Origin of the sequence: Ruegeria spongiae (assembly GCF_023502395.1) — a bacterium.
Classification (GTDB): domain Bacteria; phylum Pseudomonadota; class Alphaproteobacteria; order Rhodobacterales; family Rhodobacteraceae; genus Ruegeria_C; species Ruegeria_C spongiae.
This window is the reverse complement of record NZ_JAMFMB010000001.1, coordinates 169,413-224,557: the sequence shown is the minus strand read 5'-3', so window position 1 is coordinate 224,557 and position 55,145 is coordinate 169,413. Positions and strand designations below refer to the sequence as shown.

The following is a 55,145-nucleotide window of genomic DNA, read 5'->3' as shown; positions in this document are numbered from 1 at the left end:
GCGGGTGCTGACACGCTGTGGCTTCGAATATCTGGGCGATGCTGAAAATTTCTCGGTGGCGCGCGATGCAAATGTGCCCACCTGGACCTATAGCCGAAAACTGTGACTTGAGGCCGATGGGGCCTTTGCATTAGGGGATGCACATGAAATTTCTCGATCTCGCAAAGGTCTATATCCGATCCGGTGGCGGCGGTGGCGGCTGTGTCAGCTTCCGCCGCGAAAAGTTCATCGAATATGGTGGGCCGGATGGTGGTGATGGCGGCAAGGGCGGCTCGGTCTGGGCCGAGGCGGTGCATGGGCTGAACACGCTCATCGATTTCCGTTATCAGCAGCATTTCTTTGCCAGGAACGGCCAGCCCGGCAAGGGCCAGCAGCGCACCGGCAAGGATGGCGACGATATCATCCTGCGGGTGCCGGTGGGCACCGAAATCCTGGATGAGGACGAAGAAACCGTGATCGCCGATCTGACCGAGGTCGGTCAGCGCGTGCAGCTTGCGCGCGGCGGCAATGGCGGTTTTGGCAACCTGCACTTCAAATCTTCGACCAATCAGGCCCCGCGCCGCGCCAATCCGGGGCAGGAAGGCGTCGAACGCACGCTGTGGCTGCGGCTGAAGCTGATTGCTGACGTGGGTCTGCTGGGACTGCCCAATGCGGGCAAGTCGACCTTTCTGGCGGCCACGTCGAACGCGCGGCCCAAGATCGCCGATTATCCCTTCACCACGCTGCATCCCAATCTGGGCGTTGTCGGCGTGGACAATGTGGAATTTGTCGTGGCTGACATTCCGGGCCTGATTGCGGGTGCCCATGAAGGGCGCGGCATTGGCGACCGCTTCCTGGGCCATGTGGAACGCTGCGCGGTGCTGTTGCATCTGGTCGACGGCACCTCGGAAACCGTGGCCGAAGATTACCAGACCATCATCACCGAACTTGAGGCCTATGGCGGCCATTTGGCTGACAAGCCCCGCGTGACGGTGCTCAACAAGGTTGACGCGTTGGACGAGGATCAGCGCGAAGAGGCCGCGCAGGCGCTGCGCGACGCGTCGGGTGGCTCGGTGATGTTGATGTCGGGCGTGGCCCGCGAAGGCGTGACCGAAGTACTGCGCGCCCTGCGCAGCCAGATCGACGCCGACCGCCTGCGCCACAAACCCGTGGAGGAGGCGCAGGTTTGGCAACCCTGAGCGCTGCAAGGCGGGTTGTCGTCAAGATCGGCTCGGCCTTGCTGGTGGACCGTGTGAGCGGCGCGTTGCGAGCTGGATGGCTGCATTCGCTGGCCGAAGATGTCGCATGGCTCAAAGGGCAGGGGGCGGATGTTATTCTGGTCTCGTCCGGTTCCATTGCGCTTGGCCGGGGTGTTCTGGGATTGGGCGGAACCGATCTGGCGCTGGAACAATCCCAGGCCGCCGCTGCCGTTGGCCAGATTCGGCTGGCGCGGGCCTATGAAGAAGCGCTGACGCCTTACGATATCAAGACCGCGCAGGTGCTGGTGACGCTGGAGGATAGCGCCAACCGACGCCGTTATCTGAACTCTCGCGCGACATTGGAAACGCTGCTGGGTCTGGGCGTGGTGCCGATCGTGAACGAAAATGACACGATCGCGACGGACGAAATCCGCTATGGCGACAATGACCGGCTGGCGGCGCAAGTGGCGGTTACCGTGGGCGCAGATCAGTTGATCCTGCTCTCGGATGTGGACGGGTTCTATTCCGCCAATCCCTCTGAGGACCCCACTGCCACGCGCTACGATGTGATCGACCGCATCACGCCCGAGATAGAGCGGATGGCGGGCGACGCCGGCTCGGGGCTCTCGAAAGGGGGCATGAAGACCAAGCTGATGGCGGCGCAGATGGCGACGGCGGCTGGATGCGCAATGGCGATCACCGAAGGATCGCCCGATAACCCGTTGCAAAAGCTTGAAAATGGCGCCAACCACACTTGGTTTACGGCAACGCTTGACCCGCAGGCGGCGCGCAAGCGCTGGATTGCGGCGATGAAACCGCGCGGCGAGGTTCTGGTGGATGCAGGGGCCGCCAAGGCTTTGTCCAATGGCAAGAGCCTGCTGCCTGCAGGCATCGTCGAAGTGTCCGGCAGTTTCGGTCGTGGTGATCCCGTGGCCATTGTCGGACCCGAGGCTCGAAAACTGGGGCAGGGTCTCAGCCGCTATACCGCGCAGGAATCTGATGCCATCAAGGGTCGCAAATCCTCTGAGATAGAAGAGACGCTGGGCTATCCCGGGCGTGCGGCGCTGATTCACCGGGATGATATGGCGCTGTGAAGCGTCTGGCTGTAAAGAACTCGCAACGATCTGATCAAAGGCGCATGTGATGAAAGACCTCGACAACATTCCCGCCCTGATGGCCGACATCGGTGCCCGTGCCAAAGCGGCCTCGGCAGAGCTCGCCTTTGCCAATGCCGAGCGCAAGCATGCCGCGCTGATCGGAGCCGCCGAGGCGGTCTGGGCCCGCCGGGATGAGATCATCGCCGCCAATGCCAAGGACCTGGACTATGGCCGCAACAAAGGGCTGAGCGCGGCGATGATGGACCGGTTGATGCTGGACGAAGACCGTATTCGCGGCATGGTCGACGGGTTGCGCACCGTGGCCGAACAACCCGATCCGGTTGGCGAGGTTCTGGCCGAATGGGACATGCCCAGTGGCCTGCATATCCGCCGGGTGCGCACGCCTTTGGGTGTGATCGGGGTGATCTATGAAAGCCGCCCCAACGTGACCGCCGATGCCGGTGCGCTGTGTCTGAAATCGGGCAATGCGGTGATCTTGCGCGGCGGTTCGGAAAGTTTTCATTCCTCCGGCGCGATCCACGCCTGTCTGGTTGACGGGCTGAAAGCGGCCAACCTGCCCGAGGATGCGATCCAGCTGGTGCCGACCCGCGACCGGGCGGCGGTGCAGGAATTGCTGACCATGACCGACACCGTCGATGTGATCGTGCCGCGCGGCGGCAAGGGGTTGGTCGGGCTGGTGCAGCGCGAAGCGCGGGTTCCGGTCTTTGCCCATCTCGAAGGCATCGTGCATATCTATATCGACAAACATGCGGACCCGATAAAGGCGCGTGAAGTGGTGATGAACGCCAAGACCCGCCGCACCGGTATTTGCGGTGCGGCCGAATGCTTGCTGGTGCATCAGGACATTCTTGACGGGATTGGCCACGACACCATCGCGGCGCTGGTTCAGGCGGGCGTGGATGTCCATGCCGAAGGTGCGCTGGCGCAGGAAGGGACATCGGTCGCCACGAGCGAGGACTGGGGCAAGGAATTCCTCGACATGATCATCGCCGCCAAACCGGTGGCCGATATCGACGCGGCCATCGCGCATATCCGGCGATATGGCTCGAACCACACCGATTGCATCATCACCGAAGACGATGCCGCCGCCGCGCGGTTCTTTGAACGCCTCGACAGTGCGATCCTGATGCGCAATGCCTCGACCCAGTTCGCCGATGGTGGCGAGTTCGGTATGGGCGCCGAGATCGGCATCGCCACCGGCAAGATGCACGCGCGCGGCCCGGTGGGCGCGGCGCAGCTGACCAGTTTCAAATACCTGGTCGAAGGCGACGGCACGGTCCGGAGCTGAGCGCTCAGAACCGGATGGTGATCTGCGCCTCGTCCGAGGTCACCTCGACGCGGTTGCCCAGTTCAGTGGCGGCTGCGGGCAGCAGCGCGAACTGAACCAGCGCAGGCGTGATCTCGGCCCCGGCTGCCGGGTTGCTCAGCGTTTCCCAGACCTTCGGGTCCAACGAAAGGACCGGACCGGTCGCGGTCACGGTCCAGCGCCCGCCAGTCTTGTCAAAGCGCACCTGCCCGCCCTGGGGCAGTGCGGTTTCACAGCACTGGAACGCCAGGAAGGCCAGCCGAACCACAGTGCGCGGGCAGGGGTCGTCATGGGTCCAATCCACGGTGACCCTTGCGCCGCGATTTACCTCTTTCAGGACCGAACGGATCTCGGGCCCGCCCAGCATCTGCGCCCCGGCAATCCCGTAAGCGATGCGAAAGAACTGTATCCGCGCCCCGGCGCTGTCGACGCTGTCCGAGATCAGATCCATCTCGGGGCCGCTGGGTGCGCCTGTCATTTCAAGAAGTTCCAGACCATTGTTGATCGCGCCGATCGGGCTGATCAGGTCATGACAGATGCGCGACCCGATCAGGGTTGCCAGGTTGACGGTGCTTTCGCCCATGCGCTACCTCCGGTATATCGCTTTCTCATATCCCAGACAGGGGCCGACATGTCTGATCTGAACGCTATCCTTGCACCGGGCATGTTCGTGCGCCACCCCGATTACCCCGATTGGGGCATTGGACAGGTACAGTCCAATATCGGCGGTAAGATTACCGTGAATTTCCCCGACCAAGGGAAGATGGTGATCGACGGCACGCGCATCGCCCTGATGCCCGTCTTTGATCCGTGAAATAGGTTTACGAAAGGTTAATCCGGCGTCGGTTGCAATCGGCGCACGCGATGCGGTATCAGCGCGCAAACCCTCGCTTTTTGAGACCTGAACCTGATGCCGGATAGCGGACCGAGCTTTACAGTCAGACTTGCCGAAACCGACGCCGACCTGCGCGCGGCGCAGCGGTTACGCTATGACGTATTCGTGCGCGAATTGGGCGGCGGTGGTGCGATGGTCGACCATGAGCAGGGGCTGGAGCAGGACCAATTTGATCCCTATTTTGACCATATGCTGATCTCGGATGACAGTTCGGATCAGGTGGTCGGTGTCTATCGCCTGCTGCGCGGTGATCAGGCCAAAAAGATGGGTCAGTTCTATTCCGAGGATGAGTATGATCTGAGCGTCCTGCGCCAAAGTGGCCGCAAACTGCTGGAGCTGGGCCGCTCGTGCCTGCATGCCGAGTACCGGGGAGGGGCTGCGATGTATCATCTGTGGAACGGGCTGTCGGATTATGTCGCCGATCACGACATCGAGGTTCTGTTCGGTGTGGCAAGCTTTCACGGCACCGACATGGGGGCACTGGCGCAGCCGCTGTCGATGCTGCATCACAACCATCTTGCGCCGCCGGAACTGCGGGTGCGGGCGCAGCCCGACCATTTCCAGTCGATGGATCTGGTCGCGCCGGATCAGTTGGACCGGCGCGCCGCCATGGTGCAGGTGCCCGCGCTGATCAAGGCCTATCTGCGTCTCGGCGGCTTTGTGGGCGAGGGGGCGTTCATCGACCATGCCTTCAACACCACCGATATCTGTCTGGTGCTGGATACCGCGCGCCTCAACGCCCGGCAGCAGCGCATCTATGGCGGGGGCCGCAGCGCATGAGCACCACCTGGCAAGGCAACGATGCACCCGACCCGCTCCGGATTGGATTACGTGGCTGGGCGCTTGTTGCGCTGCGCGGTCCGTTGTTGGCGTTGCTGGTGCTGGGGGGGCTGCTGATCCTGCTGGCGCTGCGCGTGATTGAGCGTCCGCTTTTCGGGATGCGCCGCCCGGTAACTCCGTTCATCACCCAATTCGTCTGCCGCAACGCGTTCCGCATTGTTGGGATGGGCTTCAGAACCAGCGGAACATTGATGAGTGAACCCGGCGCGGTGGTGGCAAATCACAGTTCCTGGCTCGACATCTTTGCGCTCAACGCCCGCAAACGCATCTATTTCGTGTCCAAGGCCGAAGTCGCGGCCTGGCCCGGTATCGGCTGGCTGGCGCGCGCTACCGGCACCGTGTTCATCGAGCGCGACCGCCGCAAGGCGCGCGAGCAGACCAAACTGTTCGAAGAGCGTCTGAAAGCCGGGCACAAACTGCTGTTTTTCCCCGAGGGCACCTCGACCGACGGGCAGCGTGTGCTGCCCTTCAAGACCACGCTGTTTGCCGCCTTCTTCACCGAAGAGCTGCGCGCGTTCATGTATGTGCAGCCGGTCTCGGTGGTGTTTCATGCCCCCAAGGGGCAGCCCGAGCGGTTTTATGGCTGGTGGGGCGAGATGGACTTCGGGCCGCATCTGCTCAAGACCCTGGCCGCCTGGCCGCAGGGAAGCGTGGAACTGATCTATCACATCCCGGTGAAAGTCAGCGATTTTGCCGACCGCAAGGCGCTGGCCGCCCATTGCGAAACAATCGTGCGGCAGGGCCACGGGCAGATGCGTGCACTCGAGGCGCAGCCTTGAAAAATAGGGCTTGCGGTTCAGTCAGTGCTGACTTATACGCGCGCCATTAACCCACAGGCGGGGTTTTGGCCTGTTCAGGAGAGACATCCCTGACAGACCCCCGGTTGGAGCATCCGCTCTACACCCCCGCCGAGGATCGAAACCGGAAAGGATACTTGAGCATGGCTCTTCCTGAGTTCTCCATGCGTCAGCTGCTTGAAGCGGGCGTTCACTTTGGCCACCAGACCCAGCGCTGGAACCCGCGCATGGGCCCGTTCATCTACGGCTCGCGCAACGGCATCCACATCATGGACCTGACGCAGACCGTTCCGATGCTGGATCAGGCGCTGCAGGCCATCCGTGACACCGTCGCCAAGGGTGGCCGCGTGCTGTTCGTCGGCACCAAGCGTCAGGCGGCACAGCCGATCGCCGAAGCCGCCGAGAAGTCGGCGCAATATTACATGAACCACCGCTGGCTGGGCGGCACGCTGACCAACTGGAAAACCGTGTCCCAGTCGATCAACCGCCTGCGTCAGATCGATGAGGCCATGGAATCCGGTGCCGAAGGCCTGACCAAGAAAGAGCGTCTGGGCATGGAGCGCGACCAGCAGAAGCTGGAAGCATCGCTGGGCGGTATCCGCGAGATGGGCGGCACGCCCGACCTGCTCTTCGTCATCGACGTCAAGAAAGAAGCGCTGGCCATCGCCGAAGCCAACAAGCTGGGCATCCCGGTTGTGGCTGTTGTCGACACCAACTGCTCGCCCGATGGTGTCGATTACATCATTCCGGGCAACGATGACGCGGCCCGCGCGATCTCGCTCTATTGCGATCTGGCAGCCCGCGCCGCGCTGGACGGCATGACCGCCCAGCTGGGCAGCGCCGGTGTTGATCTGGGCGCGATGGAAGAAGCGCCGGTCGAAGAGGCCGTTGCCGAAGAGGCCCCGGCAGCGGAAACGCCTGCCGAAGCCTGATCCGACCGTCATCGAAATGACATCAGGGGCAGGGTATGACCTGCCCCAAACCGTTTTGAATTGAGGAGAGCCAAGAGATGGCAATCACAGCAGCAATGGTGAAAGAACTGCGCGACACCACAGGCGCAGGCATGATGGACGCCAAGAAGGCGCTGACTGAAACCGAAGGCAACATGGACGAAGCCATCGACTGGCTGCGCACCAAGGGTCTGGCGAAGGCGGCCAAGAAATCGGGCCGTACCGCCGCCGAGGGTCTGGTTGCCGTTGTCGTCGAGGGTGGCACCGGTGTTGCCGTCGAAGTGAACTCGGAAACCGACTTCGTCGGCAAGAACGCCGAGTTCCAGGAAATGGTCGGCAAGATCGCCTTTGCCGCGCTGGGTGTCGATGATGTCGACGCGCTGAAAGCGGCTGATCTGGGTGGTAAGACCGTCGCTGACACGCTGACCGACAAGATCGCCACCATTGGCGAGAACATGTCGGTGCGCCGGATGGCCAAGCTGGAAGGCGAGACCGTTGTTTCTTATGTGCACAACGCCGCAACCAACGGCATGGGCAAGATCGGTGTTCTGGTCGCGCTGAACGGTGGCGACGCGGCCATCGGCAAGCAGGTTGCGATGCACATCGCCGCTGCCAACCCGGCGGCCCTGTCCGAGGCCGACATGGACCCGGCGGTTGTCGAAAAGGAAAAGCAGGTACAGATGGACATCGCCCGCGAATCCGGCAAGCCGGAGCAGGTGATCGAAAAGATGATCGTCGGCCGGATGAAGAAATTCGTCGCTGAATCGACCCTGCTGAACCAAGCTTTTGTTGTGAACCCCGACCTGACCGTCGAGGCCGCCGCCAAGGAAGCCGGCGCAACCGTCACCGGTTTCGTGCGTCTGGAAGTTGGCGAAGGCATCGAGGTTGAAAAGGAAGACTTCGCAGCCGAGGTGGCCAAGGCCGTACAGGGCTGAGGGTATTCCATCGCGGGTCGGGCCTCCCGACCTGCTGAAGACAAATTGAACCGGTCATCTTTGGGTGACCGGTTTTTTCATGCGCCGCGCGTGCCAATCCGATGCTGTACAGTCGCGATGCCCTCTGGCGTCAATGAAATATGAGGGGATTGAGGAAGAGGGGCCCCGATTCAATGGGGATGGATGGGACCCCTCAGAAGCTCCGAAGCGGATGCGGACTATGCACACCCGACTCCGGACAGGTTTGAGTGCCCTGAAATCACAGGGATCATTTCCCGATGTCCCTTGGCTAAAGCCACCACTCACGGAACGTAACTATATTGCGAGAATACGCGTTAAGGGGAAAGTAATGGATTCCTTACCCCGCGTAAACTTGGCGCGCTCCAGGACGTGATGGGCGCTGGTCAGGCCTCGACCACGAACATCTGGTTGTGCAGCGAGGCTTTCAGAACGGCCTGTGCCGTGGTTTCCACCGCCAGAGACTCGCGCGCAAGGCGCAGGTGCTTTTCGACCGTTGCGGATGTCAGGCCCATCAGAATGGCGATATCCTGAATGGTCTTGCCATCGCCAACCCATTCCAGCGCCTCGCGCTGCCGCTTGGTCAGCGCGCGGTTGGGGGCGGTGTAGGGCAGGGTGAGGATCTTGAGATGCGCGATGTTGTTCATCAGCAGCACTTCGCGCCCTTTCTCGGCCCAAAGCGCGTCGATCTCGTCCTGCGTCAGATCGGGTTGCGCGCAGAGCGAGATCGCCCCTTTCGAACGGATCGAGACTGAGTTGAAACTTACAGTGTACCCGACGGTCACACCCATTTTGGCGTTGAATTCATAGACTTCGCGAGACTTCTTTGACACGCTTCGGTCACTCATCAACGCGCTGATCATGCGCCAACTGCCTGCGCCTTCATTCTCGAGCGCCCAATGCAGCATCGGTGCATGAAAGTAGAGGCCCGCATGCAGGAAGCCGTCGATATAATCCTGATCGTGATTTGTGAGGATCACGAAATCCTCGGGATCGCCCAGCGATGTGGCGGTCCGGTATTGGGTGTAGCCATAAAGCAGCCGGTCAAAGCCGTAATTCGCCATCTGCGCGGTGTGACCCGCCCAGAGCTCTTCAAGCGTCTTGGTGTAGCTGATGAACTCCAGGTATTCGACCAGCTTCATTCCGGTCGTCCCCCGCGGATATGCGTGGCCAGGGCATCCAGCGCCAAGCGGTAGCTGTCGGCGCCAAACCCGCTGATCTGGCCAATCGCAACCTTGGCGATGTACGAGCTGTGGCGGAACGGCTCGCGGGCGTGGATGTTGGACAGATGCACCTCGACAACCGGCAACTCCACCGAGGCGATCGCATCCATCAGCGCAATCGAGGTGTGGGTATACGCTCCGGCATTGAACACGATCCCGTCCTGGGTGCCGCGTGCATCATGGATCAGGTCGATCAGTGCACCTTCGTGATTGCTTTGGGCGCAGGAGATTGTCAGCCCGATTTCCGCGCCGTGGCGTTTGCACGCATCCTCAACCATCGCGAGAGTGGTCGAGCCGTAAACTTCGGGTTGTCGCGTGCCCAGAAGATTGAGGTTCGGACCGTTCAGAACCAGAATATTCGCCATTTCTAATGTCCCCATTCATAAAACCAATAAGCGTGTTCTGCCCGGCTTGTCCAGTCATGGACCGGACTGCCGATAAGGGCGAATGAACTGCCGTCCTTGCGACGAGGCAAGGCGTGAACATCAACTTCAAGATGTTTTACCTGCTATATTAACGAGATAATCTGAAAGAACTCTTCTTTCCTGCAACCATTAGGTGTGGATGTGCGGGGGTAACGATCCGGCATTCCGGGCGCGAACCCGCCGAAATGTGATCGCAATGCTGGTGTCAGAATGTCGCAGCGCACAGGAAACTGCCTGATTTGCGGGCAGATTGCGTCCACAGGTTGCAGTTGGCGCGGAATTCCGGGCTGCGATTGAGGGGATCATTCGGGTGCGTCCATGAGGATCACAACCTTGCCCATCACTTTGCGGTCCTGCATCAGGTTCAACGCCTGCGCCGTCTCGGGCAGGGCAAAATGCGCGCTGACCGGCGGTGCGATCCGTCCCTCGGCGTAAAGATCGAACAGCGCTTTCATGTTGGCAGCATGGGCCTGCGGGTCGCGGCGCACCGCGTCCCCCCAGAACACCCCGACGATCTGGACGCCCTTGAGCAGCGGCAGGTTGAGCGGGAGGCTGGGAATGCCGGCCGGAAAGCCGACGACCAGATAGCGCCCCTGCCATGCCATGGCCCGCAGCGCCGGCTCGGCATAGTCCCCGCCCACCGCGTCATAGACCACATCCGCGCCCTTGTGCCCGGTCAGGGTTTTGATCTCATTCGACAGGGATTTCTGCGCGTCGCGATCCATTTCTTTGGCATAGACCAGCGTGTCATCCGCCCCCAGCGATGTGCAGAACGCTGCCTTTTCCTCGGACGAGACCGCTGCGATCACCCGTGCGCCCGCCGCTTTGCCCAGCTCGATCGCGGCGGAACCCACGCCGCCTGCGGCGCCAAGCACCAGCAATGTCTCGCCCGGTTTGATCGCCGCCCGATCGTGCAGCGCATGATACGAGGTGCCATAGGTGAATATGAACGCCGCCGCCACGTCATAGGGCATCGCATCCGGCAGCGGAACCAGCGCCTGGGCCGGGGCAACCGCATGGGTCGCGAAACCACCATACCCGGTCAGGGCCAGAACCCGGTCGCCGGGTTTCACGTTCGAGACTCCTTCACCGCAGCTCAGAACCTCACCGGCGATCTCGCCGCCGGGGGCAAAGGGGCGGCGCGGCTTCATCTGGTAAAGGTCGCGGATGATCAGCGTGTCGGGATAGTTGACGCCCGCCGCGTGCACGCGCACCAACACCTGCCCCTTGCCCGGTTCGGGATCGGGCAGGTCGGTCAGTTCCAGCGTCTCGGGACCGCCGGGGTCGGTGCTCAGCATTGCTTTCATCGGGATCTCGCTCTTGGGATCTGGTTGGATAGGCGGGGTGACGCAAAGTCGTTCAGGCAAATGTTGTTTATCGCGACCCCCGATGCAATGGTTCATTGACACCAGACCGAATTCCGCCGGAGGCCCCATGACCAAACTCAGCCCGCAAACCCTGTTCTCGCTGCAGGGCAAGACCGCCCTTGTGACCGGGGGCGCGACCGGTATCGGTCGCATGGCCGCCGAAGGGTTGGTGCAGGCCGGCGCACGTGTCCTGATCGCTTCGCGCAAAGCGGATGCCTGCCGCGCCGTTGCCGACGAACTGAACGCGATGGGGGCAGAGGGCAGGGCAGAGGGCTTTGGCGGCGATGTCGGGTCTGCCGAGGGGCTCACAGCGCTTGTGGATGAGGTCAAGACCAGGACGGACAGCCTTGATATTCTTATGAATAATGCAGGCTTGACCTGGGGCGCGCCGCTGGATGACTTCCCGTATGAGGCCTGGAAAGACGTCATGGCCGTCAATGTCGCTGGCCCGTTCGAGCTGACCCGCCAACTGCTGCCTCTCCTGCGCGCCTCGGCCCGGGCCGAGGACCCGGCGCGGATCGTCAATGTCGGCTCGGTCATGGGCGAGATTCCGATGGGCGACGGCGCCTACAGCTATGCGGCGTCGAAATCCGCCATCATCCACATGACCCGCATTCTGGCCAAGGAACTGGCGCGCGAACATATCACCGCAAACGCGCTGGCGCCGGGGCCGTTCGTGTCGCGCATGACCGCTTTTGCCACCGCAGACCCCGCGACCCGCGACAAGGTCGGCCAGTCTGTTCCGCTGGGCCGCGTCGGACGTGACGAAGACATCGCCGCAGCGATGCAGTTCCTGTGTGGTCCCGGCGGTGGTTATGTCACAGGGACCATCATCCCGGTTTCGGGCGGCATCAACGTGATGTCGGGGCAGAATATTTTTGCCGCCGCGTTCGAGTGATCTCGCCGCGTTATCAGGCTGAATCAAGATATGTCCCAAGGGTGACCTAATGACCAACGCTGCCCAATCCATCGACTTGCAGGCCGTCGACGCCTATTTGTCGGAACAGCTTCCCGGCTATGGTGGCCCGCTTACGGCACAGAAATTCGAGACCGGTCAATCCAACCCGACCTTTCTCTTGCAAACACCTGAAAAGAAATATGTTCTGCGCCGCAAGCCACCGGGCGTCCTGCTGAAATCGGCCCATGCGGTCGACCGCGAATTCCGGGTTCAAAAGGCGCTCGAAGGCAGCGACGTGCCGGTCGCGGCCATGCATGTTCTGTGTCAGGACGACGCGGTGATCGGTTCCGATTTTTATGTGATGGAGCATGTGGACGGGCGCATTTTCACCGACCCGACCATGCCGGATGAAACACCCCAGGCGCGCACGGCGATCATGGATGAGATGAACCGCGTGTTGGCCGCGCTGCACAGCGTCGATATCAACCGGGCAGGGCTGTCGGACTATGGCCCCGAGGGGAACTATTTCGAACGCCAGATCACGCGCTGGACCAAGCAATATCGCGCCTCGGAAACCCATGACATTCCCGGGATGAACGCGCTGATCGAGGCGCTGCCAAAAGCGATGCCGCCCGATGACGGTCAGCGCACGCTGGTGCATGGAGATTACCGGATCGACAACCTGATCTATGCCCATGAAGGCAGCGCCTGTCTGGCGGTTCTGGATTGGGAATTGTCCACAATAGGGCATCCATACGCCGATCTTGCCGCCGTTATCATGCAATGGCAGATGCCGCCGGGTCGCGAGGGGCGCGGGCTGGCGGGGATCGACCGCGCAGCGCTTGGTCTTCCGTCGGATGGTGCGTTTATTGCGGACTATTGCGAGCGGCGCGGCTTGCCCCGGATCGAGCGGTTCGGGTTCTACCTGTCATTCACGTTTTTCCGCATGGCGGGCATTCTGCAAGGGGTCGCAAAACGGGCGCAGGACGGCAATGCCTCAAACCCGGAACATGCCGAAAGATTAGGACGTTACGTGCCGCTCTTTGCGCAGCATGGGCTGGAGGCTCTCGACCGTTAACGTTCAAACTGACGTTTCAGTTTGCGCATGCCGCTGAGCCAACGTTCATAATCGGTGCCTTTGAGCGCGACATAATCCCGGACCTGTGGATGTGGAAGCACAAGGAATTCTTCTTTTTCAATCGCTTCCATGCAAAACCTCGCAGCGACTTCTGGCTCGATAATGCCATCCAGACTGGCGATGGAGGCCTCGTTGCCGCGGATCATGTCGGTCTGGACGGCCTGTGGGCACAGGACCGAGACACCGATACCCTCATCGCGATAGGTAATGTGCAACCATTCCGCCAGCCCGATCGCGGCATGTTTCGTGACCCCGTAAGGCGCAGCTCCAATCTGGTTCAACAAGCCAGCGGCCGAAGCGGTATTCAGCAGGTATCCGCCACCGCGCGCGATCATGCGCGGCACCACATGACGCGCGGCCCAAACATGTGACATCACGTTGATTTCCCAGGTCTTTTGCCAATCTTCGTTGCTGGTTTCGACGCCACCCAGAGTCAGGATGCCCGCATTGGAGCAGAAAATGTCGATGCCGCCGGTCTGATCCTCGACATCTTCGATAAGCCGCGCAACTTCGGCTTCGTTGCGCAGGTCGGCAGCTATCCCGATGCCATCAATACTGCGTGCGACATCTTCGACGTCCCGTGCATGTAAATCCGTGCAGACAACTTTCGCGGCGCCATGCTCGGCAAAGGCCTTGGCGAGCGCGTGTCCAATTCCACCGGCAGCACCGGTTACAACAACAACTCGATCTCTGATATCCATTTCAGCAGGTTGAGGGCCATCCACACGGATTGTCAACGCCAAGCCATTGTGCTGGCGTCATATTACTCGATATCAAATTAATCATAATACCAATTATACAATTAACGCGTACGCTGCGGTGCGCCCTTGCCTATTTCAATAAAATGCCTGCAAACCGGTTTGTGCGCGGCCCAGGATCAGCGCGTGGACGTCGTGGGTGCCTTCGTAGGTGTTCACCGTTTCAAGGTTCACCATGTGGCGGATCACCTGGAACTCCAGGCTGATGCCGTTACCGCCATGCATATCGCGGGACTGGCGCGCGATGTCGAGCGCCTTGCCGCAGTTGTTGCGCTTGATGATCGAGATCATTTCGGGTGCCGCGCTGGCGTCATCCATCAACCGCCCGACACGCAGGCTGGCCTGCAGGCCCAAAGCGATCTCGGTCTGCATATCGGCCAGTTTGCGCTGGAACAGCTGGGTCTGTGCCAGCGGTTTGTTGAACTGCTTGCGGTCCAACCCGTATTGCCGCGCGCCGTGCCAACAGGCCTCTGCCGCGCCCATCACACCCCACGAAATGCCATAGCGCGCCCGGTTCAGGCAGCCGAACGGTCCCTTGAGGCCCTGCACATTTGGCAACAGCGCCTCCTCGTCGACTTCGACGCCGTCCATCACGATTTCGCCGGTGATCGAGGCGCGCAGGGACATCTTGTTGCGGATTTTTGGCGTACTCAGGCCTTCCAACCCCTTGTCCAGCACGAAGCCGCGGATCTTGCCGTCATGGGCGTCGGATTTGGCCCAGACCACAAAAACATCCGCAATCGGCGCGTTGGAAATCCACATTTTGGTGCCGGTCAGACGGAAACCGCCCTCAATCTTCTCGGCGCGTGTCTTCATGCCTGCCGGGTCTGACCCCGCATCGGGTTCGGTCAGGCCGAAACAGCCGACCCATTCACCGCTTGAAAGCTTGGGCAGGTATTTCCGGCGCTGCTCCTCGCTGCCATAGGCATAGATCGGATACATCACCAGCGAGCTTTGAACCGACATCATCGAGCGATAGCCGCTATCCACCCGCTCGATTTCACGCGCAACGAGCCCATAAGAGACGTAACCAGAACCCAACCCGCCATACTCTTCGGGGATGGTGATGCCCAGCAGTCCCATCTCACCCATCTCGCGAAAGATGCCGGGATCGGTGGCCTCGGACTCGAAGGCCTCGGTCACGCGCGGCTGCAGCTTGCCTTGCGCATAGGCGCGCGCACTCTGGGCAATCATGCGTTCGTCTTCGGTCAACTGGTCGTCCAGGCGCAGCGGATCTTCCCAGTTGAACGATCCCAGATCCGGGGCGTCCTTGGGTTTCAGCGATGGTGTGGCGACGGGGGCGTTCATGGCGGGTCTCCAATGCGGGTATCGGGCAAAAATAACGTGCGTGTGGCGCAAAAAACAGCGATAAAACCGCATCGATACGTGAGAATTTCGCATAGATGACCCCTGCCCGCCGTCTGATCCCCTCGCTTTCCGCCCTGCGCGCGCTTGAAGCACTTGATCGTCTGGGGTCTGCCTCGGCTGTGGCCGAGGAAATGGCGCTGACCCAAAGCGCCATCTCGCGTCAGTTACAGGGGCTGGAAGAGCAATTGGGTGTCACACTGATTCGGCGGGATCGGAAACGTCTGTCGTTGACCTCGACTGCGGCGGATTATGTCGTCGAGGTTCGCGCCGCGTTGAACCAGATAGCCCAGGCGTCGATCCAATTGCGCGTGCAGCCTACAGGCGGCAGCCTGAACCTGGCGATCCTGCCGACATTCGGGATGCGCTGGCTGGTGCCCAGACTGCCCGAATTCACCCATCTGCATCCCGATATCACGGTCAACCTGTCCACCCAGCTCAGACCGTTCAGCTTCGATGTGGAACCCTTTGATGCGGCGATACATTTTGGTCAACCGGACTGGAGGGGCACCGAAGCGCTCCTGCTAAAGACGGAACGGGTGGTGCCGGTGGCCGCGCCCGGTTTGATCGCTGCGGTCCCGGATGATCCGGCGGATCTGCTGAAACTGCCTTTGCTACATATCCAGACCCGGCCAAATGCCTGGCAGGACTGGTTTGCGCGCGTGGGCGTTTCGGTGTCACCGCCCCTGCCCGGCATGATCTATGATCAGTTCTCGACCATCACCCAGGCGGCGCTGCACGGGCTTGGTGTCGCCCTGATGCCGGAATATCTGGTCGAACAGGAGTTGGCGACCGGGCGGTTGCTCCCGGTTCATGACCACTCGGTCGAGGCGAATGGCGCCTATTATCTGGTCTGGCCGAAAACCAGTTCCGAAGACCCGGTTCTGCGCCAATTCCGCGACTGGCTGGCGCAAAAGGCGCAGCCCGAGGATGATCTGCCGCGTTAAGCTTCAGCCCAACGCATAGCCCGCGCCGCGCACCGTGCGCACCGGATCATTGCCGCCATGCTGGGTCAGTGCCTTGCGCAACCGCCCGATATGCACATCCACGGTCCTTGTATCCACATAGATGTCACGGCCCCAGACCCGATCCAGCAATTGCTCGCGGCTCCAGACCCTACCGGGTTTTTCCATGAAGGTGCTCAGCAGGCGGAACTCGGTCGGGCCCAGCTTCAACGGTTGCTCGGACCGGCTGACCTTATGTGTTTCGGCATCCAGCACGATGTCCTCGAATTCCAGCCGTAGCCCCACCGTCGAGGGGCGCACGCGGCGCAGCTGGGTACGGACGCGGGCCATAAGTTCGGCCACCGAATAGGGTTTGACCACATAATCGTCCGCCCCGGTTTCCAGACCCCGTACCTTATCGACCTCCTCGGACCGGGCCGAAAGCATGATGACCGGAATCGAACGCGTGTCGGGGCGGATCTTGAGCCTACGGCAGACCTCGATGCCGCTGAGATTGGGCATCATCCAGTCCAGTACGATGATGTCGGGATTGTCCTCTTCCACCAACAGCAGCGCGTCTTCGCCATTCTCGGCCTTGACGACGCGAAACCCTTCGGCTTCCAGATTATAGCCCAGCACTTCGCGTTGGGCCGGCTCGTCCTCGACCACCAGAACGGTTGGTTGTGCAGCGGCAGCAGCCATGTCTCTGGTCCTTTATGCTGTCAGTGAGGTGGTATCGGCTTTCGGGCGCGATTCTTCGGGGCGTTCGCCAGTGACGAGATACACAACCTGCTCGGCGATAGAGGTCACGTGATCGCCCATGCGTTCGATGTTCTTGGCTATGAAATGCAAGTGCATACAAGAGGTTATGCTGCGCGGCTCTTCCGCCATGAAGGTCAGGAACTCGCGGAACAGCGCATTGTACATCTGATCGACCTCGCGGTCGCGTTCGATCACGTCAGCGGCCAGTTCGGCATCGCGCTGGATGTAGGAATCAAGCGCGTCCTTCAGCATCAGCTCCACCTCGCGCGCCATGCGGCGCAGGGCGGCGGCGCTGTCATTGACCGGCGGCACGGTGATCAGCACGGTATTGCGCTTGGCGATGTTCTTGGCGTAATCGCCGATGCGTTCCAGATTGCCAGCGACCTTCAGCACCGACAGCACCAACCGCAGGTCGATCGCGGTGGGCGCGCGCAGGGCGATCAGCCGCGCGGCTTCTTCGTCGATCACCTCTTCCAGCGCATCGATGGCTTTGTCATCAGCCCGCACTTTCAGGGCCAGTTCCTCGTCCCGTGTTTCGAGCGCCTTCGCCGAGGCGCCGATGGCCTCTTCGACCAGCCCGCCCATTTTCATGATATGCGCCTGTATCGACTCGAGCTCGCGGTCGAAGGCGGATGCGATATGTTGTTCACTCATGTCTCTCTGCCCTTGCTTAGCCGATACGCCCGGTGATGTAGCTTTCCGTCCGCGGGTCCTGCGGATTGGTAAAGATCTGGCCGGTCTCGCCGAACTCGACAAGGTTGCCCAGATGGAAAAACGCGGTCTTCTGGCTGACCCGCGCGGCCTGCTGCATCGAGTGGGTCACGATCACCACCGAATAGCGCTGGCGCAGCTCGTCGATCAACTCCTCGACCTGGGCGGTGGCGATGGGGTCCAGCGCCGAACAGGGCTCGTCCATAAGCAGAACCTCTGGTTCGGTTGCCACCGCGCGGGCGATGCACAGACGCTGCTGCTGACCACCCGAAAGGCCGGTGCCCGGCGCGTCCAGCCGGTCCTTGACCTCGTTCCAGATGGCGGCACGGCGCAAGGATTTCTCGACGATCTCGTCCAGTTCCGGCTTGTTTCTGGCAAGACCGTGGATGCGCGGCCCATAGGCCACATTGTCATAGATCGACTTGGGGAACGGGTTGGGTTTCTGAAACACCATGCCCACCTTGGCGCGCAGTTGCACCGGATCGACCCGCTTGTCATAGATATCCTCGCCATCCAGCAGGATGTCGCCCCGGACGCGGCAGGCATCAATCGTGTCGTTCATCCGGTTCAGACAGCGCAGAAAGGTCGACTTGCCGCAGCCCGACGGGCCAATGAAGGCGGTGACGGTCTTGTCGCCAATCTCAACGTTCACATCCTTGATGGCGTGGGTGTCGCCATAATGGACCTGCACGTCACGCGCGGTGATTTTGGCGTTTTTGGTGCCCACACGTCTCTCCACTCGTGCCATATCGTTCATTTCGTGCCCCTCCATTACCAGCGGCGCTCAAAGCGGCGACGCAGGATTACGGCCACAGTGTTCATTGTTACAAGAAAGATCAGCAGGATGATAATTCCACCCCAGGCGCGTTCATAAAACGCCGGATCGGCGCGTTTGGCCCACTCATATATCTGCGCGGGCATGGCCGAGTTCGGCGACAGCAGCCCGCCCGCCACACTGTCGGGCGCGTTCGAGGCGATGAAGCCCACCATGCCGATCAGCAGCAGCGGTGCGGTTTCCCCCAGCGCCTGCGCCAGACCAATGATGGTGCCGGTCAGGATGCCGGGTGCGGCCAGCGGCAGCACATGGTGGAACACCGATTGCATCTTCGAGGCCCCTACCCCCAGTGCGGCATCGCGGATGCTGGGCGGTACCGCCTTCAGCGAGGCACGTGTCGAGATGATGATGGTGGGCAGCGTCATCAGCGTCAGAACCAGCCCCCCCACCAGCGGTGCCGACATCGGCAGATGCATGTAGTTGATGAACACCGCCAGGCCCAGAATACCATACACGATGGAGGGAACAGCGGCGAGGTTCGAGATATTGACCTCAATCACATCGGTGATCCAGTTCTTCGGCGCGAATTCCTCCAGATAGATCGAGGCGGCCACGCCAATGGGCAGCGCCAGCACCAGAACCACCAGCATCATGAACAGTGAGCCGATCATCGACACCCCGATCCCCGCAGCCTCGGGCCGCTGGTCAGAGGCGTCAGCGCCAAAGATGAAATCCAGGTTGAAGGATTTGACGATCACGCCCTCTGCCACCAATTGATCCACGAAATCCAATTGCGCGGGCGAGATCGACTTGTCATTGGCGATGCTGTCGCGGCTGACGCGGTCCTTCATATAGCCATCGACGCGCGAATTGGTGAGAAAACGAAACTCGACCGTGTCCCCGATCTTGTCCGGATTGGCGATTACATAGTCCCGCAGCTGCGCGGCGGCGCTCTTGGACAGGATCGCGGCCTGTTTCTTGGCTGGCAGATCGGTCTGGATACCCAGCTTCTCAACCTCTTTGCCGATCGCATCCTTGATCAGCGGCGCATAACCGAAGGTCGAAACCTTCTTGATCTCGTCCAGATTGCGGTTGCCCTTCTTGTCCAGTTTGTCCTCGGAGAGCGTCACCTCAAGCGTGACAAAAGTCTGTGTGAACGCCCCCGTGCCCCGGCTGACGATGTTGTAGACCAGCGTCACCAGCATCAAGAGGCCCACCGCAATGGCGAGGATGCCGTAGAGCTTGAACCGGCTTTCCGCCCGGTTGCGCTTTGCGGTCCGCGCGTCTTTCGACAGCAGCGATCCGGTGCGTTTGGGGGCACCATTTTGACTGATATCGCTCATTCGTACTGCTCCCGGTATTTGCGCACGATGTAAAGCGCCAGAATGTTCAGCCCCAGCGTCAGAACAAACAGGGTCAGACCCAGCGCAAAGGCCACCAGCGTCTCGGGGCTGGCAAAGTCGGTATCACCGGTCAACTGGCTGACGATCCGCGTGGTGATCGTGGTCATCGATTCCAGCGGGTTGAGCGAGAATTTCGCGATCGCCCCTGCCCCCATCACCACGATCATGGTCTCGCCGATGGCGCGGCTGGCGGCCAGCAGCACAGCCCCCACGATCCCCGGCAGGGCTGCGGGCATCACCACCTGCCGTACGGTCTCGGATTTGGTCGCGCCCAGCCCCAGCGAGCCGTCGCGCATCGCCTGCGGCACCGCGTTGATGATGTCATCCGACAGCGAGGACACAAACGGGATCAGCATGATTCCCATCACCATCCCCGCCGTCAGGACCGAGGTTGCCCCGGCCATCCATTCCACGCCCAGCAACCCGCCCTTGCCAAAGAAATCCACCAGCATCGGGCCGATGGTCAGAAGCGCAAAAAGGCCATAAACGATGGTGGGGATACCGGCGAGGATCTCCAACAGCGGCTTGGCGAAACTGCGGGTCGCGTTATTGGCGTATTCCGCGAGGTAAATCGCCGCGAAAAGCCCGACCGGAACCGCGACCAGCAGCGCGATGAACGAAATGAACAGCGTGCCCCACAGAAGCGGCAGGATCGACAGTTCGGAGTCGCCCCGGAAGTTCGGCGCCCAGATGCCGCCAAAGAAAAAATCCTTCCACGAATGCAGGCCGAAGAAATTCATCGTCTCGAACAGCATCGAAAAGACGATTCCGATCGTGGTCAGGATCGCAAGCGAGGCCGCCAGGATCAGCAGGACAAGAATGCCCCGCTCGACCACGTTGCGGGCGCGGAAATCCTTGTGCGTGCGCGCATAGGCAATCGCCAGACCGGTCACCGCCAGCAGCGCGACCACCAATGTCATCGCATGTGTGCCGGTGGCGGTCATCCGCCGGTAGCTTTGTGCCGCCTGCAGCACCTCGGCCTTGACCTCGGCGCCAAGCGCCACCCCGACCTCACCCAGGCGGGCGCGGATATCGGCGGCCTCGGCGCGCAGCGAATGTGACTCCGCCAGCGTCATCACCCCCTGCTCGACAGCGGCATCCAGACCACTGGCAACGCGACGAACATCGGACATGACCAGACCAAGGGTGGTCTCCTCGGGGATGGCCTCGTGCGGGACCATGCCCGAAACCGTGCTATCTATGATCATCGGCTGCGCCAGCAGCCAGAGGATCAGCACGCCAAGAGCGGGCAACAGCGCGGCAAAGGCGACATTGAGTCCGTAGTAAATGGGCAGCGAATGCAGTTCGCGGATGTTGCCATTCGCGGATTGCAGGGCGCGTTTGCGGCCCAGCACATACCCGATGGCAGCGAGAACAAGCACCGAAACGACCAGCCAGAGTGTTGGCATCGATTCACAATCCGTTGTCGAGGGATGAGAAAGAACCGGGGCGATCAACCCGCCCCGGTCACGTCATGCAAGCGCAACCCGATCAGGAATTGCCGCCCAGAACCGCCTCATCGGCGACCGCGCCCTGGGTGTCGCTCAGCTCGGGGTCCGACACCAGACCATATTCGGCCAGTGGGCCATCGGGGCCAGCGATCTCGTCAGCGACGAAGAACTCGGCATATTCCTTGAGGCCCGGGATCACGCCGATATGGGCTTTCTTGACGTAGAAGAACAGCGGGCGCGAGACCGGGTATTCGCCGGTTGCGATGCTCTCGGTCGAAGGAACGATATCCGACATGGTCGCAACCTGCAGCTTGTCGGTGTTGTTCTCGTAGAAGGCCAGACCAAAGACGCCGATGCCGTCCTTGTTGGACTCAATCCGCGCCAGCGTCTCGGTGTAATCGCCGTCGATATCGACCGACTTGCCATCGGTGCGCAGCGCGATGCAGGCTTTCTCGGCGGCTTTTTTCTTGGCCTTGTCGCTGTCGCCCTCGGCGGTTGCCAGCAGCGCGTCAAAGGCGCCGGTGTGCTCGCAGCCCGCCAGGATCACCTTGTCTTCGAACACTTCGCGGGTGCCGTGCTTGGTGCCCGGGATGAAGGCCTGAATGTCGACGGCGGGGAAGTTGGGGTTCACATCCGCCCAGGTCACGTTCGGGTTGTCGGCCAACTGACCGTCGACCATGACCTTGTCGGACAGCGCCAGGAACCAGTCATCGGGCGTGAACTCGTAGGAATTGCCGGCGATGTCGCTGGCAAAGACGATGCCGTCATAGCCGATGCGCACTTCGATGATGTCGGTGACACCGTTTTCGGCGCAGGCCTTGATTTCCTTGTCCTTGATCTTGCGCGATGCGTTGGCCACGTCGATGGTGTTTTCGCCAACACCTTCGCAGAACCGCTTCAGACCGGCCGACGAGCCACCCGATTCCACAACCGGTGTCGGGAAGTCGAAGTTTTCACCAAAGGCTTCGGCCACGATCGAGGCATAGGGCAGAACGGTCGACGAACCGGCAACCTGAACCTGATCACGCGCGGCAGCAGCAGTTGCCGAAACGGCAGCGATAGCGAGCGCCGAGGCGGAAAGTTTCACAAAGGACATTCGAGTCTCCTTGGTAGAGAATTTACAGCGATCACCCCAATGATGATCTTGCCGCGGTAGCTAGCCGCCCTGCGTTGGCCTTTTGTGACAGCTATGTAACAGCCATATGACAATCGGGGTTTTGTGGTGAAAAAGTTAATTCGCGTTCAATCCGGTAAAGCGCTGAATTTATTTGGTAACAGCTAGAGCCCGGTGACATTACCCTGCGGCAGGGTGACCAGAAAGATCGCGCCCTGCCCCAACTCGCTTTCAATCCGCAGCCGCCCGCGATGGCGGTTGAGGATATGTTTGACGATGGCAAGGCCAAGGCCCGTACCGCCAAGTTCACGTGATCTGTGACTGTCGGCGCGATAAAACCGCTCGGTCAGGCGCGGCAAGTGGATGGGGTCGATGCCTGGTCCCTGATCAGCCACCGCAATGCGTGCCGAGGGCGCACGCAGGGCCGGATCGCGCTCCTGCGCAACAAGCGAGATATCGACAACCCCGCCGCTGCCGCCATATTTGATCGCGTTCTCGATGAGATTGGTGAAGACCTGCCGCAACTGGTCGGGATCGCCTACAATCAGAACCGGTGCCTCGGGCGTGGTCAGGTTCAGCACCACACCGGCCTCTTCCGACAGCGGCTTGAGCGAGTTCAGGGTCGAGTTCAGCAACCCGGTCAGGTCGACCTTTTCGCCGGGCCGCACGCGTTCCTGGCTTTCGACCCGGTTCAGCGACAGAAGGTCACCCACCAGCCGGTTCATCCGGCTAGCTTCGCCATCCATGATCTGCAGGAACCGTTCGCGGGCAACAGCGTCGTCGCGCGCCGGACCGCGCAGGGTTTCGATGAACCCCATCAGCGCGGTCAGCGGCGTGCGCAGCTCGTGGCTGACATTGGCGACAAAATCCCGGCGCATCTGCCCGGCCTGCTCCATCGGTGTCACATCCGTCAGGCACATCAGGGCGCCCAGATCCGGGATAAACCGGCAGGTGACATCATAACTGACATCCTGCGCGCCCTCACTGATCAGCAAACGCGTCTGCGTCGCCTGTTGACGCTTCAGACATTGTTCCAGCGCGTCGATCACCGGGGGCTGGCGCAGAATGGTGGCGAAATGCCTGCCGATGATCTGCCGCCCAAGCATGGCCTGTGCCTCGGCATTGGCGCCGATGATCCGCTCGGAGGGATCGACGATCAACGCGACCAGAGGAATTCCGGCCAAAAGCCCACGGATGGTCTCCTCGGGGAGCGGGGTCATGTTCCGGTGGCCTCAGCAATGGCCTGTGTGAAGATGCGCTTCAGCATGTCGGGGTCTTCCAGACCGACAGAGACCCGAAAGAACCCCTCGGTCAGACCCCGCGAGGCGCGATCTTTCGCGCTCAGGGCGCGGTGAGATGAGGATGCGGGATGCGACAGGGTGGTGCCGACATCACCCAGCGTCGGCGCAAAACTCAAACCGTCCGCCGCCCGTGTGAAAGCGTTGGCGGCGGCGCGGCCCCCGTCCAGCTCGAAGCTGACCATGTTGCAGCCCTGCCCGTTCAGCAGCGCCATGGCGCGGGCATGGTCGGGGTGGTCGGCGCGGGTCGGGTAAAGCACCCGTTTGACGCCCGGCAATGTCGCAACGTGATCGGCCAGCAGCGCCGCGCTGGCCTGCGCCCGGTCGAACCGCAGATCAAAGGACAGCATGCCGCGTTCGGCCAGCCAGCAATCGAAGGGGCTGGGGGTCAGGCCGGTTGTCACCGAGAATACGCGCATGCGGTCGCTCTGCTCCGGGTTCCGCGCCACCGCATAGCCCAGCATCACGTCGGAATGCCCGGCCAGCAGCTTGGTGATCGAATGCAGCACGATGTCCGCACCATGCTCCAGCGGCCGGAACGCGCGCGGCGTGGTAAAGGTGTTGTCCACGGCCAGCAGGATATCGCGTTCACGGCACAGCGCCGCCAGCCCCTGAATGTCGGCCACGTTCAGCGCCGGGTTCGACACGACCTCGACCAGGATCATCCGCGTCTCAGGGCGGACCGCCGCCGTCATTGCCGCGATATCGCCGGACTCCGCCAATGTCGTCGCGATCCCCAATCGCGGCAGGTCTTCGGTCATCAGACGGAGCGAGCGCCCATAAAGCTGGCTACCGCCGATCACGTGATCCCCGGCCGAGAGCAGCCCCATCAGCGCCGCCGTCACAGCCCCCATGCCGGACCCGGTCACGACGCCACCACTGGCACCCTCCATCGCATCAAGCCGCCTGGCGACCACATTGGCGTTGGGATGGCCTTCGCGCGAATAGGTGTAACCCTGCACGCGGCCCTCATATTGGTCGTCCAGCGCATCGGGCGTGTCCGAGGCATAAACGACCGAGGGGCTCAGCGGGGTCGCAACCGGACGGCTGGCGCTTTCGGGCAGCGGGTCGGGCCGGACGAGCGAGCCTTTGTCGTTCCGGCTCATGTGACTTCAACCAGCCCATCGCGAAAGCGTCGCATGTTCTGCTGGTAATGCAGGGCGCTCAGCGTCAGTTTCTGCGCTGCCGCGTCGTCCAGTTCACGCACCACCTTGCCCGGCGCGCCCATCACCAGCGAGTTGTCGGGGATGACCTTGTTCTCGGTGATCAGCGCCCCTGCCCCGATCAGGCAGTTCCTGCCGATCCTGGCGCCGTTCAGAACGGTGGCCCCCATCCCGATCAGGGAATTGTCACCAATCGTGCAGCCATGCAGCATGACCTTGTGGCCAATGGTGCAGTTCCGACCGATGCTCAGCGGGAAACCGGGATCAATATGCATGACCACGTTTTCCTGCACATTGCTGCCCGCCCCGACGCGGATTTCCTCGTGATCGGCCCGCAATGTGCAGCCGAACCAGACCGAGGCACCCTCCTCCAGCACAACCTTGCCGATCAGATGCGTGCCCGGTGCGACCCAGGTATCTTCGTGGATTTCGGGCGCGTGGCCGTCCAGAGCATAAAGTGTCATGTAAGCTCCTCGAACTGGGTTTGCAGATTGCGCACATGGCTTTGCAGCACGGGTTGCTGGATGCGGCGCATCCGCTCGGCGCTGATGATGGTTTTCAGCCGCTCTTCGGTCTCGTCCAGATCATCGTTGACCAGAACATATTCGTAATAACCCCAGTGGCTGATCTCGTCCCAGCTTTTGAGCATCCGTTTGCCGATCACATCCTCGCTGTCCTGCGCGCGGGTTTCCAGCCGTCGCCGCAACTCGCGGATCGAGGGCGGCAGGATGAAGATCGACAGCGCATGTTTGCCCAGATCCGAATTGCGGATCTGGATCTCGCCCTGCCAGTCCACGTCGAACAGCACATCGTTTCCGGCATCGATCGCCTCGCGCACGGGGGCCGCAGGTGTGCCGTAGAAATTTCCGAACACATGGGCGTGTTCCAACATGCCGCCATCCGCAACCGTCTGTTTGAAGCTGTCCTCGCTCATGAAATGATACTCGCGCCCGTCCTCTTCGCCGGGTCGCGGTGCGCGGGTGGTGGCCGAGACCGAAAACTCCAGCCCGCTGTCCCATTCCATCAAGCGCCGCGCCAGGGTGGATTTCCCCGCGCCCGAGGGCGAGGACAGGATGATCAGAAGCCCGCGTCTGTTGGTCATTTGGAGCGTCCTTTATTCGACATTCTGTACCTGTTCGCGCATCTGGTCGATTACCGCCTTGAGGTCCAGCCCGATGGCGGTCAGGTCGATGTTCTGTGATTTCGAACACAGCGTATTGGCCTCACGGTTGAACTCCTGCATCAGGAAATCCAGCTTGCGTCCCATTGCACCGCCTTTGGCGACAAGATCGCGGGCGGCCTTGATATGAGCGCCCAGCCGGTCAATCTCTTCTGTGACATCTGCTTTGACCGTCAGGATCGCCAGTTCCTGCGCGACCCGGTCCGGGTCGGCCCCGTCAGTGTTTTCCAGAACCTTGGCCAGATTGGCTTTCAACGTGTCAGCCATGGCCTCTTTGCGCGCCTCGGCGATACTTGCAGCTTGCGCGGTCAGGTCTTCGATCTGGCTCAACTGCCCGTCCAGCACTTCGGCCAAAGATGCACCTTCGGTGGCACGCATCGTGACAAAGGCCTGTACCAGCGCCTGAAATTCCGATTTCAACTGGGTAATCAGCGGGGACAGGTCCTCGTCTCCCGCGCCCGCATCCAGAATGCCGCGCACCGAGAGAAGGTCGCTGGCTTTTGAGGGCGCAAATGTGATGCCCCGGTTCATCGCCTCGGCTTCGATCTCGTGCAGCGCGTCCAATGCGGCGGACAGGATGTCCCGGTTCAGCGACAGTCCCGTGCTCGCTTCGTCCCGACCCAGACGCAGCGACAGGGTGATATTGCCGCGCACCACCGCTTTGGCGAGCATGGGCTTCAGGGCGGCTTCCAGCCCCTCCAGCCAATCCGGCACCCGCAGCCGCAGATCGAGCCCCTTGGCATTGACGCTGCGCAGTTCCCAACTCCAGGCAAACGGCGCAAGCTCGCCTTTGCTGGAGGCGAATCCGGTCATCGACTTGATCATTTCGGTCCTCAATTGCGGCAGGTCGTTGCACCTAATGGCAATCCCCCCCCCAGAGCAAGCCCCGGTAAGCGCGTGACACCCACCCACAAAGCCAAAAAAGGCCGGGCATGTGGCCCGGCCTTGTCTGTTTTTGCAGGTATCAGCCTCAGGCGCGGCGGCGGCGGCCGCCGGCGCGGCCACCCCGGCCCCGGCTTTCTTCACCGGCTTTCGGCGGGGCCTTGTTGGCCTTGATCCACTCACCACCATGGGGGTCATTGTTGGTCAGGAAGTTGGCGGCGCGAATGGCCTCCATCTCCTTGCCTGCGCGCGGCAGGGTCGAGCCCATGCCGAAGATCTGCACGAAAGCCTCGTCATCCATGCCCTCGGGCAGGATGATGCCCGCGGCCTCGATCTCGGCGCGCTTCTCGGCGATCTTCTTGGGGCCGATCGGCAGCGCCACCGGGTTCATGATCGCGGATGTCATGCCCGCCCCCATCGCCATCGGCAGGAAGGCGTTGTTGATGCCATGGCGGTTGGGCAGGCCAAAGGAAATATTCGACGCGCCGCAGGTGGTGTTCACACCCAGTTCCTCGCGCAGGCGGCGCACCAGGGCAAAGACCTGCAACCCGGCCGTGCCCATCGCGCCCACTGGCATCACCAGCGGATCAACCACGATGTCATGGGCCGGAATGCCGAAATCAGCGGCGCGTTCGACGATCTTCTTGGCCACGGCAAAGCGCACATCGGGGTCTTCGGAAATGCCGGTGTCATCGTTCGAGATCGCCACAACCGGCACGTTGTATTTCTTGACCAGCGGCAGGATCTGTTCCAGTCGCTCTTCCTCGCCGGTGACCGAATTCAGCAGCGGACGGCCCTCGCAGACCTCCAGCCCCGCCTCAAGCGCGCCGGGCACCGATGAGTCGATGCAGAGCGGCACATCCACCAGCCCCTGCACCAGCTCGATGATCTTGCGCATCAGCGGCGGTTCGGTCTCGTTGGGGTTGGGGTTGGAATTATAGACCACGCCCGCATTGATATCGAGCACGGTGGCGCCAGCGGCAACCTGCGCCAGCGCATCCTTTTCCACGGTCGAGAAATCACCCGCTTCCAGCTCGGCAGCCAGCTTCTTGCGGCCCGTCGGATTGATCCGCTCGCCGATCACGCAGAATGGCTGGTCAAAGCCGATGATCGCGGTTTTCGTTTTGCTTTCTACGAGTGTCTGCGTCATGTCAGGCCTTTCACGCCGGATGTGCGGGGCGCGTGCTGTCCCCGCCGCTTTTGATGGCCCAGTTGGCATTGGTCTTGATGCCACCAAGCGGGAAGAAGTGCACATTGGTGATGTTGAAATCCGGGTTGGCCGCCTTGTATTCGGCCAGTTCGGTGACAACATCGGTCGGCTCGTAGGGCAGCAGCAATTTGGTCACGTCCATCGCCCGTTTCTGCAGGACCTTCAGCGACGGGCCAACCCCGCAGGCAATGGCGAACTTGATCAGCGTCTGCAGCTTGGCCGGACCGGCGATGCCGATATGGATCGGAATGTCGACACCCGCCGCCTTGACCGCATTGGCCCATTCGATGATCGGCTTGGCCTCGAACGCAAACTGCGTGGCCAGTGCCATCTCAGCATCGGTGCGCTCAGAGAATTTCTGCTTCCAGAGCAGCGCCTCGACCACATTTTTGGTCGAGCCGTCCGGGTCGATATCCTTGTTGCCCTCGGGGTGACCCGCCACGTGCAGCCGCTTGAACCCGGCCTTGTCGAACAGGCCGGTTTCCATCATCTGCATCGAGCTGTCGAAATCGCCATGCGGTGTGGCGACGCCACCGGCCAGCAGCAGCGCCTGATCAACGCCCGCCTCGCCCTGGTACATGGCGATCCAGTTCTCCAGCGTCGCTGCATCCTTGATGATGCGGGCGGGGAAATGCGGCATCACCGGATATCCCTCATCGGCCAGACGCTTGGCGGTCTTGACCATATCCTCGATCGGGGTGCCTTCGATATGGGCGATATAGACGCGGGTGCCTTCGGGCAGCAGCGTGCGGAAGTCTTCCACCTTCTCGGCGGTGCGCGGCATCACCTCGATGGAATAACCTTGCAGAAAGGCCTCGACGGTGGGGTTCACGGGGACGTTTTCAACCGTGTCGCGTTTCTTGAAATTCAGCAGAGCCATCACGGCCTCCCTCAACGATTGCAGGCTCATGCCCACCCGTCATTTGCAATCAGGGTCTTGATGCGTTCCTGATCATACTCCGTTTCCAGACGCACGGCCTCGGATTCGACGATCTCGGATGGATCGCCTTCGACCGTATAAGGGGCCGCCTTGCGCCATTCGGCCAGATAGGCATCGGAATCCTTGGCGTTCACCTTCATCGCGGCGCGGTCGATCGCTTGCTCGAACCGCTCTTCCAACTGGCGTTTTGCGCCGCGGCGCCCCTTGCCCACGATGACCTGAGCGGGGATGTCGCGCCAATATACCACAGTGACGTCCGGCATTGTTCTGATTCCTCCCGGCTTCCTAACGCGCTTGATATCTGCCATTGCGATGACGGAACGGTTCGATTTCGACACCTTCCGCTTTTGCAGCGACGTTTTCTGCACGGGGTAAGGTAACGGATATCCGCCCGGAATTGCCATCCACGCCAATCCCCAAATTGTTCATGTCTTACATGAGCGGCTTGCGCCGAGCCCTGCCCGCACCTATGGTCGGGGTAACTCGAAATCGGAGGGCGTGTAGATATGGCGCCCAAGCGTCCCAAAGGTGCGGGCGCGTTCCCGAAAGCGGTAGATACCCCCGCGCCGTCCCGGCCGGATCCAGACGCGCTCTATGCCGCATTGGATCTCGGCACAAATAGTTGTCGCATGCTGATTGCCCAGCCACTGGGTAGCGGTTTTCATGTGGTGGACAGTTTCTCTAAATCCGTGCAACTCGGCTCGGGGCTGGAACGCACCGGTCGCCTGTCGCGCTCGTCCATGGCACGCACCGTGCAGGCGATGCGGATCTGTCAGCAAAAGCTCAAGCGCAACGGGGTCCGGCGGATGCGGCTGGTCGCGACCGAGGCTTGCCGGCGGGCCAAGAATTCCCGCGATTTCGTGAGCCAGGTCAAGCGCGAGACCGGCCTGTCGCTGGAAATCATCAAGCCCGAGGAAGAGGCCCGCCTCGCAGTGATCTCCTGCGCGCCGCTGGTCTCGACCAAAACAGAACAACTGCTGGTGGTCGATATCGGCGGTGGCTCGACCGAGCTGGTCTGGATCGACCTCAGCTCGGTGCCGCGCCGCGACCGGCCGGCGGCGATCATGCGGCTGCACGCGGGGTTTCACACCACCGACAGCCCCTTCCCCGCCGCCAAGGTGGTGGACTGGATCTCGGTCCCCTTGGGCGTCGCCACGCTGCGCGACCAGTTCAACGATGTGCTTGACGATTCCGCCCGCTTCGCCCTGATGAGCTGGTTTTTCGAGGAAAACCTGGCCGATTTCGCGCCTTACAAGGACGAACAGGCGCGCGAAGGCTTCCAGATCGTGGGAACCAGCGGCACGGTCACCACGGTGGCCGCCTCGCATCTGGGCCTCAAGCGGTATGACCGCACCAAGGTGGACGGGCTGCGCATGACCAGTGATCAGATTGACAAAGTGATCCGAGGTTATCTAGACCTTGGCCCGCATGGCCGCCGCACGGACCCCCGCATCGGCGAGGACCGGCAGGCCCTGATCATGTCCGGCTCGGCCATATTGCAGGCCCTTCTCCGGCTCTGGCCCACCGATCGTTTGTCGGTCGCGGACCGGGGCCTGCGCGAGGGGCTGCTCTATGCCCAGATGAGTGCGGACGGGGTATTGGAAGACGGACCGTTCTGATGGCAAAAACACCAAGTGGCAAAAACACCTCGGGGCGCGGGCAGCGCGACCTGAAGGTCAAGGTCAAGACCGCGCGCGGGCGCACGCTCAGCTCGACGCGCTGGCTGCAGCGGCAGTTGAATGACCCTTATGTGAAACGCGCGCAGGCCGATGGATATCGCGGACGTGCGGCCTATAAGATATTGGAACTGGATGATAAATACCGGTTTCTTGTCCCCGGCGCACGCGTGGTCGATCTGGGTTGTGCACCCGGAGGCTGGCTGCAGGTCGCGGTCAAGCGGGTGAACGCCCTGGGCGAGAAATCAGGCAAGTCCATTGGCACGGTTCTGGGTGTCGATCTGCAAGAGGTTGAACCGGTGGCCGGGTCCGAGGCGCATGTGCTGGATTTCATGGATGATGACGCTGATCTGCAGGTCAAGGAGTGGCTGGGTGGCAAGGCGGATGTCGTCATGTCGGACATGGCTGCCTCTTCGTCCGGGCACAAGCAGACCGACCATTTGCGGATCATCTCTCTGTGCGAAGCAGCCGCTTATTTCGCTTTTGATGTGCTGGAAGAGGGTGGAACCTTCGTGGCCAAGGTGCTGGCCGGTGGCGCCGAGGGCGATCTGCAGAAACTGCTGAAACAGAAGTTCGCCAAAGTAGCGAATGTGAAGCCCCCCGCCTCGCGCTCGGACAGTTCCGAGAAGTTCGTGGTTGCGACCGGATTTCGGGGCTAGAGCCCTTGCCAGCAGTTGATCCATGGCGTTCGAACGATGTCATTAGATCTTTGGCGCAAGGGCCGCTTTGAGCCCATTTTGACCGATACTGTGATCTGTTCGAAGGTCCGTTTTTTGGTTGGCGGGCCCGCAAATTCCGACCCGCCATTCCTCACCGGTTATTAGAACTTTCCGTTCCCGTGCACCATCTCCGCAGGGGTGGGCGAAACAACGTCCCAATGCTCGACGATCTTGCCATCCTCAACCCTCCATAGGTCGAAGAAAGCCCATGGTTTCTCGCTGACAGTCGCATCTGAGGCGACAAAGACAAAGTTGCCTTCTGCCACAACAATCTGGGGCTCGAATTTGGTTATGACGTTGCCCTGTTCGGCCCAAGCCTTGGCACCTTCAATCAGACCATCAATCCCATCTGCAAGCATTGGATTGTGCTGCATGTAAACCTCAGAATACATGGGGGCTTTCTCTGGCGCGGCACCGCCCAAGACGTCGCGCACAAATCCAAGAACCAACGCCTTGTTCTCTTCGGTTTTGTCGAGATCGGTGATTTCGGTCGCTCCATCGGTCATACCACGGCCTGACACCGTCGTTTCAGGAACTGGCTGAAGATTGTCCCAATGCTCGGCAACTTTGCCGTCCTCCACCCGGAATATGTCGAAAGCGGCAAGGGTCGGTGCGCCAAAGGCGTCTGCGTTATCAAAAGTGCTGTGCAGCACCACCAAATCGCCTTCGGTGATGACCCTATGCGTGGTTGCGGTCATTCCGGATTGCTCGACCAAAGGTATCAAGCCAACCAACCCGTCGGCTCCGGTCGGGACCTGCGGGTTGTGCTGGATGTAATCCGGGGTAACGAGTTGCCGCGCAGCATCCGGATCGTGATCGGCAAAGGCAGCAGTGAAGAGTGCGATTACAAGTTCTTTGGGAGACATGGTTTTTCCTCTGATTCGTATCACCTCAATACGTAGTAGCAAAATCATACTATGTTGCAATTAGGCACTGCAAACAGACTTGGTATGCTCAACACTACTGTCATATAGATCAGAGTGTTGCGTAAAAGCCGATCCATGGTTATGGTGTTTCTTAGTTTCGAAACAATACCAGAGATTGATATGCTACCTATTGGTGTTGCCAACAAAGCAGAAGCCTCCACCTGCTCCATCCGCTCCGTGCTATCTAATGTGACGGGCAAATGGCGGATGATCATCATCCTCGCGCTGGAGGATGAGCCAAAACGCTTTGGCGACCTCAAGCGCTGCATCGGAGACGTAACCCAAAGTGTGCTTACCGAGAACCTGCGTGGATTGCAGCGCGACGGTTATTTGACCCGTACCGTCGATCCCGGGCCGCCGGTGGCTGTATCCTATGAATTGACGCCTTTGGGCCGAAGCTTACTCGAGATGCTAAAGCCACTCGTCTTCTGGTCGCATGAACAGATGGATGAAGTCAGACAATTTCGCATGCAATTCGACCGTGAGCAGGCGAGCTGACCTCAAAGCGGAGCTAAGACTGAGAGTTTCGAACGGTGGCTTTGTCCGCAAAACCGTCATCTTTTTGGTTGCACATGCCAGAAGTTACGCTTCTTCGTCCCAAGCGCAGCAGCTTGGTTGAATTGACAGCTATGGAACGGGCGGAAACCGCAGATACATCTCAGCAAGCGAGATCCACAATAAGTTTGAGGAATCTAAACCCGTGGCGCGCGCGGCAGGCGTTGTTCGCGAAACGATGAGACAGCCAGAGATTGCAGCAGGAGAGCATCCCCTCTCGACACCTGCGGCGGCTGGTCGTCTACCCGTTTCGTTGTCTCCTCCGACAGGCGTTTCTGCCGCAGAAGTTCGAACAACATGTTATGCCGCGCGCGCGGCTGAGTGGTGGTCATCCTGGTCCCCCCGAGGTGCTACGATGTCCCGGTCCGATTACTCGTCTAAAAGGCGATTGGGTCCGGAAAATGGCAACGCTGGGGCAATTCATGGATCAGGGATTCATCTGGCTCTGCAAGCCCAGCAATGCGGGGTGGTCGGGCACCTGAGACAGGCCCTCGCGCAGCGCCTGCCGTGCTGCCTCCGGCCCCTTGTTGGCGTGCACCAGCCGGACCAGCATGGGCCAGGCGTCGGGGTGCTGCGGGTCCAGCGTGACCACCTCGCGGAAGGCCCGTTCGGCGACCTGGGTGTCGCGCCCCACCAGGGCGATCCCGCCCAGAACCAGATGGGTTTCCGGGAAATCCAGCCGGGTCCGGATCGAGCGCTGCCAATCCGCCATTGCCTGCTGCACGATGGCCCGCTGGCTGTTGCTCATGATTTCGGGCGGGACGTTGATCATCTGCTTTGCCGCCGCGATACGGACCGAGCGCCGTGGGTCCTGCAACACCGGCAACAGGCGCTGCAGCCGGTCCTGGACAGGTGCGGCGCGTTGCAGCGAGGCCGCGGCGGAGCGGATCAGCGGATCGTGATGTGCCAGCAAACCGGCGATCTCTGTGGCCAGTTCGGATGTGGCGGCGGGTTCCAGCAGGAACAGCGCGGTGGCCCGGATGATGCCCGGCTGCGCCTCGTCCTGCGCCAGATAGCGCAGGTCAGGACCCGCGCTTCCGGGGGCGCTGCGCGCGCGGGCAAAGACCTGTCCGAAATGCGGTTGCCGGTTGCGGTCGTCGGGAAACCACGTGGCGATCGTCTCGGTCGCCCAGACCGGGTCGCGATCGCTGTGGCAACTGGTGCAAGTGTCCGGCGCACCGGTTTCAGCCGCCATATCGGGGCGCGGGATACGGAAGGAATGATCGCGGCGCGGATCGACCTGCATATAGACCTTTTCGGGCATGTGGCAGGACACGCATTGCGCGCCCGCCCCACCTTCTGGGTGATGATGATGCGCGGCGCTGTCATAGTCGCCAGGGCTCAGGCTGGGAAAATCCGGATTGCCCGCAGCCGAATGGCACTGGGTGCAGACAGCATTGCCCTCGGCCAGCAGCTCTCCGCTATGGGCATTGTGGCAGTTCAGGCAGGTGACCCCGTTGGCATACATCTTGGATTGCAGGAACGAGCCATAGACATAGACCTCGTCCAGGATCTGACCGTCGGCGTGATACTGCCCGGGCCGCAGCAGCGCCAGCGTGTAGGCATCATGATAGGGCGTTCCGGGCAGCGGATTGCCATCCGCCAGCGCCTCGCGCCGGGAATGGCAGCCGGCGCATTGCCCGATCACTGCCTCGGACCCGCTGGCGAAATCCATGGTGAAACCCTGCGCGCTCAGCCCCTCGGCTGGGGTCTTGCCGGTGGTCCAGTCCAGATGCGCCGATCCCGGCCCATGGCAGGCCTCGCACCCGACCCCGATCTCGGCCTGATCCGAGGCATAGCTGCGGGTGCGTTGGCCATAGTTGCGGCGATATCCCGCGGCGTGACATTCGGCGCAGCGGGCGTTCCAGTTCTTGTACGTCCCGGTCCAGTGAAGCCCGTCACCGGGCGGCAGGTCCTGATCGGGGTAAAGGTGCAGCCATTCCCCCTGCTCCACATCCCAGACCACATCAAAGCTTTGCAGATGGCCGCGGCCCGTCTCGAACAGGTATTGCTGCAGCGGCGCGACACCAACCACCGAATGCAGTCTATACTCGGTCGTGCTGCCATCCTTCTCGACCACGCGGGCCAGGTAATCCGGCCCGTCGATGCGGAACGTGACCTCCATCCCGTCATGGTCAAAACCTGTGCCATCAAAATCAGCGAGCACCGTGTCGGGTCCCGGTTGGGTCCAGGCCTTGGCATGATGCGACCCGGACCAGAGCGTGCCCGCCTCTTCATGACACGCTATGCAACGCTCCGATCCCACGTAGTCAGGTATTTGTGCGGAAACAGGCATCGCCCAGAGCAGACAAAAAAGTGCGAACAGGCGGTGCATCAGCGTATTCCAGTCAGGTCATTGTGCCCGGATTGGGGGGTATTCACGCCACCGGGTCAAGCGCTAGTAGAGGTCCTCGGACAGAAGATCCATAAGCGCCCCGTTGAATTCGGCGCCCAGAATCAGAATGGCCGAGATCAGGTACAGAAAGATCAGCGCCGACATCGCCCCCGCCAGCCCGGCATAGGTCGCGCCGTAGCTGGCAAATTGGGTCACGTAAATCGAAAAGCCCCAGCCGACCACTGCCCAGAGCACCAGCGTCAACACCACGCCCGGCAGGATCTGCCGCAGGCTGTGGCGCCGCGCGGGCAGCAGCATATGAAAGGTCAGCACCCCACCCGCCGGCATCGCCACAATGAATATCCAGCTCAACCGCTCGACCGAGATCAGGTCCTTGGACGTGCCCGTCAGCGCCTCAGAGACCAATTGGCCGTAAAGCGGCACTATCACCTCGATCGCGGCGGCCACGATCACGATGGCAGCCCCGGCCAGCACGATCGACACACACAGCAGCCTTGTCTGCCAGAACGGCCTGTCATCGCGATCGTGATAGGCCCGCGTCATCGCCATGCGCACCGCATCCACCCCGTTTGAGGCGAAAAACAGCGCCAGAAGCCCCCCGAAGGTCAGAACCCCGGTGCCGGATGTGCCGAGCACGGTCCGGAGTTCTGCGATGATCGGGCCGGACACTTCTGGCGGCCAGGCCCCGAAGATCAGCGAGATGACATCGTCGTTGATCACGTTCTCTGACAGGCTGCCCGCAAGCGCGATGCTGAACAGGATGAAAGGGAACAGTGCCAGCATCGCAAACATCGCCACATGGCTGCTCATCACCCAGCCGTTCTTGTCGCCGAACCGCTTGAGTGCGGTCACCAAGGCGCGGACCGGCAGCGCCGGATCGGGATGATTGCGAAAGATCATGGCCCCAGCCTAGTGCGCAAACCGAAATGTGGGAACCGGTTTTCGGATTGAATTGCGCGCCAAAACAAACGGATAGAGCATCACCTGAGAATCAGATCAAGCGCGTGAGGCTCTGGGTCAGGAATGACCGGTGCAATGGCCGAAGCGGGTCTCAATCGTCGATTGCACCGCGTGGCGCTCCGGTGCAACATTGCGGCACGCCAACCGGGGAATGCCTGCATGTCCTTCAACCCAGACGAAAATTCCGATCCACCCCAGACCGCGCCCGCCCGCAGCGAGGGGCTGCACCCGAAACTGTCCATGTGTCGGGATGTGTCGGTCGTCATCGCTGTGGTGGTCTTCGGGCTTTATGCCGGGTCCGGGTTCCTGATCCCGTTGGTGCTGGCCCTGCTGGCCTATGTGCTGATCATCGCGGTAAGCGATCATATTCTCGATGTTCTGCCCCTGCCCGTCTGGTTCGCCAACATCCTGGCCGTGATCGTGGTTCTGGCCGGGCTGTTCATGATCATGTATGTGCTGGGCAGCCAGGCCACGCAGATGGTGCGCAACTTCAGCAATTACGAGAACGCGTTCGACAACGCGCTGCACAAGCTGGTGGCGCTGGTCGGCAATGATGTGACGCAATATATCCATGACAGCCTGGTCAATATCGACATGTCCTTTGTCGCGCGCAGCGCGGTTGGTGGCGCGACCTCGTTCCTCAGCACCTTTGTTCTGATCAGCCTCTATGTGGGTTTTCTGATGGCCGAGCGGCTGATGTTCCGGCGCAAGATCCTGCTGGCCGCCAATGACAAGGTGTTCGGCCAGAAACTGAGCGCGGTGATGACGGCGATCACCCGCAGCCTGCAAAGCTATGTCGGGGTGAAATCGCTGGTCTCGGCGATGACGGCGTTGATCAGCTACTCGGTGTTCCGCTGGCTGGGTCTGGAATATGCGGAAACCTGGGCGGTGCTGACCTTCGGGCTGAATTTCATTCCCAATATCGGCTCGATCGTGGCGGTGGTGTTCCCGGCGCTGATCGCGCTGGTCCAGTTCGATTCGCTGACGCCTTTTCTGGTAATTCTGTTCTTTTGCGGCACGGTGCAATTCCTCATGGGTAATTTCCTGGACCCGGCGCTGCTGGGCCGTTCGCTCAACATGTCGACCTTCATGGTCATCATATCGCTGACATTCTGGAGCTCTGTCTGGGGCGTCGTGGGCGCGTTCCTGAGCGTGCCGGTGACGGTATGCCTGCTGATTGTTTTCAGCCATATCAAAGCGTTACGACCAGTTGCTATCCTGATGTCGAAGGATGGGACGATCTTTGATTCAGACACCGAAAGGACATCGTGATGGCGACCAAAGCCGAACTCGAGGCCGAACTGGCTGCGCTGAGGGCACAGCTTGCGGACAAACCCGCGACAGCCAAACCCGGCCCCGAAGCAGAGGACGATCGCTCAAGCTTTGACAGGATGCTGGCCGGGCATGGCATCGACAGCAGTGAGTTGGACGCGCTCTGGGCGCAGTTTTCCAAGGAGTTGGGCGATTTTCCGGTGCAAAAACCGCTGCTGACCACGATTACCGCCTTTGGTCTGGGCTTTGCCCTGGGCCGGGTCACGAAATTCTGAAAGGAGCGCAGGGATGAGCCGGATCACAAGAAACCTCTCGATCATCTACCGCACCGAACGGCTGATCACCCGGCGCCAGATGGCCGTGTTCCAGCAGCAGACGGGGCTGATGGTGTTTGCCGCGCTGATCACCGGTATCGGGATCATCATGCTGAATGTCGCGGCGTATCAGGCGCTGTCGACGGTGATGGAAAGCTATCTGGCGGCGGTGGTGGTGGCGCTCGCCAATCTGGTGCTGGCCGCGATCCTGGTCTCGGTCGCCAGTCGCCTGAGCGCCGAAAAGGATGTCGGTCCGGCCATCGAGATGCGGGACATGGCAATTGCCGAACTGGAAACCGACCTGGAAGAGGCCGTGGACGAGGTGCGGGGCATCTCCCGTCAGGTCACCCAGATCGCCCGCGATCCGCTGGGTTCCGCCCTGCCCGCCCTCATCGGTCCGCTGCTCTCGCTTCTGATGAAAAGCGCCGGGAAATAGATGCCCGCCCCGATCCTTATCGGATCAGAAATCTACCGGGGCTCAAGCTATGGCGTGAAACACCCGCTGGCGATCCCGCGGGTGTCGACGGTGCTTGATCTGTGCCGGGCTCTGGGATGGCTGCCCGAGGCGCAATACCACACAAGCCCCCGCGCCAAGCCCGCCGCGCTGACCGGGTTTCACACGGAACGTTACATCAACGCGCTGCAAGCCGCTGAAAAAGAACAACATGTCAGTGAGGATACGCGGGCGCGCCACGGCCTGGGGACGCTATCAAACCCGGTTTTCCCCGCGATGTACCGCCGTCCCGCCACGGCGGCGGGTGGCTCGATCCTGGGGGCTGATCTTGTTACGCGCGGCGGGATGGTCTTCAACCCCGGCGGTGGCACCCATCACGGGTATCCCGACCGCGCCAACGGGTTCTGCTATCTCAACGACCCGGTTCTGGCGATCCGGCGTCTGTTTGCGCTGGGTCAGCAACGGGTCGCCTATGTTGATATCGACGCGCATCATTGCGACGGGGTCGAGGCCGCGTTCGTAGGAGAGACCCGTCTGTGCCTTATTTCTGTACATGAACAGGGTCGCTGGCCATTCACCGGCAAACTCACGGATCAGGGTGGCGGCACGGCCTATAACCTGCCGGTTCCGCGCGGCTTCAACGACAGCGAATTCCACACCTTGCGCGAGGCGGTCATCCTGCCCCTTCTGTCTGATTTTCGCCCTGATGCCATCATCTTGCAATGCGGAGCGGACGCAGTGGAAGAGGACCCGCTATCGCGCCTTGCCCTGTCCAATACCGCCCATTGGCACCTGCTGCGCGACCTGATGGGTCTGAGCGACAAGCTGCTGGTTCTGGGCGGTGGCGGTTACAACCCGTGGAGCGTGGCGCGCCTCTGGACCGGGCTCTGGGCAGTGCTGAACGGGCATGAACTTCCCGACATTCTGCCCGATGATGCCCAGCAGGTGCTGGCCGGGTTGCGCTGGACCCGCAAGGCAGGCAATCCGCCTGCCCCGCACTGGATCGCGGCACTGCGCGACACGCCCCGGCCCGGACCGGTGCGGGACGAGATCCGGCATATCATCGCGCAGATGCAGGCGCGGAGGGTCACTCGTGCCTGATTGACAGGCCTCAACCTTTAAGCGATCGTCGCTCTGTCACCGCCCTATCACGCATTCTCACAATTTCGTTGACGTAAGGCGGAATAGAAGGCTCAATCTGAGATGCGGGAATCGCCATCTGTCCGCAAATAAACAAAAATTTTACCATTGAAGACGTCTACAGACCTGCCGGGGTGACAAAACGATCCGCGCATTCTCCGGTCACTATCAGGTTTCATTCCTTTCAGGCGCGGCAAACAGGGAGAATGGCATGTTTTCTGACTTCAGACGTGTCACACGAATAGGTTGTGCGGCAGCAGTGCTTGGCCTTTGGTCGCTGCCCGCGCTGGCACAGGCCGAAAAGCCGAACATTCTGGTCATCTGGGGCGACGATATCGGTCAATCCAACATCTCGGCCTATACGATGGGGCTGATGGGGTACCAGACGCCCAATATCGACCGGATCGCTGATGAAGGCATGATTTTCACCGATTATTACGGCGAGCAATCCTGCACCGCCGGGCGGTCGTCCTACATCATGGGCCAGTCGGTGTTTCGCACCGGACTCAGCAAGGTTGGCCTGCCGGGTGCTGAACTGGGCATGCAGGAAGAGGACCCGACCATCGCCGGCCTGCTCAAGGCCGAAGGCTATGTGACCGGACAGTTCGGCAAAAACCACCTGGGCGACCGGGATGAACATCTGCCCTCAAACCACGGATTTGATGAGTTTTTCGGCAATCTCTACCACCTGAATGCCGAAGAAGAACCCGAAAACGAGGATTATCCGGGCGACGTCGTTATGCCCGACGGGCGGACCTTCAAAAAGGCCTATGGCCCGCGCGGCGTGATCCACTCCTTTGCCGGGGGCGAGATCGAGGATACCGGCCCGCTAACCAAGAAGCGCATGGAAAGCGTGGATGATGAAACCCTGGCCGCCGCCATCGACTTCATCAAGCAGGCCAATGCCGATGGCACGCCGTTTTACGTCTGGTGGAACGGCACGCGGATGCATTTCCGCACCCATGTCGCCGATGAACGCCGCAACAAGGGCCATGACGAATATACCGACGGCATGCTGGAACATGACATGCATGTGGGGCAATTGCTGGACGTGATCGACGAGCTTGGCATCGCCGACAGCACCATCGTGCACTACTCGACGGATAACGGCCCGCACATGAACACCTGGCCCGATGCCGCGATGACGCCGTTCTGGGGCGAAAAGAACACCAACTGGGAGGGTGGCTGGCGGGTGCCCTCGATGGTGCGCTGGCCCGGTGTGGTCGAGCCCGGCTCGATCAGCAACGAGATCATGCATCACATGGACTGGCTGCCCACCTATCTGGCCGCCGTGGGTCGCGACAACATCAAGGAAGAGCTTAAGCAGGGCGGTGTCGAGGCGATCGGACGGATCTACAAGGTGCATCTGGATGGCTATAACTTCCTGCCCTATTTCAAGGGTGAGGTGGACAAAGGCCCCCGGCGCGAGATCTTCTATTTCTCGGATGATGGCGATCTGACCGCGCTGCGCTTTGATGATTGGAAACTGATCTTTCTGGAACAGAAAGCGTGGGGCACCCTGCGCGCATGGATAGAGCCGTGGACAGAGTTGCGCGTTCCACTGATCGTCAACCTGCGCCGCGATCCCTATGAGCGCGGCTACCGGACCTCGAACACCTATTATGACTGGCTGCTTGACCGCGCCTATTTCCTGGTTCCGGCACAGCAATATGTCGGCAATTTCCTGGCAACGTTCCAGGAATTCCCGCCGCGCCAGAAAGCGGCCAGCTTCACGCTGGATCAGGTCGTCAAAAAGATGCTTTCCCCGGTCGGAAACTGATACCTGCAGCATCCGCAAAGGCGGGCCGTGTCCGGCCCGCCTTTTTTCCTGTTTCAGACAATTGAGGCCACTGACATGACCAGATTGTTTTCCACCCTTCTGCTGAGTTGCCTTGCCGCAACGGCTGGGGCAGACCCGCTTCCGTCGTGGAACGACACCGACAACAAGGACCGGATCATCAGCTTCGTCGAAACGGTGACCGACCCGCAGGCCGCCGATTACGTCACCCCCGCCGAACGGATCGCGGTGTTCGACAATGACGGTACGCTCTGGGGCGAGCAGCCGGTCTATTTCCAGCTGATCTTTGCTATGGACCGGCTGGCGGAACTGGCACAGGACGATCCCTCGATCCTGACCAGTGACACGCTCAAAGCCGCCGCTGCCGGCAATCTTGAAGCCGTTGGAAAGGGCGGGACCGGCGCCATTCTGGAGGTCGTCAACGCGTCGCATTCCGGTACCAGCGTTGGGGCATTTCAACAGGTGGTGGCTGACTGGCTGGCCAAGGCGCGCCACCCCGATACCGGCCTGCCCTATGACCGGATGACCTATCAGCCTATGGTCGAACTGTTGCGCTATCTGCGCGACGAAGGGTTCAAGACCTATATCGTTTCAGGCGGCGGGCTGCATTTCATGCGGGTCTTTGCCGAGGACGCTTATGGCATCCCGCCTGAGCAGATATTGGGCAGCTATGCCGACAGCAGCTACGAGATGATCGACGGCACGCCAACGATCGTCAAATCTCCGGGCATCGCCTTTATCGACGACAAGGCGGGCAAGCCGGTCAATATCGAGCGCACCATCGGCAGGCGGCCGATTTTCGCGGGTGGTAACTCGGATGGCGATTTCGCGATGCTGGAATGGGCGACTGCGGGCGACGGGCCACGCCTTGGCCTGATCGTGCATCACACCGATGGCGCACGCGAATACGCCTATGACCGCGACAGTCCTATCGGGCGGCTCAATGACGGGCTGGATCGCGGCCCCGATCTGGGTTGGGTGATCGTGGATATGGCCAAGGATTGGAACCGCATATACACTGGAGCCCGGTAAGTCACTGAAAAGGCCTCTATCTGATGTGGTCCCTCCTGGTTTCGCTGGTTCTTCTGACAGCATATGTCTCGGCAGCGTTCTGCGCCCTTCGCGCGGCGCAGACGGCGCGCACACCGCAGGGCTCGGTGGCCTGGGTGATGTTCCTGCTGACCTTTCCACTGATTGCCGTTCCGGCCTATCTGTTTCTGGGCCAACACCGGTTTCGCGGCTATCGCATAGCGCGCCGGGAAAGTGAGCGCGTTGTCGAGGGGATCAAGGCATTTGCCGCGCAGGCCCGACCGCCGGCCGAGGCGTTGCGGCTGAATGTCCGGCCTTTCGAAAGCATCGCGCATCTGCCGGTGGTACGGGGCAATACCGCAGAGTTGCTGATTGACGGCACGGCCACTTTCGACGCGATCTTTGCGGCCATCGACGCTGCACGATCTTATGTGCTGGTGCAGTTCTACATCCTGCGCGATGACGCTCTGGGCAACGATTTGCACGACCGCCTGATTGCCGCGGTCGAACGCGGTGTGACGGTGCGGGTCCTGACCGATGCGGTCGGCAGCTATCATCTGCCCGAAAGCTACATCCAAAGCCTGATCGACGCGGGCATCGACATGGTGGACCCGCATCAGCAGCGGGGGCCGAATTTCCGGTTCCAGCTGAATTACCGCAACCACCGCAAAACCGTCATCGTCGATGGCGAGGTCGGGTTTATCGGCGGGCACAATGTCGGCGAGGAATATCTGGGGAAAGACCCGAAATTCGGCCATTGGCGCGACACCCATCTGCGCCTGACCGGCCCGGCGGTGCTGCAATTGCAACTGATCTTTGTGGAAGATTGGCACTGGGCGCGCAATGTCGAGATCATCGACGATCTGAACTGGGCAACCCGGTTCGAAAAGCCCGGCGTGAATGCTCTGATCGTCGCCACCGGACCGGGCGACCGGACCGAGACCGGCTCGATGATGTTCTTTTCCGCCATTGCCGCCGCGCAGACCCGCATCTGGATCGCCTCGCCCTATTTCATTCCCGACGGCGACATCATGACGGCGCTGAAACATGCCGCCCTGCGCGGGGTCGATGTACGCGTGCTGGTCCCGGACGAGATTGACCACAAGACTGTCTGGCTGGCGGCCTTCGCCTATTTCGACGAGCTTTGCGAAGCCGGTGCGCGCGTGTGGCGTTACAACAACGGGTTTCTGCACCAGAAGGTATTTCTGATCGATGACCGACTGGCGGCGGTGGGCACCACAAATCTGGACAACCGCTCGTTCCGGCTGAATTTCGAGGCGATGGCGCTGGTCTTCGATGCGGGCTTTGCGGCTCAGGTGGAGACGATGCTCAGGGATGATTTCGCGCTCAGCCACGAACTGACCAGGACACTGGATCTGCAGCCGCCCCATATCCGCTACGGTGCGCCGCTGGCGCGGCTGCTGGCACCCATTCTGTAGGGCTACACTTCGGTCAGGTGCTCTTTGAAGATCGTCGACATCAGGGCAACCAGATAGGCGGTCGACAGGCCGAAGGCCAACAGCCCGGCAATCGCCGAAAACGCCGCAAAGATGCGCAGCTCGGGTTCCAGCACGATGTCGCCGTATCCCAGCGTGGTATAGGTCACCATCGAAAAGTAGAGCGCGCTGTTCCAATCCTCCATCGTGTCGCCATGCACCCAGATAAAGGCCCACATCCAGACCTGGATCGTATGGGCCAGAACAATGAAAACAAGCGCGATGGTGATCATGCCGCCCGCCTGCACCGCCAGAGACCGCGAGCCGAAGCGGTTGTCGAACTTGCGCAGCAGGATCGTGCAGGCGACCAGGAACAGGATCTCGACCAGAAAGCAGACCCCAAGATAGAGGCTGCCCCAGGTGAGTTGATCTGAAAGCATCATCGGTGATCTCCGGTTGGCGCGCGGGCGTCTGAAACGTGTTCTTGGTGTCGCAATGCGGAACCCGCGTCAATCCCGCGCATTGTCCTTTTGGGCTGGACAGCGGGGCTTGCCGGGTCAGAGTGTCGGGGGAAAACCGCTAGAAGATCAACGTGCCCGAGAACGGACCCGAACCATGCTTCTGAACGTCGAGACTGTCAGCAAGACCTATCCGGGCGGACGTCCGGTGCTGGATCGTGTCTCGCTGCGGCTGGAGCATGGTGAGACGGTGGCGCTGACCGGCGAAAGCGGCTCGGGCAAAAGCACGCTGCTGAATCTGGTGGGGGCGCTGGACCAGTTCGACAGCGGTGAGATCACGGTTGCGGGAACCGCCCTGTCGGGCCTCGACGAGCGTGGCCGGGCGGCATTGCGGCGTGGCTCTCTGGCGGTGGTGTTCCAGCAGTTCAACCTGATCCCGTCGCTGAGCGTCGAACAGAACCTCGCCTTTCACGCCCGCCTGTCGGGCCAAAGCGATGCCGCGTGGCTGTCGCATCTGACCGACCGGCTGGGGCTGAGCGCGCTGCTGGCCCGGTTCCCTGAACAGCTTTCGGGCGGGCAGCAGCAGCGCGTTGCCATCGGGCGCGCGCTTGCGGTGCGCCCTGCCCTGTTGCTGGCCGATGAACCCACCGGCAACCTGGATGAGGTCGCAAGTGCCGCTGTGCTGGACCTGATGCTGGGCCTGGTGGCGGAAACCGGCTGCGGTTTGTTGCTGGTCACCCATTCCGACGCGATCGCCGCCCGGCTGGACCGGCGCGCGCATCTCAGCGGGGGGCAACTGGCATGAGGCGCGCGGCGATTGCCTGTCTCTGGTCGCACTGGGCGCGGCATCCGCTGCAGTTGCTGACGCTTCTGGCGGGGCTTGCGCTGGCCACCGGCCTGTGGTCGGCGGTACAGGCCATCAATGCCGAGGCGCGTTCCAGCTATGCCGAGGCCAGTGCGCAATTGGGCACCGGACAGTTCGATGAGCTGCGCGCGGCCAGCGGTCCGATCCCGCTGGCGCGTTATGTCGCCCTGCGCCGTGCGGGCTGGCAACTGGCAGCCGTCCTTGAGGGGCGAATGCCGTTGCCGGGCGGTTCGGTCGAGGTGATGGGCGTCGATCTGCTCGCCTATCCCGCACTGCCCGCGGTCGAGGAAACCTCGGATATCAACGGAATCACCCCCGCCGACGCGTTGCTGGCCCCCGGCCTGCTGATCGCGCGACCCGAGACTGCGCGGCGCTTGCGCGCGCAGGTGGGGTTGCCGCCCGTGACCCGCTCGCAAAATCTGCCCGCCGGGGTGGTGCTGACCGATATCGGCACCGCCGAGATCTTGCTGAACCGCAGCGCAGAGGTCTCCCGCCTGCTGATCCTGCCGGATCAGCCCGCCGGGCTTGCTCCGCTTGCCGATCTCGCCCCCGATCTGATGGTTGTTCCGGCCGAAGGCAGGTCGGAACTGGCGCGGCTGACCGACAGTTTCCACCTGAACCTGACCGCCTTCGGCCTGCTGTCCTTTACGGTTGGGCTGTTCATCGTGCATGGCATGGTGGGCCTGTCCTTCGAGCAACGGCGCGGGATGATCCGCACCTTGCGTGCGCTTGGCCTGCCGCTGCGGGATCTGACCTGGCTCATGCTGGGCGAGTTGCTGCTATTTGCCCTGATCGGCGGCACGGTTGGCCTTGCGCTTGGCTATGTGGTCGCCGCAGCGTTGCTGCCCGATGTCGCCGCCACGCTGCGCGGGCTTTACGGCGCGCCGGTGGATGGCGATCTGGCGTTGCAGCCGTCCTGGGTGGCGCTTGGTCTGATGATGGCCGTTGCGGGGGTATTCGCCGCCAGCGCGCAGGCGCTGTGGCGGCTGTCCCGGGTGCCGATCCTGCAGGTCCAGGGCCAATACGCCTGGTCGGCGCAGGGCATGCCGGTCCTTGCGCAAGCCGGGATCGGGGCGCTGATGATCGGTGCCGGTTTTCTGGCGCTGGCGGTGTTTGACGGTCTGGTTGCCGGGTTCGTGATGCTGGGCGGGTTGCTGATGGGCGCGGCGCTGCTGTTGCCGCCCCTGCTGACGCTGGCGCTGCGGATTGGGTCCGGGTTCTCTCGTGGTCCGCTTGGCGCGTGGGTCTGGGCCGACATGCGGGCACAACTGCCGGGCCTGTCGCTGGCGCTGATGGCGCTGCTGCTGGCGCTGGCTGCCAATATCGGCGTCGGCACCATGGTGTCGAGCTTTCGGCTGACCTTCACCGGCTGGCTCGACCAGCGGCTGGCCTCCGAGCTTTATGTGACCGCCCGTGACGATGCGCAGGGCACCGAGATCGCGCGCTGGCTGCACAGCCGCGCCGATGCGGTGCTGCCGATCCGCTCAACCGAGGTGCAAATCTCGGACCAGACGGTGTTTCTTTATGGGATCGTGGATCATCCAACCTATCGCGACAACTGGCCGCTCATCGCTGCTACCCCGCAGGTCTGGGATATGGTGGCGGAGGGGCGTGGCGCGCTGATCAACGAACAGATGGCGCGGCGGATGGATCTGTGGCCGGGCGATACCGTCACGCTGCTGCCGGGCTGGAGCCTGCCTGTCGTCGGGGTCTACTCCGATTACGGCAACCCGACCGGTCAGGCCATGACCGCCCTGCCCGCGCTGCTGCAGCGCGTGCCGGACCTTCCCAATACCCGCTTTGGCATCCGGGTCGATCCGGCGGAGGCGGGAGATCTGCGCAGCGAGCTTGCCGATACCTTCGCGCTGCCGCCGCAGGCATTGGTGCCGCAGGCCGCGATCAAGGCATCCTCGCTGGCGATTTTCGAGAAAACCTTCGTGGTCACCGGCGCGCTGAATGTGTTGACGCTGGGCGTCGCGGGCTTCGCGATCCTGACCAGCCTGCTGACCCTCTGGGCACACCGGCTGCCGCAACTCGCCCCGGTCTGGGCGTTGGGCGTGCGGCGCGACACGCTGGCGCGGCTGGAGGTCCTGCGCAGCGTCGCCCTTGCGGTGATGACCGCGATTTTGGCGCTGCCCTTGGGGTTGGTTCTCGCCTGGGCGCTGCTGGCCATCATCAATGTCGAGGCGTTTGGCTGGCGCCTGCCGATGCATCTCTTCCCGCTGCAATGGCTGATCCTGTTGCTGCTTGCGGTGGTCACGGCCGGTCTGGCCGCACTTCTGCCCGCACGGCGGATGCACCACCTGCCGCCTTCGGACCTGCTGCAGGTCTTTGCCAATGCGCGTTAGGGTTCTGATCTTCCTGCTCATGCTGCCGCTTGGTGCCGCAGCACAAGGCTTTGCCGGGCTTGGCACCGATGCCGATGGCTTTGCGGTGCCCGAACGCGGGCAGGCCCTCGCGTTTCCGCGCGATCACGGGGCCCATCCGGCCTATCGGATCGAGTGGTGGTATGTCACCGCCACACTCACCGGCGCGGATGGCCGCGACTATGGCATCCAGTGGACCCTGTTCCGCTCGGCACTGGCACCATATGAACTGGACGGCTGGCAAAGCCCACAGCTCTGGATGGGTCATGCTGCGCTGACCACGCCGGACCGGCATTTCGTGGCCGAGCGGCTGGCGCGCGGCGGGATCGGACAGGCCGGGGTCAGCGCCGATCCGTTCGAGGCCTGGATCGACGATTGGCGCATGGCGGGCCCGGGTTTCAATATGCTCGATCTGCAGGCGCGCGGAGCGGAATTCGCCTATGACCTCAGCCTGACCGCGCAGGGGCCGCTGGTGCAACATGGCGACCGCGGTTATTCGGTGAAATCACAGGACGGTCAGGCCAGCTATTACTACTCGCAACCCAATTTTGCCGTGACCGGCACGCTGACCCTGCCCACGGGGCCGGTTGCGCTGACCGGCAACGCCTGGCTGGATCGCGAATGGTCCTCGCAGCCGCTATCGGCGGATCAGAACGGCTGGGACTGGTTCTCGCTCAGCTTTGACGATGGCACCCGTCTGATGGCGTTCCGGCTGCGCGGCGGGCGCGGAGATTTCACCTCGGGCACCTGGATCGGTGCGGATGGCAGTGCGACGCCGCTGCCCGACGGGCTGATCGAGGTTGTGCCGCTGGACCTGACCGGCGTCGCGGGGCGCGAAGTGCCCACGCGCTGGCGACTGACCTTGCCCGACAAGGCGCTTTCGGTTGAGATTGAGGCGCTGAACCCGCAGGCCTGGATGGCGACCTCGTTCCCCTATTGGGAAGGGCCGGTGCGCGTCACCGGCAGCCATGACGGCAAGGGATATCTGGAGATGACGGGCTATGACTGACACACCGGGGCTGACACAAACGCTGGATCAGGCCTGGGGTCTGCTGGATCAGGCGATCTCGGAGGGGCGCTCGCCACTGCGCTATGTGACGCTGGCCACGGTGGACGGCAAAGGCGCGCCCCAATCGCGGATCGTGGTACTGCGCAATGTGGACCGAGCTACGGGCCAACTGACCGCCTATACCGACAAACGGTCGGACAAGGTGGGGCAATTGCGGCAAAATCCGCAGGTGGCGCTGCACCTGTGGTCAGCGGATGATCTTGTCCAGTTGCGGATGAACGGCACCGCCTGGGTGACACAGGGCAGCGCCGAGACCTGGGACGCGGTGCCCGACCCCATGCGCGAAGCCTATGGCCACGTCCCGCCGCCCGGCAGCGTGATCGACCGGTCCGATGATTGGACCATCCTGCCCGACCCGGCCCATTTCGCCGCGCTGGACATCACGCTGTCGCGGATCGAGTCGGTCTGCCTTGACCCGGCCGGTCACCGCCGCGCGAATTTCCAGCGGGCGGATGGCTGGATTGGCCATTGGCTCTCGCCCTGACCCCCGGGTGATTGCGAAATTTGCAGAAAAACCAAGAACACCCGTTGCAACCTTCGCGCCGATTTGGATGATACCTCCATGACACCCGGTCCTGTACCGGGGCGTTCAGGCCGGAAAAACCAGCAGAACAACGATAATGGGAGAAACTACATGAAACTCAGACATCTCATGCTTGCGGCAAGCGCCACCGCCCTGATGGCGGGCGCGGCCTCGGCTGAAACGCTGCGCTGGGCACGCGCGGGCGACTCGCTGACGCTGGACCCACATGCCCAGAACGAAGGTCCGACCTCGGCCCTGGCGCATCAGATCATGGAAACGCTGGTCATGCGCGACCATTCCGGCACGCTTGTTCCCTCGCTGGCCACCGAATGGGCCCCGTCCGAGGACAACCCCAATGTCTGGGTGTTCAAGCTGCGTGAAGGCGTGACCTTCCATGACGGGGCCGAGTTCGACAGCGAAGATGTGGTGTTTTCGCTGAACCGCGCGATGACGCCCGACAGTGACTACAAAGAGTTGCTGGCCTCGGTGAAAGAGGTGCGCGCGCCCGACAAATACACGGTTGAGATCGAAACCGATGGCCCCAACCCGATCATGCCCAACAACCTGACCAACATGTTCATGATGGACAAGGGCTGGGCCGAGGCGAACAACGCCGTCAAGGTGCAGGACTATGAAGGTGGCGAAGACACGTTTGCGGCCAAGAACGCCAATGGCACCGGCCCCTACAAGCTGGTCAGCCGCGAACCGGATGTGAAAACCGTTCTGGCCGCCAACGAAAACTACTGGGGCAAGGGTGAGTTTCCGCTGGAAGTGAGTGAGATCATCTATACCCCGATCCAGAACCCCGCGACCCGCGTTGCGGCGCTTTTGTCGGGTGAGGTGGATATCATCCAGGACGTGCCGGTGCAGGACCTCGAACGCGTTGCGGGCACCGACGGTCTGGATGTACGCACCGCGCCACAGAACCGGGTGATCTTCTTTGGCATGAACCAGGGCGACGCAGATCTGTCCAACGACAATATCGAGGGCAAGAACCCGCTCTCGGATGTGCGTGTGCGTCAGGCCATGTCCAAGGCCATTAACCGCGATGCGATCCAGCAGGTGGTGATGCGCGGCCAGTCGGCCCCGGCGGGCATGATCGCGCCGCCCTTCGTGAATGGCTGGGATGAAGGCATGGATGGCTCTTCCTCGACCGATATCGAAGGTGCCAAGGCGTTGATGGCCGAAGCGGGCTATCCCGACGGGTTCTCGATCCAGCTTGATTGCCCCAATGACCGCTACATCAACGACGAGGCGATCTGTCAGGCAGCGGTCGGCATGCTGGCGCAGATCGGCATCACCGTGAACCTCGATGCCAAGCCCAAGGCGCAGCATTTCCCGCTGATCAACAATCTGGAAACCGATTTCTACATGCTGGGCTGGGGTGTTCCGACCTACGATTCGGAATACATCTTCAACTTCCTCGCCCACACCAAAGGCGAGAAATACGGCTCGTGGAACGGCACCCGCTATACCAACCCGGATCTGGACGCCAAGATCGTGGCGCTGGCCTCGGAAACCAACTTGCCCGAACGTGACAAGATGATCGCCGAAATCTGGCAGGTGGTGCAGGATGATCAGTTGTATATCCCGATCCACCATCAGGTGCTGAACTGGGGCATGAAATCCAATGTCGGCACCATCGTCGAGCCCGAGGATTCGCCGAAGATCAAATATTTCACGATGCAGTAACCTGTATCTGACCAGTAAACGGGGCGCATCTGCGCCCCGTTTCGTTTGATGGTGATGTGTTTCATGCCCCTGATCCTGTTTCTTATTGCCCTGTGTTTTGCCCTGACCGGCGCCAATCGTGCAGAGGCGCAATATATCGACGTGACCGACGCCGTTTATGAAATGCTGGGCGCGTTACAGGCCGAGTCCTTTGCCGAAAACCGAGAGTTTTGCGGCTTCATCGGCGAGGATCTGGACGGCCAACTGATCATCTCTGACCCCAGACGCGGGGGCACCGACAGTTGCCGGCCCGAGTATCCGCCCGGCACTTATGTTCAGCCGCTGGCCAGCTTTCACACCCATGCCGCCCATGACCTTGCGGTGGATAGCGAGGTGCCCTCCTCCTCCGATGTGGTTGCTGACATGGAGGATGGTGTGGACGGATATGTTGCGACGCCGGGCGGGCGCTTCTGGTTCATTGACGGGATCGAAGGCACCGCACGGCTGCTCTGCGGGCCCGGTTGCCTGCCCCAGGACCCCGATTACGATCCCAATGATGGTGCACCGGTCGGAGATTTCTATACTCTGCAGGAACTCGACCTGCGCGAGACCGAGTGACACGCCCAACCCAAGGAGACCTGATATGCGCCTGATGACCCTCACTGCCATCCTCGCCCTGAGCGCCGGTTCCGCGCTGGCCCAGAACGCCTGCGCCACCGGCAAGACGCTGAAGGAGGGGGTTCTGACCGTGGCCACCGGCAACCCGGCCTATTTCCCCTGGGTGCTGGAAGATGACCCCAACAGTCAAAGCGGGTTCGAGTCCGCCGTGGCCTATAAGGTGGCCGAAAAGATGGGTTTCAAAAGCGATCAGGTCGAATGGGTGCGCACCAGCTTTGACGAGGCGATCCAGCCCGGCGCCAAGAATTTCGACGTCAATTTGCAACAATTCTCGATCACCGAGGATCGCGCGAAGGTGGTCGATTTCTCCGCCCCCTACTATTCCGCCGCGATGGCAGTTCTGACCACGAAGCCGGTGGTTGAAGGTGGTGCGACACCTGATCTGGCCTCGCTCAAGACCCTGAAATGGGGCGCGCAGGCCAGCACCACCGCCGTGCCGATGCTGCAGGACCTGATCGGGCCGGACTCCGATCCGCTGCTTTACAATGACAATGCCGATGTGGTCGAGGCGATGAAATCCAACCAGATCGACGCCGCGCTGTTCGATCTGCCGACCGCGCTCTACCTGTCGGCGGTAACCCTTGAAAACGGAGCCCTGCTGGGCCAGTTTCCGGCGGATCGCACACAGAATCCCGACCGCTTCGGGATGTTGATGTCCAAGGACAACCCGCTGAAAGAATGCGTCGATGCTGCGCTGACGGAAATAACCAGCGACGGCACGCTCGATTTGCTCGAGGATGAGTGGCTGGCGCAGAATACCGGTGTTCCCGTCATCAAATGAGCGCGGCATGACATTGCCCACCCCAGCGCCGGGCAAGACCCGGCGCGAGATACATGAGGCACGCGCGCGCCAACGCGGCATCGTGATCGCGTCTCTCTCGACGCTTTGTGTTGTCGCCGCGGTTGTCCTGCTGGTACCGTTGGCTCCGGGATGGGAGGCGGTGCAGAAAAGCTTCTTCAACGGCGAGATCTTCCTCAGGACTTTCCCCAAACTGTTGCAGGCCTTTCTGCTGGACGTGGCGATCTTTGCCTGGTGTGCGCCGCTGATCGCGGTCTGGGCGCTGGTGATTGCGCTGTGCCGTGACGTGCGCAACCCGGCGCTTTACCCGCTGCGCCTGTTTGCGGTGCTCTATACGGATATCTTCCGCGGTGTTCCGGTGGTGCTGGTGGTCTATCTGATCGGTTTCGGCGTACCGGGGCTGGGCCTGCCACGGCCGTGGAATTCGCCCTATATCTGGGGCTCGCTGGCGCTGATCCTGACTTATTCGGCCTATGTGGCGGAGATTTATCGCTCGGGTATCGAATCGATCCACGCATCGCAGCGCGCCGCTGCCCTGTCGCTGGGGATGTCGAAATCGGATGCGATGCGCTTTGTGATCCTGCCGCAGGCGCTGCGCCGGGTGGTGCCGGCCAATATGAACATGTTCATCGCGCTGCAAAAGGATGTGGCGCTCTTGTCCTTCATCGGCCCGGTCGAGGTTCTGCGTCAGGCGGGTGTGTTCAAATCGCTGCTGGCCAATTTCACACCTTACGTGGTGGCCGCGATCATCTTTCTCTGCGTCACCATTCCGGCCACACGCTATGCAGATTATCTGATCGCGAAACAGAACAGGGCCCGCAGCTGATGACGCATCTGGTGCTGCGAAACATACAAAAATCATTTGGCAACAAGACAGTGATCGACGACCTTGATCTGGAGGTGGCCGAGGGCGACATGGTCTGCCTGATCGGCGCGTCGGGGTCTGGCAAATCCACGCTGCTGCGCTGCATCAACCTGCTGGAACCCATCGATGATGGCTATATCGAGCTGGACGGGCTGGACATTTCGGATCCCGAGCTTGACCCCCAACCGGTGCGCCAGCGCATCGGTCTGGTTTTCCAGAGCTTCAATCTGTTTCCGCATATGACGGCGGAGGAAAACGTGATGCTGGCCCCGCGCCGGATCAAGCGTCTGTCACGCGAGCAATTGCGCCCGGACATTTCTGCACTGTTTCAGCGCTTTGGGCTGTCCGAACATATGCAGCATTATCCCGACCAGCTGTCCGGCGGCCAGCAGCAGCGCGTCGCCATCATCCGCGCGCTTGCCATGCAGCCCGAGATCATGCTGTTCGACGAGATCACCTCGGCCCTGGACCCGGAGCTGGTGGGCGAGGTTCTGGACGTGCTGCGCCAGCTCAAGGCGCAGGGCATGACCATGGTGATGGCCACGCATGAGATGGGGTTTGCCCGCGAGGTGGCCGACAAGGTCTGTTTTCTGTCGGGTGGCCGCATCCTCGAACAAGGCCCGCCCGAGCAGCTTTTTGGCAACCCGCAGCAGGCCAGAACGCAAGCTTTTCTCAGCGCTGTTCTGTAGATTGGCAAGGTTGTGCTCATCAGCCTGACACTGCGGGTTTGACCGTGCTTGCCCTTTACGCCGCCCGTTAAATCCTCAAACATGTTTGCGATACCATCAGGGAGTTTCCGCCATGTTCCTCAGATCCTCCGCCATCGGGCTGGTCCTGCTGGCCGCCGGTGCCGTCAATGGCGCCGCACAGGCTGCCGAGTTCAAATGGGCTTCCACCACCGATCCGCAGACATTGGACCCGCACGCGGTCAACTCCGCCCCGGTGCTGGGTTTTCTGAACAATGTTTACGAGGGGCTGGTCCGACGCGATCAGGACATGAATGTCGAACCCGCGCTGGCAGTGTCATGGAAGCCGATCGGGGATGGCGCGGGCTGGCGCTTCAATCTGCGCGAGGGGGTCACGTTTCATGATGGCAGTCCTTTCACCGCCGAGGATGTGCTGTTTTCCTACGAGCGCGCCTCAAACGAGGTGGCAGACACCAATAGCTGGTTTGCCCCGGTCAAAGAGGCCAGCATCGTCGATGACCACACCATCGATTTTCTGACCCATGGCCCCAACCCGATCTTTCCCGGTTCGATCGCCAACTGGATGATCATGGATAGCGGCTGGGCCGAGGCGAACGCAACCACCCTGCCCGACAAGGACAACGGCAATTATGCGACGCTGAACGCCAATGGCACCGGTGCCTTCAGGGTCACCGCACGCGAGCCCGGCCTGCGCACGGTGCTGGAGCCTTTTGACGGCTGGTGGGACGCGGCCACGCATAACATCACCAGGGCCGAGTTCACCCCGATCCAGAATCCCGCGACAGCCGTTGCGGCGCTGTTGTCGGGGGATGTGGACATGATCAACCCGGTGCCCATTCAGGACGCCGCCCGGCTGAAGGAAAGCGATGAGGTCGAGATCATTCAGGGCATCGAGGCGCGGGTCATCATGCTGGGCTTTCCGCATGAGGCCGAGGCACTGAAATACGGTCCCGATGCGGGCCAGCCCAACCCGTTCCGCGATGTGCGCGTGCGCCAAGCGGTGGCGCAGGCCATCAATGTGCCCGCCATCCTCGCCACCATCATGCGCGGCAATGCCGAAGAGGCTTCGCAACTGGTCAGCCCGGCGATGAGCGGCTATTCCGCCGCCCATTCCGCCCGCCCGGCGTTCGATGTCGAGGCCGCCAAGGCATTGCTGACTGAGGCCGGGTATCCGGACGGGTTCTCCTTCGGGCTGAAATGCCCCAATGATCGCTACCTGAATGACGAGGCGGTATGTCAGGCCGTGGTTGCCATGCTGGCGCAGATTGGCCTCAAAGCCGAACTGGACGCGATGCCGGTGCGCAACTACTGGCCCGAGCTGCGCGAGGATAATTACGACATGTACCTGCTGGGTTGGAGCCCGGGCACCTTCGACGCCGAACACCCGATCCGGTTTCTGGTGACCACACCCAACCCGGACAAGAAACTGGGCAGCTGGAATTTCGGCGGTTTCTCGAATACCCGC

56 protein-coding genes (2 of these 56 cut by a window edge) are annotated in these 55,145 nt (G+C 61.6%); 32 read left to right on the top strand and 24 right to left on the bottom strand.

Going from position 1 to position 55,145, the window contains the following annotated elements:
* The 4 genes in view from M3P21_RS01110 to M3P21_RS01095 are tightly spaced (at most 49 nt apart) and all read left to right on the top strand, a layout consistent with a single transcriptional unit that may run on beyond the window.
* Nucleotides 1-106, top strand: the 3' portion of a protein-coding gene (locus M3P21_RS01110; protein WP_249706108.1) for a GNAT family N-acetyltransferase. Its footprint begins 431 nt before the window's first position; the window shows 106 of its 537 coding nt (coding positions 432-537); its start codon lies off the left edge, out of view; the stop codon is at nucleotides 104-106.
* Between the two features lie 37 nt (nucleotides 107-143).
* Nucleotides 144-1,178 carry a GTPase ObgE gene (obgE, locus tag M3P21_RS01105; protein ID WP_249706105.1) on the top strand — a complete coding sequence of 345 codons (1,035 nt, stop codon included), beginning with the start codon at nucleotides 144-146 and terminating at the stop codon, nucleotides 1,176-1,178.
* The gene (gene proB, locus M3P21_RS01100; RefSeq protein ID WP_249706103.1) at nucleotides 1,166-2,272 is read left to right on the top strand and encodes a glutamate 5-kinase; all 1,107 of its coding nucleotides are present in this window, start codon (nucleotides 1,166-1,168) and stop codon (nucleotides 2,270-2,272) included. Before obgE ends, proB begins: the two co-directional genes overlap by 13 nt.
* Before the next feature lie 49 nt (nucleotides 2,273-2,321).
* On the top strand, nucleotides 2,322-3,584 hold the full coding sequence (locus M3P21_RS01095; protein WP_249706101.1) for a glutamate-5-semialdehyde dehydrogenase: 1,263 nt from the start codon (nucleotides 2,322-2,324) through the stop codon (nucleotides 3,582-3,584).
* Between the two features lie 4 nt (nucleotides 3,585-3,588).
* Here the strand turns inward: M3P21_RS01095 and M3P21_RS01090 are convergent, their stop codons facing one another.
* Nucleotides 3,589-4,185 (bottom strand): histidine phosphotransferase family protein, encoded by a 597-nt coding sequence (locus tag M3P21_RS01090; protein WP_249706100.1) that lies wholly within the window; start codon nucleotides 4,183-4,185, stop codon nucleotides 3,589-3,591.
* Nucleotides 4,186-4,233: 48 nt separating this feature from the next.
* Here M3P21_RS01090 and M3P21_RS01085 point away from each other — a divergent pair, with 48 nt between their 5' ends.
* The 5 genes from M3P21_RS01085 to tsf all read left to right on the top strand — a co-directional run bounded on the left by M3P21_RS01085 (nucleotide 4,234) and on the right by tsf (nucleotide 8,019).
* Nucleotides 4,234-4,416, top strand: a complete 183-nt coding sequence (locus tag M3P21_RS01085) for a DUF3553 domain-containing protein (RefSeq protein ID WP_249706098.1) — start codon at nucleotides 4,234-4,236, stop codon at nucleotides 4,414-4,416.
* Between the two features lie 96 nt (nucleotides 4,417-4,512).
* A complete protein-coding gene (olsB, locus tag M3P21_RS01080) occupies nucleotides 4,513-5,277 on the top strand; it encodes an L-ornithine N(alpha)-acyltransferase (protein ID WP_249706096.1) in 765 nt (254 codons plus the stop codon).
* Nucleotides 5,274-6,116 (top strand): lyso-ornithine lipid O-acyltransferase, encoded by an 843-nt coding sequence (olsA, locus tag M3P21_RS01075; protein ID WP_249706094.1) that lies wholly within the window; start codon nucleotides 5,274-5,276, stop codon nucleotides 6,114-6,116. Before olsB ends, olsA begins: the two co-directional genes overlap by 4 nt.
* 161 nt (nucleotides 6,117-6,277) lie before the next feature.
* A complete protein-coding gene (rpsB, locus tag M3P21_RS01070) occupies nucleotides 6,278-7,066 on the top strand; it encodes a 30S ribosomal protein S2 (protein WP_249706093.1) in 789 nt (262 codons plus the stop codon).
* A gap of 77 nt (nucleotides 7,067-7,143) precedes the next feature.
* Nucleotides 7,144-8,019: a translation elongation factor Ts gene (tsf, locus tag M3P21_RS01065; RefSeq protein ID WP_249706091.1), complete on the top strand. Its 876-nt coding sequence runs from the start codon at nucleotides 7,144-7,146 to the stop codon at nucleotides 8,017-8,019.
* A gap of 404 nt (nucleotides 8,020-8,423) precedes the next feature.
* Here the strand turns inward: tsf and M3P21_RS01060 are convergent, their stop codons facing one another.
* The 3 genes from M3P21_RS01060 to M3P21_RS01050 form a co-directional block, all read right to left on the bottom strand.
* On the bottom strand, nucleotides 8,424-9,179 hold the full coding sequence (locus M3P21_RS01060) for a helix-turn-helix transcriptional regulator (RefSeq protein ID WP_249706089.1): 756 nt from the start codon (nucleotides 9,177-9,179) through the stop codon (nucleotides 8,424-8,426).
* Complete coding sequence (gene aroQ, locus M3P21_RS01055) at nucleotides 9,176-9,625, bottom strand: type II 3-dehydroquinate dehydratase (RefSeq protein WP_249706087.1); 450 nt, start codon at nucleotides 9,623-9,625, stop codon at nucleotides 9,176-9,178. Before aroQ ends, M3P21_RS01060 begins: the two co-directional genes overlap by 4 nt.
* A 362-nt stretch (nucleotides 9,626-9,987) precedes the next feature.
* Nucleotides 9,988-10,992 (bottom strand): NADPH:quinone oxidoreductase family protein, encoded by a 1,005-nt coding sequence (locus tag M3P21_RS01050; RefSeq protein WP_249706085.1) that lies wholly within the window; start codon nucleotides 10,990-10,992, stop codon nucleotides 9,988-9,990.
* A gap of 127 nt (nucleotides 10,993-11,119) precedes the next feature.
* Between M3P21_RS01050 and M3P21_RS01045 the strand changes: the two genes are divergently transcribed.
* Both M3P21_RS01045 and M3P21_RS01040 read left to right on the top strand, forming a co-directional pair.
* Complete coding sequence (locus M3P21_RS01045; protein WP_249706083.1) at nucleotides 11,120-11,950, top strand: SDR family oxidoreductase; 831 nt, start codon at nucleotides 11,120-11,122, stop codon at nucleotides 11,948-11,950.
* A gap of 49 nt (nucleotides 11,951-11,999) precedes the next feature.
* Nucleotides 12,000-13,028 (top strand): phosphotransferase family protein, encoded by a 1,029-nt coding sequence (locus tag M3P21_RS01040; RefSeq protein ID WP_249706082.1) that lies wholly within the window; start codon nucleotides 12,000-12,002, stop codon nucleotides 13,026-13,028.
* On the opposite strand, the gene M3P21_RS01035 is transcribed toward M3P21_RS01040, so the two are convergent.
* Together M3P21_RS01035 and M3P21_RS01030 are read right to left on the bottom strand one after the other, a co-directional pair.
* Nucleotides 13,025-13,789, bottom strand: a complete 765-nt coding sequence (locus M3P21_RS01035) for an SDR family NAD(P)-dependent oxidoreductase (RefSeq protein ID WP_249706333.1) — start codon at nucleotides 13,787-13,789, stop codon at nucleotides 13,025-13,027. The genes M3P21_RS01040 and M3P21_RS01035 overlap by 4 nt on opposite strands.
* Nucleotides 13,790-13,924: 135 nt before the next feature.
* Entirely contained in the window at nucleotides 13,925-15,154 is a 1,230-nt protein-coding gene (locus M3P21_RS01030; RefSeq protein WP_249706080.1) for an acyl-CoA dehydrogenase, read from the bottom strand.
* Between the two features lie 95 nt (nucleotides 15,155-15,249).
* Here M3P21_RS01030 and M3P21_RS01025 point away from each other — a divergent pair, with 95 nt between their 5' ends.
* Nucleotides 15,250-16,158, top strand: a complete 909-nt coding sequence (locus M3P21_RS01025; protein WP_249706078.1) for a LysR family transcriptional regulator — start codon at nucleotides 15,250-15,252, stop codon at nucleotides 16,156-16,158.
* 3 nt (nucleotides 16,159-16,161) lie between these two features.
* Here the strand turns inward: M3P21_RS01025 and phoB are convergent, their stop codons facing one another.
* The 14 genes from phoB to M3P21_RS00955 form a co-directional block, all read right to left on the bottom strand.
* Entirely contained in the window at nucleotides 16,162-16,857 is a 696-nt protein-coding gene (phoB, locus tag M3P21_RS01020; protein WP_249706076.1) for a phosphate regulon transcriptional regulator PhoB, read from the bottom strand.
* A gap of 12 nt (nucleotides 16,858-16,869) precedes the next feature.
* A complete protein-coding gene (gene phoU, locus M3P21_RS01015; protein ID WP_249706074.1) occupies nucleotides 16,870-17,571 on the bottom strand; it encodes a phosphate signaling complex protein PhoU in 702 nt (233 codons plus the stop codon).
* A gap of 16 nt (nucleotides 17,572-17,587) precedes the next feature.
* A complete protein-coding gene (gene pstB, locus M3P21_RS01010; protein WP_249706072.1) occupies nucleotides 17,588-18,385 on the bottom strand; it encodes a phosphate ABC transporter ATP-binding protein PstB in 798 nt (265 codons plus the stop codon).
* A gap of 14 nt (nucleotides 18,386-18,399) precedes the next feature.
* On the bottom strand, nucleotides 18,400-19,746 hold the full coding sequence (gene pstA, locus M3P21_RS01005; protein WP_249706070.1) for a phosphate ABC transporter permease PstA: 1,347 nt from the start codon (nucleotides 19,744-19,746) through the stop codon (nucleotides 18,400-18,402).
* Complete coding sequence (gene pstC, locus M3P21_RS01000) at nucleotides 19,743-21,215, bottom strand: phosphate ABC transporter permease subunit PstC (RefSeq protein ID WP_249706069.1); 1,473 nt, start codon at nucleotides 21,213-21,215, stop codon at nucleotides 19,743-19,745. The genes pstA and pstC overlap by 4 nt, the downstream gene beginning before the upstream one ends.
* Nucleotides 21,216-21,297: 82 nt before the next feature.
* Entirely contained in the window at nucleotides 21,298-22,353 is a 1,056-nt protein-coding gene (locus M3P21_RS00995; RefSeq protein ID WP_249706068.1) for a substrate-binding domain-containing protein, read from the bottom strand.
* A 182-nt stretch (nucleotides 22,354-22,535) separates the two neighbouring features.
* The gene (locus tag M3P21_RS00990; RefSeq protein WP_249706067.1) at nucleotides 22,536-23,591 is read right to left on the bottom strand and encodes an ATP-binding protein; all 1,056 of its coding nucleotides are present in this window, start codon (nucleotides 23,589-23,591) and stop codon (nucleotides 22,536-22,538) included.
* Entirely contained in the window at nucleotides 23,588-24,775 is a 1,188-nt protein-coding gene (locus M3P21_RS00985; RefSeq protein WP_249706066.1) for a trans-sulfuration enzyme family protein, read from the bottom strand. Before M3P21_RS00985 ends, M3P21_RS00990 begins: the two co-directional genes overlap by 4 nt.
* Nucleotides 24,772-25,296, bottom strand: coding sequence for a gamma carbonic anhydrase family protein (locus M3P21_RS00980; RefSeq protein ID WP_249706065.1), 525 nt, complete (start codon nucleotides 25,294-25,296; stop codon nucleotides 24,772-24,774). Before M3P21_RS00980 ends, M3P21_RS00985 begins: the two co-directional genes overlap by 4 nt.
* Nucleotides 25,293-25,934: a guanylate kinase gene (gmk, locus tag M3P21_RS00975; protein WP_249706064.1), complete on the bottom strand. Its 642-nt coding sequence runs from the start codon at nucleotides 25,932-25,934 to the stop codon at nucleotides 25,293-25,295. The genes M3P21_RS00980 and gmk overlap by 4 nt, the downstream gene beginning before the upstream one ends.
* A gap of 12 nt (nucleotides 25,935-25,946) precedes the next feature.
* Nucleotides 25,947-26,825: a YicC/YloC family endoribonuclease gene (locus M3P21_RS00970; protein WP_249706063.1), complete on the bottom strand. Its 879-nt coding sequence runs from the start codon at nucleotides 26,823-26,825 to the stop codon at nucleotides 25,947-25,949.
* 157 nt (nucleotides 26,826-26,982) lie between these two features.
* Complete coding sequence (locus M3P21_RS00965; protein WP_249706062.1) at nucleotides 26,983-28,044, bottom strand: methyltetrahydrofolate cobalamin methyltransferase; 1,062 nt, start codon at nucleotides 28,042-28,044, stop codon at nucleotides 26,983-26,985.
* A gap of 10 nt (nucleotides 28,045-28,054) precedes the next feature.
* Entirely contained in the window at nucleotides 28,055-28,984 is a 930-nt protein-coding gene (locus M3P21_RS00960) for a methylenetetrahydrofolate reductase (protein ID WP_249706061.1), read from the bottom strand.
* Between the two features lie 26 nt (nucleotides 28,985-29,010).
* Complete coding sequence (locus M3P21_RS00955; protein ID WP_249706060.1) at nucleotides 29,011-29,307, bottom strand: virulence factor; 297 nt, start codon at nucleotides 29,305-29,307, stop codon at nucleotides 29,011-29,013.
* Nucleotides 29,308-29,550: 243 nt separating this feature from the next.
* On the opposite strand from M3P21_RS00955, the gene M3P21_RS00950 reads away from it, so the two are divergent.
* Together M3P21_RS00950 and M3P21_RS00945 are read left to right on the top strand one after the other, a co-directional pair.
* A complete protein-coding gene (locus M3P21_RS00950; protein ID WP_249706058.1) occupies nucleotides 29,551-30,663 on the top strand; it encodes a Ppx/GppA phosphatase family protein in 1,113 nt (370 codons plus the stop codon).
* Nucleotides 30,663-31,379, top strand: a complete 717-nt coding sequence (locus M3P21_RS00945; protein WP_249706056.1) for an RlmE family RNA methyltransferase — start codon at nucleotides 30,663-30,665, stop codon at nucleotides 31,377-31,379. The genes M3P21_RS00950 and M3P21_RS00945 overlap by 1 nt, the downstream gene beginning before the upstream one ends.
* A 161-nt stretch (nucleotides 31,380-31,540) precedes the next feature.
* Here M3P21_RS00945 and M3P21_RS00940 read toward each other — a convergent pair whose 3' ends face one another.
* Nucleotides 31,541-32,305 (bottom strand): nuclear transport factor 2 family protein, encoded by a 765-nt coding sequence (locus M3P21_RS00940; protein ID WP_249706054.1) that lies wholly within the window; start codon nucleotides 32,303-32,305, stop codon nucleotides 31,541-31,543.
* Between the two features lie 135 nt (nucleotides 32,306-32,440).
* On the opposite strand from M3P21_RS00940, the gene M3P21_RS00935 reads away from it, so the two are divergent.
* A complete protein-coding gene (locus tag M3P21_RS00935) occupies nucleotides 32,441-32,863 on the top strand; it encodes a winged helix-turn-helix transcriptional regulator (protein ID WP_249706052.1) in 423 nt (140 codons plus the stop codon).
* A 484-nt stretch (nucleotides 32,864-33,347) separates the two neighbouring features.
* Here M3P21_RS00935 and M3P21_RS00930 read toward each other — a convergent pair whose 3' ends face one another.
* Together M3P21_RS00930 and M3P21_RS00925 are read right to left on the bottom strand one after the other, a co-directional pair.
* Nucleotides 33,348-35,255 (bottom strand): multiheme c-type cytochrome, encoded by a 1,908-nt coding sequence (locus M3P21_RS00930; RefSeq protein WP_249706049.1) that lies wholly within the window; start codon nucleotides 35,253-35,255, stop codon nucleotides 33,348-33,350.
* A gap of 63 nt (nucleotides 35,256-35,318) precedes the next feature.
* On the bottom strand, nucleotides 35,319-36,176 hold the full coding sequence (locus M3P21_RS00925) for a YihY/virulence factor BrkB family protein (RefSeq protein ID WP_249706047.1): 858 nt from the start codon (nucleotides 36,174-36,176) through the stop codon (nucleotides 35,319-35,321).
* A gap of 219 nt (nucleotides 36,177-36,395) precedes the next feature.
* Here M3P21_RS00925 and M3P21_RS00920 point away from each other — a divergent pair, with 219 nt between their 5' ends.
* From M3P21_RS00920 to cls, 7 genes are all read left to right on the top strand, one after another.
* A complete protein-coding gene (locus M3P21_RS00920; RefSeq protein ID WP_249706045.1) occupies nucleotides 36,396-37,508 on the top strand; it encodes an AI-2E family transporter in 1,113 nt (370 codons plus the stop codon).
* Nucleotides 37,508-37,783: a hypothetical protein gene (locus M3P21_RS00915; protein ID WP_249706043.1), complete on the top strand. Its 276-nt coding sequence runs from the start codon at nucleotides 37,508-37,510 to the stop codon at nucleotides 37,781-37,783. Before M3P21_RS00920 ends, M3P21_RS00915 begins: the two co-directional genes overlap by 1 nt.
* A 13-nt stretch (nucleotides 37,784-37,796) precedes the next feature.
* Nucleotides 37,797-38,258, top strand: coding sequence for a phage holin family protein (locus M3P21_RS00910; RefSeq protein WP_249706042.1), 462 nt, complete (start codon nucleotides 37,797-37,799; stop codon nucleotides 38,256-38,258).
* Complete coding sequence (locus M3P21_RS00905) at nucleotides 38,259-39,377, top strand: acetoin utilization protein AcuC (protein WP_249706040.1); 1,119 nt, start codon at nucleotides 38,259-38,261, stop codon at nucleotides 39,375-39,377.
* Nucleotides 39,378-39,627: 250 nt separating this feature from the next.
* On the top strand, nucleotides 39,628-41,196 hold the full coding sequence (locus M3P21_RS00900) for an arylsulfatase (RefSeq protein WP_249706039.1): 1,569 nt from the start codon (nucleotides 39,628-39,630) through the stop codon (nucleotides 41,194-41,196).
* A gap of 75 nt (nucleotides 41,197-41,271) precedes the next feature.
* Nucleotides 41,272-42,246, top strand: a complete 975-nt coding sequence (locus M3P21_RS00895; protein WP_249706037.1) for an HAD family hydrolase — start codon at nucleotides 41,272-41,274, stop codon at nucleotides 42,244-42,246.
* A gap of 23 nt (nucleotides 42,247-42,269) precedes the next feature.
* Nucleotides 42,270-43,682: a cardiolipin synthase gene (gene cls, locus M3P21_RS00890; protein ID WP_249706035.1), complete on the top strand. Its 1,413-nt coding sequence runs from the start codon at nucleotides 42,270-42,272 to the stop codon at nucleotides 43,680-43,682.
* Between the two features lie 2 nt (nucleotides 43,683-43,684).
* Here the strand turns inward: cls and M3P21_RS00885 are convergent, their stop codons facing one another.
* Nucleotides 43,685-44,122 (bottom strand): potassium channel family protein, encoded by a 438-nt coding sequence (locus M3P21_RS00885; RefSeq protein WP_249706034.1) that lies wholly within the window; start codon nucleotides 44,120-44,122, stop codon nucleotides 43,685-43,687.
* 172 nt (nucleotides 44,123-44,294) lie between these two features.
* Between M3P21_RS00885 and M3P21_RS00880 the strand changes: the two genes are divergently transcribed.
* The 10 genes from M3P21_RS00880 to M3P21_RS00835 all read left to right on the top strand — a co-directional run.
* The gene (locus M3P21_RS00880) at nucleotides 44,295-44,942 is read left to right on the top strand and encodes an ABC transporter ATP-binding protein (RefSeq protein WP_249706033.1); all 648 of its coding nucleotides are present in this window, start codon (nucleotides 44,295-44,297) and stop codon (nucleotides 44,940-44,942) included.
* Nucleotides 44,939-47,350: an ABC transporter permease gene (locus tag M3P21_RS00875; RefSeq protein WP_249706032.1), complete on the top strand. Its 2,412-nt coding sequence runs from the start codon at nucleotides 44,939-44,941 to the stop codon at nucleotides 47,348-47,350. Before M3P21_RS00880 ends, M3P21_RS00875 begins: the two co-directional genes overlap by 4 nt.
* The gene (locus M3P21_RS00870; RefSeq protein WP_249706030.1) at nucleotides 47,340-48,377 is read left to right on the top strand and encodes a lipocalin-like domain-containing protein; all 1,038 of its coding nucleotides are present in this window, start codon (nucleotides 47,340-47,342) and stop codon (nucleotides 48,375-48,377) included. The genes M3P21_RS00875 and M3P21_RS00870 overlap by 11 nt, the downstream gene beginning before the upstream one ends.
* A complete protein-coding gene (locus tag M3P21_RS00865) occupies nucleotides 48,370-48,921 on the top strand; it encodes a pyridoxamine 5'-phosphate oxidase family protein (RefSeq protein ID WP_249706029.1) in 552 nt (183 codons plus the stop codon). The genes M3P21_RS00870 and M3P21_RS00865 overlap by 8 nt, the downstream gene beginning before the upstream one ends.
* A gap of 150 nt (nucleotides 48,922-49,071) precedes the next feature.
* Nucleotides 49,072-50,652, top strand: coding sequence for an ABC transporter substrate-binding protein (locus M3P21_RS00860; RefSeq protein ID WP_249706026.1), 1,581 nt, complete (start codon nucleotides 49,072-49,074; stop codon nucleotides 50,650-50,652).
* Between the two features lie 63 nt (nucleotides 50,653-50,715).
* A complete protein-coding gene (locus M3P21_RS00855; protein ID WP_249706024.1) occupies nucleotides 50,716-51,249 on the top strand; it encodes a DUF4329 domain-containing protein in 534 nt (177 codons plus the stop codon).
* A 25-nt stretch (nucleotides 51,250-51,274) separates the two neighbouring features.
* Nucleotides 51,275-52,090, top strand: a complete 816-nt coding sequence (locus M3P21_RS00850; RefSeq protein ID WP_249706022.1) for an ABC transporter substrate-binding protein — start codon at nucleotides 51,275-51,277, stop codon at nucleotides 52,088-52,090.
* Nucleotides 52,091-52,097: 7 nt separating this feature from the next.
* Complete coding sequence (locus tag M3P21_RS00845; protein ID WP_249706020.1) at nucleotides 52,098-52,934, top strand: amino acid ABC transporter permease; 837 nt, start codon at nucleotides 52,098-52,100, stop codon at nucleotides 52,932-52,934.
* A complete protein-coding gene (locus tag M3P21_RS00840; protein ID WP_249706018.1) occupies nucleotides 52,934-53,662 on the top strand; it encodes an amino acid ABC transporter ATP-binding protein in 729 nt (242 codons plus the stop codon). The genes M3P21_RS00845 and M3P21_RS00840 overlap by 1 nt, the downstream gene beginning before the upstream one ends.
* A 112-nt stretch (nucleotides 53,663-53,774) precedes the next feature.
* Nucleotides 53,775-55,145: the 5' portion of an ABC transporter substrate-binding protein gene (locus tag M3P21_RS00835; protein WP_249706017.1), read on the top strand. Its footprint extends 207 nt past the window's final position; only the first 1,371 of its 1,578 coding nucleotides appear in the window; its start codon is at nucleotides 53,775-53,777; its stop codon lies beyond the right edge, outside the window.

Bases quoted from the DNA above. Each gene is read 5' to 3' on its own strand.
- M3P21_RS00945 (WP_249706056.1), top strand. From the start codon at position 30,663: ATGGCAAAAACACCAAGTGGCAAAAACACCTCGGGGCGCGGGCAGCGC.
- M3P21_RS00960 (WP_249706061.1), bottom strand. From the start codon at position 28,984: ATGGCTCTGCTGAATTTCAAGAAACGCGACACGGTTGAAAACGTCCCC.
- pstB (WP_249706072.1), bottom strand. From the start codon at position 18,385: ATGAACGATATGGCACGAGTGGAGAGACGTGTGGGCACCAAAAACGCC.
- olsB (WP_249706096.1), top strand. From the start codon at position 4,513: ATGCCGGATAGCGGACCGAGCTTTACAGTCAGACTTGCCGAAACCGAC.
- M3P21_RS00910 (WP_249706042.1), top strand. From the start codon at position 37,797: ATGAGCCGGATCACAAGAAACCTCTCGATCATCTACCGCACCGAACGG.
- pstC (WP_249706069.1), bottom strand. From the start codon at position 21,215: ATGCCAACACTCTGGCTGGTCGTTTCGGTGCTTGTTCTCGCTGCCATC.
- phoB (WP_249706076.1), bottom strand. From the start codon at position 16,857: ATGGCTGCTGCCGCTGCACAACCAACCGTTCTGGTGGTCGAGGACGAG.
- M3P21_RS01095 (WP_249706101.1), top strand. From the start codon at position 2,322: ATGAAAGACCTCGACAACATTCCCGCCCTGATGGCCGACATCGGTGCC.
- M3P21_RS01060 (WP_249706089.1), bottom strand. From the start codon at position 9,179: ATGAAGCTGGTCGAATACCTGGAGTTCATCAGCTACACCAAGACGCTT.
- M3P21_RS00990 (WP_249706067.1), bottom strand. From the start codon at position 23,591: ATGACCCCGCTCCCCGAGGAGACCATCCGTGGGCTTTTGGCCGGAATT.
- M3P21_RS00855 (WP_249706024.1), top strand. From the start codon at position 50,716: ATGCCCCTGATCCTGTTTCTTATTGCCCTGTGTTTTGCCCTGACCGGC.
- olsA (WP_249706094.1), top strand. From the start codon at position 5,274: ATGAGCACCACCTGGCAAGGCAACGATGCACCCGACCCGCTCCGGATT.
- M3P21_RS01030 (WP_249706080.1), bottom strand. From the start codon at position 15,154: ATGAACGCCCCCGTCGCCACACCATCGCTGAAACCCAAGGACGCCCCG.
- M3P21_RS01025 (WP_249706078.1), top strand. From the start codon at position 15,250: ATGACCCCTGCCCGCCGTCTGATCCCCTCGCTTTCCGCCCTGCGCGCG.
- M3P21_RS00840 (WP_249706018.1), top strand. From the start codon at position 52,934: ATGACGCATCTGGTGCTGCGAAACATACAAAAATCATTTGGCAACAAG.
- M3P21_RS01050 (WP_249706085.1), bottom strand. From the start codon at position 10,992: ATGAAAGCAATGCTGAGCACCGACCCCGGCGGTCCCGAGACGCTGGAA.
- M3P21_RS00940 (WP_249706054.1), bottom strand. From the start codon at position 32,305: ATGTCTCCCAAAGAACTTGTAATCGCACTCTTCACTGCTGCCTTTGCC.
- M3P21_RS00965 (WP_249706062.1), bottom strand. From the start codon at position 28,044: ATGACGCAGACACTCGTAGAAAGCAAAACGAAAACCGCGATCATCGGC.
- M3P21_RS00915 (WP_249706043.1), top strand. From the start codon at position 37,508: ATGGCGACCAAAGCCGAACTCGAGGCCGAACTGGCTGCGCTGAGGGCA.
- M3P21_RS00950 (WP_249706058.1), top strand. From the start codon at position 29,551: ATGGCGCCCAAGCGTCCCAAAGGTGCGGGCGCGTTCCCGAAAGCGGTA.
- M3P21_RS00850 (WP_249706022.1), top strand. From the start codon at position 51,275: ATGCGCCTGATGACCCTCACTGCCATCCTCGCCCTGAGCGCCGGTTCC.
- M3P21_RS00985 (WP_249706066.1), bottom strand. From the start codon at position 24,775: ATGAGCCGGAACGACAAAGGCTCGCTCGTCCGGCCCGACCCGCTGCCC.
- M3P21_RS00980 (WP_249706065.1), bottom strand. From the start codon at position 25,296: ATGACACTTTATGCTCTGGACGGCCACGCGCCCGAAATCCACGAAGAT.
- cls (WP_249706035.1), top strand. From the start codon at position 42,270: ATGTGGTCCCTCCTGGTTTCGCTGGTTCTTCTGACAGCATATGTCTCG.
- M3P21_RS00860 (WP_249706026.1), top strand. From the start codon at position 49,072: ATGAAACTCAGACATCTCATGCTTGCGGCAAGCGCCACCGCCCTGATG.
- M3P21_RS00900 (WP_249706039.1), top strand. From the start codon at position 39,628: ATGTTTTCTGACTTCAGACGTGTCACACGAATAGGTTGTGCGGCAGCA.
- M3P21_RS00935 (WP_249706052.1), top strand. From the start codon at position 32,441: ATGGTTATGGTGTTTCTTAGTTTCGAAACAATACCAGAGATTGATATG.
- M3P21_RS00865 (WP_249706029.1), top strand. From the start codon at position 48,370: ATGACTGACACACCGGGGCTGACACAAACGCTGGATCAGGCCTGGGGT.
- obgE (WP_249706105.1), top strand. From the start codon at position 144: ATGAAATTTCTCGATCTCGCAAAGGTCTATATCCGATCCGGTGGCGGC.
- M3P21_RS00925 (WP_249706047.1), bottom strand. From the start codon at position 36,176: ATGATCTTTCGCAATCATCCCGATCCGGCGCTGCCGGTCCGCGCCTTG.
- pstA (WP_249706070.1), bottom strand. From the start codon at position 19,746: ATGAGCGATATCAGTCAAAATGGTGCCCCCAAACGCACCGGATCGCTG.
- M3P21_RS00895 (WP_249706037.1), top strand. From the start codon at position 41,272: ATGACCAGATTGTTTTCCACCCTTCTGCTGAGTTGCCTTGCCGCAACG.
- M3P21_RS00930 (WP_249706049.1), bottom strand. From the start codon at position 35,255: ATGCACCGCCTGTTCGCACTTTTTTGTCTGCTCTGGGCGATGCCTGTT.
- M3P21_RS01045 (WP_249706083.1), top strand. From the start codon at position 11,120: ATGACCAAACTCAGCCCGCAAACCCTGTTCTCGCTGCAGGGCAAGACC.
- M3P21_RS01090 (WP_249706100.1), bottom strand. From the start codon at position 4,185: ATGGGCGAAAGCACCGTCAACCTGGCAACCCTGATCGGGTCGCGCATC.
- M3P21_RS00970 (WP_249706063.1), bottom strand. From the start codon at position 26,825: ATGACCGGATTCGCCTCCAGCAAAGGCGAGCTTGCGCCGTTTGCCTGG.
- M3P21_RS01035 (WP_249706333.1), bottom strand. From the start codon at position 13,789: ATGGATATCAGAGATCGAGTTGTTGTTGTAACCGGTGCTGCCGGTGGA.
- M3P21_RS00870 (WP_249706030.1), top strand. From the start codon at position 47,340: ATGCGCGTTAGGGTTCTGATCTTCCTGCTCATGCTGCCGCTTGGTGCC.
- phoU (WP_249706074.1), bottom strand. From the start codon at position 17,571: ATGAGTGAACAACATATCGCATCCGCCTTCGACCGCGAGCTCGAGTCG.
- M3P21_RS01085 (WP_249706098.1), top strand. From the start codon at position 4,234: ATGTCTGATCTGAACGCTATCCTTGCACCGGGCATGTTCGTGCGCCAC.
- M3P21_RS00885 (WP_249706034.1), bottom strand. From the start codon at position 44,122: ATGATGCTTTCAGATCAACTCACCTGGGGCAGCCTCTATCTTGGGGTC.
- aroQ (WP_249706087.1), bottom strand. From the start codon at position 9,625: ATGGCGAATATTCTGGTTCTGAACGGTCCGAACCTCAATCTTCTGGGC.
- M3P21_RS00955 (WP_249706060.1), bottom strand. From the start codon at position 29,307: ATGCCGGACGTCACTGTGGTATATTGGCGCGACATCCCCGCTCAGGTC.
- tsf (WP_249706091.1), top strand. From the start codon at position 7,144: ATGGCAATCACAGCAGCAATGGTGAAAGAACTGCGCGACACCACAGGC.
- M3P21_RS01040 (WP_249706082.1), top strand. From the start codon at position 12,000: ATGACCAACGCTGCCCAATCCATCGACTTGCAGGCCGTCGACGCCTAT.
- M3P21_RS00845 (WP_249706020.1), top strand. From the start codon at position 52,098: ATGACATTGCCCACCCCAGCGCCGGGCAAGACCCGGCGCGAGATACAT.
- M3P21_RS00875 (WP_249706032.1), top strand. From the start codon at position 44,939: ATGAGGCGCGCGGCGATTGCCTGTCTCTGGTCGCACTGGGCGCGGCAT.
- rpsB (WP_249706093.1), top strand. From the start codon at position 6,278: ATGGCTCTTCCTGAGTTCTCCATGCGTCAGCTGCTTGAAGCGGGCGTT.
- M3P21_RS00905 (WP_249706040.1), top strand. From the start codon at position 38,259: ATGCCCGCCCCGATCCTTATCGGATCAGAAATCTACCGGGGCTCAAGC.
- M3P21_RS00995 (WP_249706068.1), bottom strand. From the start codon at position 22,353: ATGTCCTTTGTGAAACTTTCCGCCTCGGCGCTCGCTATCGCTGCCGTT.
- M3P21_RS00920 (WP_249706045.1), top strand. From the start codon at position 36,396: ATGTCCTTCAACCCAGACGAAAATTCCGATCCACCCCAGACCGCGCCC.
- M3P21_RS00880 (WP_249706033.1), top strand. From the start codon at position 44,295: ATGCTTCTGAACGTCGAGACTGTCAGCAAGACCTATCCGGGCGGACGT.
- gmk (WP_249706064.1), bottom strand. From the start codon at position 25,934: ATGACCAACAGACGCGGGCTTCTGATCATCCTGTCCTCGCCCTCGGGC.